41 protein-coding genes and 1 pseudogene (1 of these 42 cut by a window edge) are annotated in these 41,442 nt (G+C 72.8%); 17 read left to right on the forward strand and 25 right to left on the reverse strand.

Going from position 1 to position 41,442, the window contains the following annotated elements; genetic code table 11:
* The 3 genes in view from ABZ117_RS23625 to ABZ117_RS23635 are tightly spaced (at most 30 nt apart) and all read left to right on the forward strand, a layout consistent with a single transcriptional unit that may run on beyond the window.
* Window positions 1–279: the 3' portion of a cupin domain-containing protein gene (locus ABZ117_RS23625; protein WP_356823723.1), read on the forward strand. It extends 117 nt beyond the left edge of the window; only the last 279 of its 396 coding nucleotides appear in the window; the start codon falls outside the window, past its left edge; the stop codon is at window positions 277–279.
* A 30-nt stretch (window positions 280–309) separates the two neighbouring features.
* Window positions 310–888, forward strand: a complete 579-nt coding sequence (locus ABZ117_RS23630) for a DUF4865 family protein (RefSeq protein WP_356823725.1) — start codon at window positions 310–312, stop codon at window positions 886–888.
* Window positions 885–1,808 carry a phosphotriesterase gene (locus tag ABZ117_RS23635; protein WP_356823726.1) on the forward strand — a complete coding sequence of 308 codons (924 nt, stop codon included), beginning with the start codon at window positions 885–887 and terminating at the stop codon, window positions 1,806–1,808. The genes ABZ117_RS23630 and ABZ117_RS23635 overlap by 4 nt, the downstream gene beginning before the upstream one ends.
* Before the next feature lie 19 nt (window positions 1,809–1,827).
* Here the strand turns inward: ABZ117_RS23635 and ABZ117_RS23640 are convergent, their stop codons facing one another.
* From ABZ117_RS23640 to ABZ117_RS23650, 3 genes are all read right to left on the reverse strand, one after another.
* Window positions 1,828–2,154, reverse strand: a complete 327-nt coding sequence (locus tag ABZ117_RS23640; RefSeq protein ID WP_356823728.1) for a hypothetical protein — start codon at window positions 2,152–2,154, stop codon at window positions 1,828–1,830.
* A 72-nt stretch (window positions 2,155–2,226) separates the two neighbouring features.
* Window positions 2,227–3,474: an ROK family protein gene (locus ABZ117_RS23645; RefSeq protein WP_356823729.1), complete on the reverse strand. Its 1,248-nt coding sequence runs from the start codon at window positions 3,472–3,474 to the stop codon at window positions 2,227–2,229.
* Between the two features lie 49 nt (window positions 3,475–3,523).
* Window positions 3,524–4,174: an alpha-ketoglutarate-dependent dioxygenase AlkB gene (locus ABZ117_RS23650; protein ID WP_356823731.1), complete on the reverse strand. Its 651-nt coding sequence runs from the start codon at window positions 4,172–4,174 to the stop codon at window positions 3,524–3,526.
* A 79-nt stretch (window positions 4,175–4,253) separates the two neighbouring features.
* Between ABZ117_RS23650 and ABZ117_RS23655 the strand changes: the two genes are divergently transcribed.
* Entirely contained in the window at window positions 4,254–5,387 is a 1,134-nt protein-coding gene (locus ABZ117_RS23655; RefSeq protein ID WP_356823733.1) for a methyltransferase, read from the forward strand.
* Window positions 5,388–5,459: 72 nt separating this feature from the next.
* Here the strand turns inward: ABZ117_RS23655 and ABZ117_RS23660 are convergent, their stop codons facing one another.
* Together ABZ117_RS23660 and ABZ117_RS23665 are read right to left on the reverse strand one after the other, a co-directional pair.
* A complete protein-coding gene (locus ABZ117_RS23660; RefSeq protein WP_356823735.1) occupies window positions 5,460–6,371 on the reverse strand; it encodes a class II fructose-bisphosphate aldolase in 912 nt (303 codons plus the stop codon).
* A gap of 31 nt (window positions 6,372–6,402) precedes the next feature.
* Window positions 6,403–7,284: a sugar isomerase gene (locus ABZ117_RS23665; protein ID WP_356823737.1), complete on the reverse strand. Its 882-nt coding sequence runs from the start codon at window positions 7,282–7,284 to the stop codon at window positions 6,403–6,405.
* A gap of 134 nt (window positions 7,285–7,418) precedes the next feature.
* On the opposite strand from ABZ117_RS23665, the gene ABZ117_RS23670 reads away from it, so the two are divergent.
* Window positions 7,419–8,198, forward strand: coding sequence for a DeoR/GlpR family DNA-binding transcription regulator (locus ABZ117_RS23670; RefSeq protein ID WP_356823739.1), 780 nt, complete (start codon window positions 7,419–7,421; stop codon window positions 8,196–8,198).
* Window positions 8,199–8,269: 71 nt separating this feature from the next.
* On the opposite strand, the gene ABZ117_RS23675 is transcribed toward ABZ117_RS23670, so the two are convergent.
* Entirely contained in the window at window positions 8,270–8,665 is a 396-nt protein-coding gene (locus tag ABZ117_RS23675; protein ID WP_356823741.1) for a luciferase family protein, read from the reverse strand.
* 580 nt (window positions 8,666–9,245) lie between these two features.
* Here ABZ117_RS23675 and ABZ117_RS23680 point away from each other — a divergent pair.
* Window positions 9,246–10,412 (forward strand): MFS transporter, encoded by a 1,167-nt coding sequence (locus ABZ117_RS23680; protein WP_356823743.1) that lies wholly within the window; start codon window positions 9,246–9,248, stop codon window positions 10,410–10,412.
* 197 nt (window positions 10,413–10,609) lie between these two features.
* On the opposite strand, the gene ABZ117_RS23685 is transcribed toward ABZ117_RS23680, so the two are convergent.
* On the reverse strand, window positions 10,610–12,241 hold the full coding sequence (locus tag ABZ117_RS23685; protein ID WP_356823745.1) for an alpha/beta fold hydrolase: 1,632 nt from the start codon (window positions 12,239–12,241) through the stop codon (window positions 10,610–10,612).
* A 343-nt stretch (window positions 12,242–12,584) separates the two neighbouring features.
* On the opposite strand from ABZ117_RS23685, the gene ABZ117_RS23690 reads away from it, so the two are divergent.
* Complete coding sequence (locus tag ABZ117_RS23690; RefSeq protein ID WP_356823747.1) at window positions 12,585–13,325, forward strand: maleylpyruvate isomerase family mycothiol-dependent enzyme; 741 nt, start codon at window positions 12,585–12,587, stop codon at window positions 13,323–13,325.
* A gap of 17 nt (window positions 13,326–13,342) precedes the next feature.
* Here ABZ117_RS23690 and ABZ117_RS23695 read toward each other — a convergent pair whose 3' ends face one another.
* Entirely contained in the window at window positions 13,343–13,741 is a 399-nt protein-coding gene (locus ABZ117_RS23695) for a MarR family transcriptional regulator (RefSeq protein ID WP_356823749.1), read from the reverse strand.
* A gap of 140 nt (window positions 13,742–13,881) precedes the next feature.
* Between ABZ117_RS23695 and ABZ117_RS23700 the strand changes: the two genes are divergently transcribed.
* Window positions 13,882–14,175, forward strand: a complete 294-nt coding sequence (locus tag ABZ117_RS23700) for a DUF6332 family protein (RefSeq protein ID WP_356823751.1) — start codon at window positions 13,882–13,884, stop codon at window positions 14,173–14,175.
* A gap of 213 nt (window positions 14,176–14,388) precedes the next feature.
* Here ABZ117_RS23700 and ABZ117_RS23705 read toward each other — a convergent pair whose 3' ends face one another.
* Window positions 14,389–15,081: a TetR/AcrR family transcriptional regulator gene (locus ABZ117_RS23705; RefSeq protein ID WP_356823753.1), complete on the reverse strand. Its 693-nt coding sequence runs from the start codon at window positions 15,079–15,081 to the stop codon at window positions 14,389–14,391.
* Window positions 15,082–15,207: 126 nt separating this feature from the next.
* On the opposite strand from ABZ117_RS23705, the gene ABZ117_RS23710 reads away from it, so the two are divergent.
* Window positions 15,208–15,663, forward strand: a complete 456-nt coding sequence (locus ABZ117_RS23710; protein WP_356823755.1) for a nitroreductase family deazaflavin-dependent oxidoreductase — start codon at window positions 15,208–15,210, stop codon at window positions 15,661–15,663.
* Here the strand turns inward: ABZ117_RS23710 and ABZ117_RS23715 are convergent.
* A complete protein-coding gene (locus ABZ117_RS23715) occupies window positions 15,653–16,894 on the reverse strand; it encodes a geranylgeranyl reductase family protein (protein WP_356823757.1) in 1,242 nt (413 codons plus the stop codon). The genes ABZ117_RS23710 and ABZ117_RS23715 overlap by 11 nt on opposite strands.
* A gap of 132 nt (window positions 16,895–17,026) precedes the next feature.
* Between ABZ117_RS23715 and ABZ117_RS23720 the strand changes: the two genes are divergently transcribed.
* The gene (locus ABZ117_RS23720; RefSeq protein WP_356823759.1) at window positions 17,027–18,382 is read left to right on the forward strand and encodes a dipeptidase; all 1,356 of its coding nucleotides are present in this window, start codon (window positions 17,027–17,029) and stop codon (window positions 18,380–18,382) included.
* A 62-nt stretch (window positions 18,383–18,444) separates the two neighbouring features.
* Window positions 18,445–19,149 carry an MBL fold metallo-hydrolase gene (locus tag ABZ117_RS23725; RefSeq protein ID WP_356823761.1) on the forward strand — a complete coding sequence of 235 codons (705 nt, stop codon included), beginning with the start codon at window positions 18,445–18,447 and terminating at the stop codon, window positions 19,147–19,149.
* 13 nt (window positions 19,150–19,162) lie between these two features.
* On the opposite strand, the gene ABZ117_RS23730 is transcribed toward ABZ117_RS23725, so the two are convergent.
* The 3 genes from ABZ117_RS23730 to ABZ117_RS23740 all read right to left on the reverse strand — a co-directional run bounded on the left by ABZ117_RS23730 (window position 19,163) and on the right by ABZ117_RS23740 (window position 21,597).
* On the reverse strand, window positions 19,163–20,206 hold the full coding sequence (locus ABZ117_RS23730) for an NUDIX domain-containing protein (RefSeq protein ID WP_356823762.1): 1,044 nt from the start codon (window positions 20,204–20,206) through the stop codon (window positions 19,163–19,165).
* 152 nt (window positions 20,207–20,358) lie between these two features.
* Window positions 20,359–20,550 carry a hypothetical protein gene (locus ABZ117_RS23735; protein WP_356823764.1) on the reverse strand — a complete coding sequence of 64 codons (192 nt, stop codon included), beginning with the start codon at window positions 20,548–20,550 and terminating at the stop codon, window positions 20,359–20,361.
* 90 nt (window positions 20,551–20,640) lie between these two features.
* Window positions 20,641–21,597, reverse strand: a complete 957-nt coding sequence (locus ABZ117_RS23740) for an ROK family protein (RefSeq protein ID WP_356823766.1) — start codon at window positions 21,595–21,597, stop codon at window positions 20,641–20,643.
* 204 nt (window positions 21,598–21,801) lie between these two features.
* On the opposite strand from ABZ117_RS23740, the gene ABZ117_RS23745 reads away from it, so the two are divergent.
* Complete coding sequence (locus ABZ117_RS23745) at window positions 21,802–22,851, forward strand: LacI family DNA-binding transcriptional regulator (RefSeq protein ID WP_356823768.1); 1,050 nt, start codon at window positions 21,802–21,804, stop codon at window positions 22,849–22,851.
* A gap of 555 nt (window positions 22,852–23,406) precedes the next feature.
* Here ABZ117_RS23745 and ABZ117_RS23750 read toward each other — a convergent pair.
* The 5 genes from ABZ117_RS23750 to ABZ117_RS23770 all read right to left on the reverse strand — a co-directional run bounded on the left by ABZ117_RS23750 (window position 23,407) and on the right by ABZ117_RS23770 (window position 27,989).
* A complete protein-coding gene (locus tag ABZ117_RS23750) occupies window positions 23,407–24,705 on the reverse strand; it encodes an aldolase (protein WP_356823770.1) in 1,299 nt (432 codons plus the stop codon).
* Between the two features lie 145 nt (window positions 24,706–24,850).
* A complete protein-coding gene (locus ABZ117_RS23755) occupies window positions 24,851–25,813 on the reverse strand; it encodes an electron transfer flavoprotein subunit alpha/FixB family protein (protein ID WP_356823772.1) in 963 nt (320 codons plus the stop codon).
* 53 nt (window positions 25,814–25,866) lie between these two features.
* On the reverse strand, window positions 25,867–26,652 hold the full coding sequence (locus ABZ117_RS23760; protein ID WP_356823774.1) for an electron transfer flavoprotein subunit beta/FixA family protein: 786 nt from the start codon (window positions 26,650–26,652) through the stop codon (window positions 25,867–25,869).
* 218 nt (window positions 26,653–26,870) lie between these two features.
* On the reverse strand, window positions 26,871–27,380 hold the full coding sequence (locus tag ABZ117_RS23765; RefSeq protein WP_356823776.1) for a flavin reductase family protein: 510 nt from the start codon (window positions 27,378–27,380) through the stop codon (window positions 26,871–26,873).
* A 207-nt stretch (window positions 27,381–27,587) separates the two neighbouring features.
* Window positions 27,588–27,989 carry a thioredoxin family protein gene (locus ABZ117_RS23770; protein ID WP_356823798.1) on the reverse strand — a complete coding sequence of 134 codons (402 nt, stop codon included), beginning with the start codon at window positions 27,987–27,989 and terminating at the stop codon, window positions 27,588–27,590.
* A gap of 382 nt (window positions 27,990–28,371) precedes the next feature.
* Here ABZ117_RS23770 and ABZ117_RS23775 point away from each other — a divergent pair, with 382 nt between their 5' ends.
* Window positions 28,372–29,100, forward strand: coding sequence for a lysophospholipid acyltransferase family protein (locus ABZ117_RS23775; protein ID WP_356823778.1), 729 nt, complete (start codon window positions 28,372–28,374; stop codon window positions 29,098–29,100).
* 37 nt (window positions 29,101–29,137) lie between these two features.
* Here the strand turns inward: ABZ117_RS23775 and ABZ117_RS23780 are convergent, their stop codons facing one another.
* From ABZ117_RS23780 to ABZ117_RS23800, 5 genes are all read right to left on the reverse strand, one after another.
* On the reverse strand, window positions 29,138–29,848 hold the full coding sequence (locus ABZ117_RS23780) for a phenylalanine--tRNA ligase beta subunit-related protein (RefSeq protein ID WP_356823780.1): 711 nt from the start codon (window positions 29,846–29,848) through the stop codon (window positions 29,138–29,140).
* A 10-nt stretch (window positions 29,849–29,858) separates the two neighbouring features.
* On the reverse strand, window positions 29,859–30,452 hold the full coding sequence (locus ABZ117_RS23785) for a transglutaminase family protein (RefSeq protein WP_356823782.1): 594 nt from the start codon (window positions 30,450–30,452) through the stop codon (window positions 29,859–29,861).
* 78 nt (window positions 30,453–30,530) lie between these two features.
* On the reverse strand, window positions 30,531–31,601 hold the full coding sequence (locus tag ABZ117_RS23790) for a low specificity L-threonine aldolase (protein ID WP_356823784.1): 1,071 nt from the start codon (window positions 31,599–31,601) through the stop codon (window positions 30,531–30,533).
* A complete protein-coding gene (locus ABZ117_RS23795) occupies window positions 31,598–32,353 on the reverse strand; it encodes an SDR family oxidoreductase (protein WP_356823786.1) in 756 nt (251 codons plus the stop codon). The genes ABZ117_RS23790 and ABZ117_RS23795 overlap by 4 nt, the downstream gene beginning before the upstream one ends.
* Window positions 32,354–32,391: 38 nt before the next feature.
* Entirely contained in the window at window positions 32,392–33,789 is a 1,398-nt protein-coding gene (locus tag ABZ117_RS23800; protein ID WP_356823787.1) for a DUF6421 family protein, read from the reverse strand.
* A gap of 414 nt (window positions 33,790–34,203) precedes the next feature.
* Between ABZ117_RS23800 and ABZ117_RS23805 the strand changes: the two genes are divergently transcribed.
* A complete protein-coding gene (locus tag ABZ117_RS23805) occupies window positions 34,204–34,887 on the forward strand; it encodes a glycerophosphodiester phosphodiesterase family protein (RefSeq protein ID WP_356823788.1) in 684 nt (227 codons plus the stop codon).
* Window positions 34,888–34,914: 27 nt separating this feature from the next.
* On the opposite strand, the gene ABZ117_RS23810 is transcribed toward ABZ117_RS23805, so the two are convergent.
* A complete protein-coding gene (locus ABZ117_RS23810; RefSeq protein ID WP_356823799.1) occupies window positions 34,915–35,454 on the reverse strand; it encodes a GNAT family N-acetyltransferase in 540 nt (179 codons plus the stop codon).
* Window positions 35,455–35,526: 72 nt separating this feature from the next.
* Here ABZ117_RS23810 and ABZ117_RS23815 point away from each other — a divergent pair, with 72 nt between their 5' ends.
* Complete coding sequence (locus ABZ117_RS23815) at window positions 35,527–35,919, forward strand: VOC family protein (RefSeq protein WP_356823789.1); 393 nt, start codon at window positions 35,527–35,529, stop codon at window positions 35,917–35,919.
* Here ABZ117_RS23815 and ABZ117_RS23820 read toward each other — a convergent pair.
* Window positions 35,916–36,295: pseudogene (locus tag ABZ117_RS23820) on the reverse strand (hypothetical protein); the annotation flags it as partial. The gene ABZ117_RS23815 and the pseudogene ABZ117_RS23820 overlap by 4 nt on opposite strands.
* A 351-nt stretch (window positions 36,296–36,646) precedes the next feature.
* Between ABZ117_RS23820 and ABZ117_RS23825 the strand changes: the two are divergent.
* Window positions 36,647–37,738: a hypothetical protein gene (locus ABZ117_RS23825; protein ID WP_356823800.1), complete on the forward strand. Its 1,092-nt coding sequence runs from the start codon at window positions 36,647–36,649 to the stop codon at window positions 37,736–37,738.
* Window positions 37,739–38,279: 541 nt separating this feature from the next.
* Window positions 38,280–40,769 carry an ATP-dependent Clp protease ATP-binding subunit gene (locus ABZ117_RS23830; protein WP_356823790.1) on the forward strand — a complete coding sequence of 830 codons (2,490 nt, stop codon included), beginning with the start codon at window positions 38,280–38,282 and terminating at the stop codon, window positions 40,767–40,769.
* The last annotated feature ends 673 nt before the right edge of the window (window positions 40,770–41,442 follow it).

Below are 41,442 nucleotides of genomic sequence, written 5' to 3' on the forward strand. Positions count from 1 at the left end.
AGCGTCCACTTCGCGCCGGGCGCCCACACGGCCTGGCACCGGCATCCGCACGGGCAGGTGCTGCACGTCCTGGAGGGCGAGGGGCTGGTGCAGCGCAAGGGCGGGACGGCCGAGGTGATCCGTGCGGGCGACACGGTGTGGATCGAGCCCGGGGAATGGCACTGGCACGGTGCCGGACCCCGCACCTTCATGACGCACCTCGCGGTCGTGGAGGCCGCCGCGGACGGCACCACCACCGAGTGGGACTGCCATGTGTCCGCCGCCGACTACCCCGCCTGAGCACGCCTGTCCCGACGGAAGGACCACGTCATGCACGCCATGCAGTACGAGTTGTCCCTGCCCGCCGACTACGACATGGGCGTCGTCCGTGCCCGGGTCGCCCGCGTCGGCCGTCTGCTGGACGACTGGGAGGGCCTCGGTCTCAAGGCGTACCTGATACGTGAACGCGGCGCGCACGGCTCGCCGGTGAACCAGTACGCGCCGTTCTACCTCTGGAACACGGTGGACGGCATGAACCGCTTCCTGTGGGGCGGCGCCTTCCAGGGGCTCGTCAACGACTTCGGGCGGCCCGCGGTACGGCGGTGGACCGGTCTCGCGTACGCCGAAGGCACCGGCGCGCACGCCGCGTTCGCCGTACGGCGGCGGCAACCGGTTCCGGAGGGTGTCGAGTTGTCGGCGCTGATGGAGGACGCGGTGGCCGAGGCGGAACGGCTGGCCGGCGAGGACGGTGCCGTGCTCGCCGCGGCGGCCGTGGACCCGCACAGCTGGGAGCTGGTGCACTTCTCCCTCTGGGAGCACGCCACCGCGAAGGCCGACGGGGATGTCTTCGAGGTGCTGCATGTGTCCGCCCCGGGCCGGGACCGTCTTCCGCGCGGACGGCAGTGGTGAGACACGTCCGTACGGTCCTCGGTGACATCCCGGCCGCGGAGCTGGGGGTGTGCGACGCGCACGACCATCTCTTCCTGCGCAGCCCGCGGCTGCCCGGACAGGAACTGGACGACCTCCCCGCGGCGCGGGCCGAGTTGGAGGCCTTCCGCGCGGCGGGCGGCGCGGCCGTCGTGCAGTGGACGCCGTACGGCATGGGACGGCACGCGGCGGATCTGCCGGCGCTGTCCCGGACGACGGGGGTCCACCTGGTCTGCGCGACGGGCCTGCACCAAGCGGCACACTACGCACCGGAGTCGCTCGCCCGGGTGAGCGGCGGGCGGCTCGCCGCGCTGTTCGTCTCCGAACTCACCGACGGCATCGGCAGGACGGGGGTGCGCGCCGGGCTCGTCAAGGTGGCCGGCGGCTTCCACACCCTCGACAAGCACGCCCGCTGGACCATGACGGCGGCGGCCGAGGCGCATCACGCCACCGGTGCGCCCATCGCCGTACACCTGGAGCAGGGCACCGGTGCCCTGGAGGTACTCGACCTGCTGTGCGGCGAGTTGGGCGTGCCCGGTGAGCGGGTGATCCTGGGGCATCTGAACCGCGCCCCCGACCCGGTCGAGCACCGGCAGGCGGCCGGGTCGGGCTGCTGGCTGGCCTTCGACGGGCCGTCCCGCGCCCACCACGCCACCGACTGGCGCATGCCGGAGGCGGTACGGGCCCTGGCGGAGGCGGGGTTCGGGGACCGGCTGCTGCTCGGCGGGGACACGGTGACCGCCGGGGCACGCTCGGTCGACGGCGGTCCAGGGATGCCGTACCTGCTGCGCCGGGTACGCGCTCGGCTGGCGGAGGCGGTGGGCGCGGACCTGGTGGACCGCATGCTCACGGAGCATCCGGCGCGGGCGTTCGCCGCCGACTGGTCACCGGCCCGGGGGTGAGCCGAGCCGGCGGGAGGAGTCAGGAACTGTCCTCGTCCGCCTTCCGCCCGAACCGAGCCGGGCCCGGACCACGATGGCCGGCCCACAGCGCCCCGGCGTGGTCGGCGGCGTCGGCGATCAGGGACGCCAGTTCGGGTTCGTCGGGGACGGGGAACGAGACGTATGCTCCCCGGCCGCCGCCGACCGGCCGGCCATAGGCCTTGACGGCGAGGTGACCGTCCGGGAGGAGCCGGACGTTCAGGGTGGTCAGCCGGAACACCTCACCGCGCCGGGTGTCCGTCCAGCGGAGCGCCTGAGGGATCGTGACGTTGATCGCGAGAGCACTCACTTCCGGGTCGCTGCTCATGGACGGATGCTCTCACGCCGGTCGCCGCGGGCGGCCGGCCCGGTCGGTGCCGGCCTGTCCACCGCAGACCGCCTACGCGTCCGCGGTCAGCGCGCCCAGTGGGTCGTCCAGGACCGGCTGCCAGGCCAGTTCGGCGGCGCCGACCAGGCTGTTGTGGTCGAGGGTGCACGGGAGGATGGGGACGCCGCCGCTCTGGCCCCACAGACTGCGGTCGGCGACCACCGCGCGGAGCCGGGCGGGGTCGGCGTCCAGGAGGGTGCGGTGGAGGCCGCCGAGGATGATGCGGTCGGGGTTGAGGATGTTGACGAGGCCGGCGAGACCGAGGCCGAGGCGGTCGATGAGGGCTTCGGCGGCGGTGCGGACGGCCCTGTCGTCGTACCGCGTGCGCAGCAGGTCGTTGGCCTGCTGGAGCAGCGACACCTCGGGGCCGGGTTCACGGCCGGCCTCCATGAGCAGGGCCAGCGGGTCGGCCTCCACGTCCAGGCAGCCGCGGCTGCCGCAGTGGCAGGGGCGGCCCTCCGGGTTGACGGTGAGGTGGCCGACCTCCAGGGCGAGCCCTGAACTGCCGGTGTGCAGGCGGCCGTCGAGGACGAGCGCGCCGCCGACGCCCCGGTGTCCGGTGGCGACGCACAGCAGGTCCCGCGCGCCCCGGCCGGCGCCGTGCCGGTGCTCGGCGAGCGCGGCGAGGTTGACGTCGTTGGCCGCGAACGCGGGTCCGGTGATGCCGGCGGCGCGTACGCACTCGGCGAAGGTCCGTGTGACGGGGGCGCCGACGGGCCAGGCCAGGTGCAGGGGGTTGAGGGCCAGGCCGCCGGGTTCGGCGACGGCGGACGGCACGGCGAGTCCGGCGCCGACGCAGCGCCGGCCGGTCGTGCGCAGCAGCTCCGCGCCCGCCTCGACCACGGAGCCGAGCACCTTCGCCGGGTCGGCCTCGACGGTTTCGCAGCCGGGTGCGGTCGCCACGATCCGTCCGCCGAGACCGACCAGCGCGGCCCGGAAGCCGTCGGCGTGGATCTGTGCCGCGAGTGCCACGGGGCCGTCCTCGGCGACGTCCAGCCGGTGCGAGGGGCGCCCCTGGGAGCCGGCCGCCGAGCCGGGCCGGGCGTCCACCGTGATCAGGCCGAGCGCCTCCAGCTCGGCGGCCACCGCGCCGGCCGTCGCCCGGGTGACACCGAGTTCGGCGGTGAGCACGGCCCGGGTGGGGGCCCGCCCGGTGTGCACCAGCTCCAGCGCGGGTCCGAGCGCACCGCGTCCCCGGTCCAGCCGCGCCCTCGAGGTGGTCCTCTCCCCCGCTGTCCGGGGATCCGCCTTGCCGCTCATAGGGGTGAGTCTCCCATGATCCGCAGCTTGGGTGGCGTGTGCCTGCCGGCTAGAGGCCACTCACGCGCAAGGTGACGTTCAGCCGGCCGGTGAGGCCCAGCCCCTGCGGTGCGGTGCCCGGCTGGACCCGCGGCACACCGTGGTAGGCGAGCCGGGACGGGCCGCCGAAGACGAACAGGTCACCGCTGCGCAGGTCGACGTCGGTGTACGGCTTCGCCCGCGTCCGCGTGTTGCCGAAGCGGAACACGCAGCTGTCGCCGAGGCTCAGCGAGACCACCGGCGCGTCCGACTTCTCGTCGCTGTCCCGGTGCATGCCCATGCGGGCGTCGCCGTCGTAGAAGTTGATCAGTGCGATGTCGTACGGCGCGTCGGGGACGGCGTCCGGGCCGAGGGTGTCGGCCACCGCCCGGTGTCCCAGCTCGCCGAGCCAGGCCGGGAACGGTTTCACGGGCGTGCCGTCGCCGTCGACGACCGTGCGGGTGTAGGCGTACGGGTACCAGTGCCAGCCGAGGCAGACCTGGCGCGCGGTCATCGTGCCGCCGCCCGGGGTGCGGACCGTGCGCAGCCCGGCCGGGGGGCGCGCCCACTCCCGGCAGGCGGCGAGCAGGTCGCGCTGCCGCGCTTCGTCCAGCCAGTCCGGGGCGTGCACGGCGCCCGCGGCGATCTCCGCGCGCTCCCGGGGAAACAGCTCCACGTCCATGCGCTCCATACTGCCGCAGGTCCGTCGCACCAGCCCTGAGCTGCGGCTCGGATAGCCTGGACACACGATGAGCGACCCTATGACGACACCGTGGGGCGAGGTCGCGCTGACCCGCTTCCCCGAGGATCCCCGCGACCGGCTGCGTGCCTGGGACGCCTCCGACGCGTATCTGCTGCGGCATCTGGCCGAGGAGAAGGTGCCGTTGTCGGGCACGGTCGTGGTGGTCGGGGACCGCTGGGGTGCGCTGGTCACGGCGCTGGCCGCGCACCGGCCGGTGCAGATCACCGATTCCTTCCTGAGCCGGGAGGCGACCCGGGCGAACCTGGCACGGGCCGGTGTCGAGCCGGGTGCCGTCCGGCTGCTCACCACGCAGGACGCGCCGCCGGAGCGGGTCGACACGCTGCTGGTGCGGGTGCCGAAGAGCCTGGCGCTGCTGGAGGACCAGTTGCTGCGGCTGGCGCCCGGCCTGCACGCGGGCAGCGTCGTCGTCGGCACCGGGATGGTGAAGGAGATCCACACCTCGACGCTGGAGCTGTTCGAGCGGATCATCGGGCCGACCCGGACGTCGCTGGCGCAGCAGAAGGCCCGGCTGATCTTCTGCATCCCGGACCCGGCGCGGGAGCGGCCCGCTAACCCGTGGCCGTACAGCTACGCCCTGCCGGGCGGGGTCGGCGCGGTGTCGGGGCGCACGGTCGTCAATCACGCAGGCGTCTTCTGCGCCGACCGGCTGGACATCGGCACCCGCTTCCTCCTCCAGCACCTGCCCGGTCCGGGCGCGGGCCGGGTGGTGGACCTGGGCTGCGGCAACGGCGTGGTGGGTACGGCGGTGGCGCTGGCCGATCCGGCGGCCGAAGTGCTGTTCGTGGACGAGTCGTTCCAGGCGGTGGCCTCGGCGGAGGCGACGTACAAGGCCAACGGGGTGCCCGGGCACGCCGAGTTCCGGGTCGGGGACGGGCTGGCCGGGGTGGCGCCCGGCAGTGTGGACCTGGTTCTGAACAACCCGCCGTTCCACTCCCACCAGGCGACGACGGACGCGACGGCGTGGCGGATGTTCACCGGGGCGAAGCGCGCGCTGCGGCCGGGCGGCGAACTGTGGGTGGTCGGCAACCGCCACCTCGGCTACCACGTGAAGCTGAAGCGGCTGTTCGGCAATGCCGAACTCGTCGCGAGCGACCCGAAGTTCGTCGTGCTGAGGGCCGTCAGGAAGAGCTAGGCCCCGGCTCCGGCGAGGTCTTTCGGTGGCGTTGTCCGCGGACGCCGCCGTGCGCCGCGGTCCCGGTGGCGGTCAGCTCGGGGGGTGCCGCGGCGACGAGGTGGGGGGTCGTGGGGCGGGTGGCCCGGCGGGGGTACGGGCGAGGACGCCGATGATCCGGGTGACCTCGCGGGCCATCGCCTCCCGGCCGACCCCGAGGTACTTGCGGGAGTCGACGGCCTCGGGCCGGGCGGCGAGGTACGCGCGGATCGCCCCGGTCATGGCGATGTTGAGGGCGGTGCCGACGTTGACCTTGGTGATGCCGGCCCCGACCGCCGCGACCAGCCCCGCGTCCGGTACGCCGGAGGAGCCGTGCAGGACGAGCGGCACGGCGAGCGCGGCCGAGAGGCGCCCGAGCAGGCCGTGGTCCAGGACGGCGGTGCGGGTGGTCATCGCGTGCGTGCTGCCGATGGCGACCGCCAGCGCGTCGACACCGGTGCCGGCGACGAAGTCCCGTGCCTGGTCGGGGTCGGTGCGGGCGCCGGGCGCGTGGGCGTCGAGCGCGGGCCGGCCGTCCTTCCCCCCGATCTGGCCCAACTCGGCCTCGATCCAGAGCCCTTGACCGTGGGCCCAGTCGGCGGCGGCGCGCGTCGCGGCGAGGTTCTCGGCGTACGGCAGCCGGGCCGCGTCGTACATCACCGAGGAGAACCCGGCACCGGGCGCCTGCCGCAGCAGTTCGTCGCTCTGTACATGGTCCAGGTGCAACGCGACGGTTACGGCGGCGCGTTCGGCGGCGGCGACGGCGGCGCGGGCCAGCGGCAGCAGCCGCCCGTAGCGGAACCTGACGGCGTTCTCGCTGACCTGGAGGACGACCGGGGCGCCGGCGGCCTCGGCGCCGGCGATGACGGCCTCGACGTGTTCGAGGGTGACGACGTTGAACGCGGGAACGGCGGACCGGGCCGTGGCGGCGCGGGTGACCAGCTCGCCCGTGGTTACGAGGGGCACGTGCGGGTCCTTCCGGGACGGGGCCGGGGGGTCAGGAGGCGAGGATCACCGAGCGGGTGAGGTGGCGCGGCCGGTCGGGGTCGAGGCCCCGGGCGGCGGCGACGGCCACCGCGAGCCGCTGTACGCGGACGAGTTCGGCGAGCGGATCGAGTCCGCCCTCGATCCACGACGCGCCGGTGGCGCGGACCTGTTCGGCCAGGCCTCCGGGTGCCGTACCGAGCATCCAGGTGGCCGTGCCGTCGGTGGTGACGCTGATCGGGCCGTGCCGGTACTCCATCGCCGGGTAGGCCTCCGTCCAGGCGAGGGAGGCCTCGCGCATCTTCAGCGCGGCCTCGTTGGCGAGTCCGACGGTCCAGCCGCGCCCGAGGAAGGTGAACTGCGCACGTTCCACCAGCCCTTGGGGCAGGGCCGTGGCCAGGGCGGTGCGCGCGTCGGCGACGACGGCGTCGGTGTGCAGTCCCAGGTGGGCGCGCAGGAGGGTGAACGCGGTGGTGGCGAACCGGGTCTGGACCACGGAGCGTTCGTCGGCGAAGCCGAGCACCACGACATCGTCGGCGGCCGACACGACCGGCGTGTCCGGATCCGCGGTCACGGCGGTGGTGCGCGTCCGTCCGCTCAACTTCCCTAGGAGGTCGAGTACTTCAGTGGTGGTGCCGGAGCGGGTGAGGGCGAGGACCCGGTCGTAGGACCGCCCGGACGGGAACTCGGACGCGGCGAACGCGTCGGTCTCCCCCTGTCCCGCGTCCTCGCGCAGTGCGGCGACGGCCTGGGCCATGAAGTACGAGGTCCCGCACCCGACGACGGCGACCCGTTCCCCCCGCTCCGGCAGTGCGTCCCGGTGGCGCCCCGCCTCCCCGGCGGCCCGTGTCCAGCACTCCGGCTGGCTCTTCAGCTCGTTCTCGACATGGGTCATGCCCACACCCTCCCCTAGCTGATTGTTCCTGCAAGATATAGCGATCTTTCGAGCACAATCAAGCATTCGAGCGGGATGCCGGGTGCGCTAGGGTCGCCGGGAGATCGAGGACGGTCAGGGAACGGAGGCCGCGGATGTCCCGGGACGCCCGCTGGAAGGCGCTGCTGGAACTGCTCGTCGAGCGCGGCCGGCTGGAGGTCGAGGAGGCGGCGGCCGAGCTGGCGGTGTCCGCGGCCACGATCCGCCGCGACCTCGACCAGCTCGCCGAGCAGCAGATGCTGGTCCGCACCCGGGGCGGGGCGGTGGTGCACGGGGTGTCGTACGAACTCCCCCTGCGCTACAAGACGGCCCGCCGCGCCTCGGAGAAGCAGCGCATCGCCAAGGCGGTGGCCGAACTCGTCGCGCCGGGCGAGGCGGTGGGACTGACCGGTGGTACGACCACCACGGAGGTGGCCCGCGCGCTGGCCGTGCGCGGTGACCTGGGTACCGGCTCCCCGGCACTGACCGTCGTCACCAACGCGCTCAACATCGCCAATGAGCTGGCCGTACGGCCCCAGTTCAAGATCGTGGTGACGGGCGGGGTGGCGCGCGCCCAGTCGTACGAACTCATCGGTCCTCTGGCGGACGGGGTGCTGGGGCAGATCACGCTCGACGTGGCGGTACTGGGAGTCGTCGGTTTCGACGTCACGCACGGCGCGGCGGCGCACGACGAGGCCGAGGCCGCGATCAACCGGCTGCTGTGCGAGCGCGCCGAGCGGGTGGTGGTCGCCGCGGACTCCAGCAAGCTGGGGCGCCGGGCGTTCGCCCGGATCTGCGGGGCGGAGCTGGTGAACACCCTGGTGACGGACGCGGCGGTGGCACCGGAGACGGTACGGCGGTTCGAGGAGGCGGGTGTCCGGGTGCTGGCGGTGTGAGACCGGTGCGCGCCGCCGACACGGTCCCGCCGCAATGCCGCCGACTCCGGTCCGCGCGCACGGGATTCGCCTCAGAAGGCGCCGAGGTCGGCCTTCACGAACCCGGCGCCCCGCTGGTCGTTGCAGCCGACCAGCGGCCGGTCGGCCGGGTCGGGCCAGGTCAGCTGCGCCTGGAGGGCCACGCTCACCAGGGTCAGCAGCAGGTCGACGTCGCTGGCGGCGTCGAGCCGCAGGGTCACCCACTGGGAGCCGGGCACGATCCTGATCGGCCCCGAACCTCTCAGGTCCTCGGCGAACCGCCGGATGGCCCGGTCGGTGAGCCGCAGATCGACGTCACGCTCCGAGTGGAAGTGGGCGATCTCGCCCCGTGCCGAACACACGGCCTGCCCGAGGCCGCAGCTCGGGGCGGCCGGTCTCAGGTCCGGCCAGGTCGCCAGTTGCGCGAGCGCGCGGAAGGCCAACGTCATGGGCTCATCATGGCGCGCTCACCCGGCCGCAACCAGGTCGTGCGCAAGCATTAACCGACCTGTATCCACAGCGCGTTCCGGAACTCGCACATTCATCCGTGTCCCGAACGGGACTTCGCTCACCTGCACCCCGGCTCGCCTCCGGAACGCGCGCCGGCCACCGTGACGCCCGCCCTCCGGGTCCCTGTGACACCCGTGGCGCACCGGTGCTGCGACCGACCCGTCAGGCCGTGTCGTCGAACTCCCGCCTGCTCCACGACGCCATGCACGCACTCTCGCCGCACCGGGCCCAGACCCGAGTACGTCCAGTACGAGAGTCAGGACCCGGCACGCCGGGAGCACGCACCTGACGCCGCAGAGCCCGCCCTCCGGGCGAACGGCGGGAGTTCGACGACACGACCTAGCAGCTCATGTCGGTCGTCCCCGAGGCGACCGCCCGGCCGGCCGCGGCCTCCGGCCGGCCGGTCGGAGGCCGCGGCCCCGCCGTCCTCCGGGGGCGCCAATTCCCTTGCCCCCCTCCACGGCCCGCCCCTACGCTGATTTTGTGCCGCAAATAAACAAATCCCGACCGCACAGCGTCGTGCCGGGCCCGAACCTGACCGCGCTCCGTCTGGCGATCACCGCCTTCTTCGCGCTGGACGGCTTCCTCTTCGCGGGGTGGGTCGTCCGGATCCCGGACATCAAGCAGCAGACGCACGCCTCCGCCGGCGCCCTCGGGCTCGCCCTGCTCGGGGTCTCCGCGGGTGGCGTGCTCACCATGACGCTGACCGGCCGTTTCTGCCGTCGCTACGGCAGCCGTCCGGTGACCGTCGTCTGCATGGTGGTGCTCGCGCTCAGTGTCGCGCTGCCCCCGCTGACCCACTCGGCGCCCGCGCTGGGCGCCGTCCTGCTGCTGTTCGGCGCGGCCTACGGCGGCGTGAACGTGGCTTTCAACAGCGCCGCCGTGGAGCTGGTCGCCGCCCTGCGCAGGCCGATCATGCCGAGCTTCCACGCCGCCTTCAGCCTGGGCGGGATGACCGGCGCGGGCCTCGGCGGCCTGGTGGCCGGCGCCCTCTCCCCCACCCGGCATCTGCTCGGTCTCACCGTGACCGGGCTGCTCGTCACGGCCGTCGCCGGGCGCGCCCTGCTGCGGCACGAGCCGCCGGTGCCGCCGGAGCGGACCCCGCTGTCGCCGGCGGAGCCGGACGGCGGCGCGGCCGGGCGGACGCGGGGGCTGGTCGTCGTCTTCGGCCTCGTCGCGCTGTGCACGGCGTACGGCGAAGGCGCCATGGCCGACTGGGGCGCGCTCCACCTCCAGCAGGACCTCGCGGCCTCCGCCGGTACCGCGGCTGCCGGGTACGCGTGTTTCACGCTCGCGATGACCGTGGGCCGGCTGACGGGCACTGCACTGCTGAACCGCCTGGGCATGGCCCGCACCGTGATCGCCGGCGGCACCGTCGCGGCGGCGGGCATGCTGCTCGGCTCGCTCGCGCCCTCCGTGTGGATGGCGCTCACCGGTTTCGCGGTCACGGGGCTCGGGCTCGCCAACCTCTTCCCGGTCGCCGTGGAACGGGCGGGTGCCCTGGCCGGCCCGTCCGGTGTCGCCGTCGCCTCCACGCTGGGATACGGCGGCATGCTGCTCGGGCCGCCCGCGATCGGCTTCATGGCCGACTGGTTCTCCCTGCCCACCGCGCTCACCAGCGTCGCCGTCCTGGCCGCCGTCGCCGCGGTCATCGGGGTGGTGACCCGCCGGGTGCTGGACCGCTGACGCCGGGCCGGGCTCGGGGGCGCTGACGCGCCCTGGCGAGCAACACCGTCGCCGCACCGAGCCCCTCCCCCGGTGCCGCGCCCGAGCCTCCCGGTGCCGCGCCCGGCCGACCGCCCCGGCCGGTGAGGCCGCGGACCGGCCCCAGCGCCGGCCCGGAGGGCACGCGGGCGGGGACGGGAACGCCGTACCGGGGTGATTCAGAAGTCGGTGCCGGCCAGCCCGCCGCCGCCAGTGGCGACGCCGCCGACCGGCTGGGGTGCGGCGTCGGCGAACGGCGGTGCGTCCGGCCGGCACGTCGTTCCGGCCGCTGGCAGGGCGCCGCCGACGAGGTAGGGGCTCTCGTGGGCCTTGACGCAACTGCTGGGGTTGAGCAGCGCGGTGTGCCCGTACCCCTCGTCGGTGAGCAGGCGGGCGTCGGCCAGGTCCCCGGCCATGCTCTGCGCGTCGGCGTAGGGGGTGGAGGGGTCGTAGACGTTGCCGACCACCAGGACGGGGTGTGCCGTCGGCTTGTTCCACGGGCCGCGGTAGGGGTCGGCGGCGACCGCGGGCCAGGCGGCGCAGCCCTCGGCGGCCCAGGCCCACAGGCGTCCGGCGTCGCCGGCGCGGGCCGCGGCGGCCTCCTCCAGGGCGTGGTACGCGCCGGGGTCGCGCGGGTTGGGGCTGTCACCGCAGAGGACCGCGCCCGCCTGTTCGTCGCCCAGGTACGGACGCGGTTGCGGGACCGCCGGTGCGGGCGGGGGCGGGGCCGGTTTCGCGACGCGGCCCCGCCACAGGTCCTGGAGTCTGCCGGCGAGTTCGGTCCACCCGGGATGGACGACGTAGAGGCTGTTCACCACGTCGCCGACCGTCCGGCCGTAGGTCCACGCGCCCACGGGGCGCTCCCGCAGCCGTCGGATCAGCTGGTCGAACTTGTCCCGGGTCGCCTGTGCCTCGCCGGCGGAGAAGGCACAGCGCGCGGTGCCCGCCGTTCCGCACAGCGAGAGGAACTGGTCCAGGGTCGCCGCCGCGGTACGGTCCGAGCCCATGCGCAGGAAGGTGGTGAGCCGGGGGGCGGCGCCGGACGCGTGGTCCGTCCAGGCCTGTGGGGCGATGCCGCCGTCGAGGATCATGGCGCGGACCCGGCCGGGGAAGAGGTTGGCGTAGGTGGCGCCCAGGATGGAGCCGTAGGAGATGCCCTGGTAGTTCAGCCGGGACTCGCCCACGGCCCGGCGGAGCTGGTCGAGGTCGCGGGCGGTGTCGGCGGTCGACACGTGGCGCAGCAGTACGGGGTCACGCCGCTCGCAGCGCCGGGCCAGATCCCGGTAGGCGGCGATGAACGCCGTCCGCTCCTGCGCGCCGACCGGGAAGCCCGCCGCCTTGCCCGCGCTCCAGTCGGCGGCTTCCTCCGCGCTCGCGAAGCAGTTCACCGCGGTGCTGTTGCCGATCCCGCGGGGGTCCCAGCTGACGATGTCGAACCGTTCCCGCACCTCGCGCGGGAGGAGCGGGTAGTCCTGGGGCATCTGGACCGTTCCGGGGCCGCCGGGGCCGCCGGGGTTGAAGAACAGGGTGCCGATGCGCCGGCCGGGGCCGGTGGCCTTCCGTTTGATGACGGCCAGCTCGATGGTCCGGCCGCCCGGGTCCGCGTAGTCCAGCGGAACCCTCGCGGTCGCGCAGTCGAAGGCGCTGGCCCGCGCGCAGCGACTCCAGTCCAGCCGCGGGGCGGGTGGCGAAGGCGGTCCGCCGGCCGCGGCGAGGTCCTGCCCGGTCAGTACGTTCACGCAGGTCACCAGCGCGGCGAGGATCACGGCGTACCGTCGGCGGCCCGCCGTGGCGGCGCGTATGAGAGGCATGGGCACACTCCGTCCGTCCTTCTTCCCGTGGCTGAGCAACCCGGAGCACCCTGAGCACTCGGAGCACCCGGGGCGCCTGCCGGAAGCCGGGCCCCGGACCCTCGGCGCGAGTCCGTGTCAACGACACAGCGGTTCGGCGGCGGGCGCGAGGCGGCGCACCCGAACGGACGACCTGTCCCGGCCCGGCACCCCGCGGGTGCTGACCGGCGCCGGCGGCCTCGGCCGCGCGACCATGCGCGGGAGAGCACCCGCGACCCGCACGCCCCCTCCAGGCACCCCGTCGCGCCAATGCTCGCGCACCCCGACCCCGTTGGAGCCGGCAGCGTCCGGCACACTCGGCCCTATGGAGACTGCTGAGTATCTGGAGACCCTGGACCGTGAGGGACGGCTGCTGGCCGACGCGGCCGAGGCGGCGGGGACCGACGCCAAGGTGCCGACGTGCCCGGAGTGGCAGGTGCGTGATCTGCTGCGGCACACCGGTGGGGTGCACCGGTGGGCCACCGCCGTCGTCGCCGGGAAGCGCACCGAGGGCGGCCCCTTCGGCGAACCGCCGGAGCTGGACGGCGCCAGGCTGGTGGCCTGGTACCGCGAGAGCCATCGCCTGCTGCTGGACACCCTGACCGCCGCGCCCGCCGATACCGAGTGCTGGACGTTCCTGCCGCTGGCCGGTCCGTCGCCGTTGGCGTTCTGGGCCCGCCGGCAGGCGCACGAGACGACCGTGCACCGGTACGACACGGAGGCGGCCCGTGGGGGTACGCCGTCCCCGGTCGCGCCCGACTTCGCGGTGGACGGCATCGACGAGTTGCTGCGCGGCTTCCACGCGCGCTCCCGCAGCCGGCTGCGCAGCGAGGAGCCCCGGGTGCTGCGGGTGCGGGCCGCGGACGCGGGGGCGGACGCGGTGTGGACCCTGCGGCTCACGGCCGAGCCACCGGTGTGCGTGCGTGCGGCGGACGGTGCGGCCGAGGCCGAACTGTCGGGACCCGCGGACCAGTTGTACCTGGCACTGTGGAACCGGCGGGCGGTGCCGCAGGTGTCGGGCGACCGGTCGCTCGCGGCGCTGTGGCAGGAGCGCGCCGTGATCTGACGTGGCATCAGCCGATATCAGCCGGCGTCGGTCAGCATCCGGGCCAGCACCGCGCGTTGCACCGGCCGCACCTCCGCGTGCAGCGCGCGCCCCTTCGCCGTGAGCGACACCCGCACCCCGCGCCGGTCGTCGGGGCACATGGTCCGCTCGACGAGGCCGTCCTTCTCCAGGCGGCCGATGAGCCGGGAGAGCGCGCTCTGGCTGAGATGGACGCGGTCGGAGATCTCCTGCACGCGGTTCGCGCAGCCGCCGTCCACCGCGGCACCCTCGGCGAGCAGGTCGAGGACCTCGAAGTCGCTGGCGCACAGGCCGTATGCGTGCAGCTCACGGTCGAGTTCGCATTGCGTGCGGGCTTGCAGGGCCAGGATGTCCCGCCACTGCTCCACGAGCGCCTGTTCGGCCTTCTTCGCCGCCATGGGCGCACCGTAGCAGAGAAATGGTTTTGTTGCGCGGTAATCAAATGCGCCTGCATGTAATCCCCGCGGCCCGAATCCCACGCGTGTGCGCCCGGCGGCAGATGGTTGTCCGACGGGCACACCTCTGTGAAACTGACGGAATGTACACATACGGGGGACGCCGCACCAAGGCCGAACAGGACGCGGCCACGGTGGAGATCGGGTACGCGCTGGTCAGCGCCGCGTTCGCGGCAGCGGTGCTGTTCGGAGCCGTGGCCGGCCCCGCGCTCCTGTTCCACCTGCCGCCCCTGCCGACCACGGTGCTGCTCCGGCTGGGCCCGGCCGTCGCCGCGGTGGTCTTCGTGGCCCGCGTGGTGAGCGTGCTGGTCCGCTTCCAGCAACGGACCCGGTCCGACCGGCCGGCACCGGACGACGAGAGCCAGGGCCTGTCGTGAGCCGGGCCGGGTGACGGGAAGTGCCCCCGCACCTGGCAAGCACGCCGCTCAAGGCTGGATCGGTCGCACCCCGGCAGGCACGCCGCCCAGGCAGGCTCAATCACGTGTACCCCCGGCGAACACGCCACTGAGGCCGGATGGGTGACGGGCACCCCCCCGGCAGACACGCCACTGAGGCCGTATCGATGACGGGCACCCCCGGCAGACACGCCGTCAGGCCTGGGTCAGACCCACCCCGTGCGCGAGCCGGGTGGCCGCGTGGCGGAAGAACGGGGCGCGGTCCTCGACCACCCGGTGGAACTGGCCGAACACCTCGAAGCCGACCAGCCCGAAGAGCTGGGCCCAGGCGGCCACCAGCGCCACGGCGGCCTCGGGCGGCAGCCCGGGGGCGAAGTCGGCGGCCATGCGCTCCCCCTCGGGGTGCAGCCCGGCGGGGAGGGGCGGGACGGTCAGGCCCGACTCCTGGTGGGCCTCCCGGACGATGCCGATGAGGACCAGACCGACGCGGGCCGCGGCCCGGACGGTGGTGTCGGGGGCCGAGTATCCGGGCACGGGCGACCCGTAGATCAGCGCGTACTCGTGCGGATGGGCGAGCGCCCAGTCGCGGACCGCTTCGCACACGGCCGTCCAGCGGTCCAGGGGCGGGGCGGCGGACGCGGCGTCCCGGGCCCGCTCCGCCGCCTCGCCGAGGGCGTCGTAGGCGTCGATGATCAGGGCGGTCAGCAGGTCGTCGCGGCTCGGGAAGTAGCGGTACACGGCCGACGAGACCATGCCCAGTTCACGGGCGACCGCGCGCAGCGAGAGCTTGGCCGCGCCCTCCGCGACCAGCTGTCCGCGCGCCGCCCCCTTGATGGCCGCGGTGACTTCCTGCCTGGCCCGCGCGCGGGCGCCCTGTGCGGTGCTCATGGCAGAAGTGTGCCACGGAAAGGAGAGCGGTGCACACAAAAGAGAGCATCGCTCTTGTCCAGGTGCGCCGTGTGCCCCACACTGGAGAAGAAGAGAGCACCGCTCTCCCGAATCGTGGGGGTCATCATGTCGTCGTCTTCGCCGTACTACCTCAAGGGCAGCCCGCTGAACGTCCGCTTCAACAGCGTGATCGGCTGGCTCGCCCGGCACGGGTTCAGCCTCGCGGGGAGCGCCGAGATGTCCGTGCGGGGCCGCAAGAGCGGCCAGATGCAGCGCGTCCCGGTCAACCCGCACACGTACGACGGCGGGCAGTACCTGGTCTCGGCGCGCGGCCACTCCCAGTGGGTGCGGAACATGCGTGTCGCGGGCGGCGGCGAACTGCGCGTCGGCCGCAAGGTGCGCGCCTTCACCGCGGTGGAGCTTCCCGACGCGGAGAAGCTCCCCCTCCTGCGGACCTACCTGGAGAAGTGGGGCTGGGAGGTCAACCAGTACTTCGCCGGGGTGACCTCCGCGTCCACCGACGCGGAGATCATCGCCTGCGCCCCCGACCACCCGGTCTTCCGGATCACCCTCACGAACTGACGGGCTCCTCCACCGGCATGGCCTGCGCCTTGTCCAGCCGGGCCAGGGCACGCTGGGCAAGGGGGTGCGCGCGGACCATCTCACCCAGCGTGGTCGAGCCCTGCGTGATGTCGCGGAACGCCCGCCACGCCGGACGGAAGCCGGTGAGGGCGGCGTGGAAGAGGCCGGGGCGCTTCTCGAAGACCGCGAGCATCCGCTTGCCGACGCTCATCTCGACACCGAGCCCCGCCTTGACCGCGAACGCGTAGTTCAGGGCCTGGCGGCGGGCGTCGACGGCGTCGTGCGACTCGGCGATCCGTACCGCCCACTCCCCCGCCAGCCGGCCCGAGCGCAGGGCGAACGAGATGCCCTCACGGGTCCACGGCTCCAGCAGCCCCGCCGCGTCCCCGCAGACCAGCACCCGGCCGCGGGACAGCGGCGAGTCGTCGGCGCGGCAGCGGGTCAGATGCCCGGAGGACAGGGACGGTTCGAAGCCGGCCAGGCCGAGCCGGGCGGTGAAGTCCTCCAAGTAGCGCTTGGTGGCGGCCCCTTCGCCACGCGCGGAGATCACACCGACCGTCAGCGTGTCCCCCTTCGGGAACACCCAGCCGTAACTGCCGGGCATCGGGCCCCAGTCGATGAGGACCCGGCCCTTCCAGTCCTCGGCGACCGTCTCCGGCACCGGGATCTCCGCCTCCAGGCCGAGGTCGACCTGGTCCAGCTTCACGCCGACGTGGGCCCCTATCCGGCTGGCGCTGCCGTCGGCGCCGACGACCGCGCGGGCCAGCACCGTCTCCCCGCCCTGGAGGACGACGGCGACCGTGCGCCGGTCCGGCACCGCCGAGCCGTGCTGCTCGACACGCTGCACCGTGACGCCCGTACGCAGCTCGGCGCCCGCCTTCTGGGCGTGCTCGACCAGCTGCTGGTCGAACTCGGGACGGTTGATCAGCCCGAACAGCATCTGCTTGGAGCGGCGGGTGCGGGTGAAGCGGCCGTTGTGGGAGAAGGTGACCGCGTGCACCCGGTCCCGGAAGGGCAGTTCGAAACCCGGCGGCAGCGCGTCGCGCGAAGGTCCGATGATGCCGCCACCGCACGTTTTGTAGCGCGGCAGCTCGGCTTTCTCCAGCAGCAGTACGCGCCGTCCCGCGACCGCGGCCGCGTAGGCGGCCGAGGCCCCCGCGGGTCCCGCGCCCACCACGACGACGTCCCACACCCGCTGCACGTCGTCCGCCGAAGAATTGTCGCCGCTCACGATGGTCTACCGCTCCGATCAAGCCGCCGCCGAAGTGTCCCCCGCATCCTACGGCGGCCGTCCGCGCAGGCCACTGTGGGAGGATCGGTGGACTCACCCCCGTACAACGTCGCACCCACGAGGAGCGTGCCCATGTCGTCGAATCCGGTCGCCGAGACCGTGGCCTCGCTGCTGCCCCGGGCGAAGGAGGAGCTGGCCGAACTGGTCGCCTTCCGATCGGTGGCGGACTTCACTCAGTTCCCGGAGAGCGAGAGCGAGGCCGCCGCGCACTGGATCGCCGAGGCGCTGCGTGCCGAGGGCTTCGCCGACATCGCCCTGCTGGACACCCCCGACGGCACCCGGTCGGTGTACGGCCGGCTACCCGGCCCGGAGGGCGCGAAAACGGTTCTTCTGTACGCGCACTACGACGTCCAGCCGCCGCTGGACGAAGCCGGCTGGACCACTCCGCCGTTCGAGCTGACCGAGCGCGACGGCCGCTGGTACGGCCGCGGGACCGCCGACTGCAAGGGCGGTTTCCTCATGCACCTGCTCGCGCTGCGCGCCCTCAGGGCGAACGGCGGCGTGCCCGTGCACGTCAAGGTGATCGTGGAGGGTTCGGAGGAGCAGGGCACGGGCGGCCTGGAGCGGTACGCCGAGCAGCACCCCGAGCTGCTGGCGGCGGACACCATCGTCATCGGCGACGCGGGCAACTTCCGGGTGGGCCTGCCGACGGCCACGACCAGCCTGCGCGGCATGACGATGGTCCGGGTGCAGGTCGACACCCTGGCCGGCAACCTGCACTCGGGCCAGTTCGGCGGCGCCGCCCCGGACGCGCTGGCCGCGCTGATCCGGGTCCTGGACTCGCTGCGCGCCGAGGACGGCTCCACCACCGTCGACGGGCTGGGGGCCACGGGGACTTGGGACGGCCTGGAGTACACCGAGGAGCAGTTCCGGGAGGACGCCAAGGTGCTGGACGGCGTCGGACTGATCGGTTCCGGCTCGGTCGCCGACCGCGTCTGGGCCCGCCCGGCCGTCACGGTCATCGGCATCGACTGCCCGCCGGTCGTCGGCGCCACCCCCTCCGTGCAGTCCCGCGCCCGCGCCCTGATCAGCCTGCGGGTGCCGCCGGGCGTGGACGCGGCGGAGGCCACCAAGCTGCTCCAGGCCCACCTGGAGGCCCACATCCCGTGGGGCGCCCGGGTCACCACCGAGCAGACCGGGCAGGGCCAGCCGTTCAGCGCCGACACCTCCAGCCCCGCCTACCGGGCGATGGCCGACGCGATGGCGGTGGCCTACCCGGGCGAGACCATGCAGTACGCCGGCCACGGCGGCTCCATCCCGCTGTGCAACACCCTCGCCGGCCTCTACCCGCAGGCGGAGATCCTGCTCATCGGGCTCAGCGAGCCGGAGGCGCGGATCCACGCGGTCGACGAGAGCGTGTCGCCCGAGGAACTGGAGCGGCTCTCGGTCGCCGAGGCGCTGTTCCTGCGCAACTACGCGGCCGGCTGAACCGTTCTGCCCACGGCAGAGGGGCCTCGCCGGGCGGGCGGGGCCCCGCTTACGGTCGGCGCATGGACGTCATCCAGCTCCTCCCCCGCCTGCACCTCCTGCGCTTCCCGGTCGGCCAGGCCTATCTCTGGCGCGACGGCGACGAGTTGACGCTGATCGACGCGGGCACGCTCGGCTCCGGCCGGGCCGTCGCCGACGCGGTCACGGCGCTCGGGCACGCGCCGCGGGACGTACGGCGCATCGTGCTGACCCACTTCCACGAGGACCACGCGGGCGGGGCGGGCGAGCTGGCCGCGCTGACCGGTGCCGAGGTGCTGGCGCACGAGCGGGACGCCCCCTTCGTACGAGGCGCACTCCCGGGCCCTCCGCCGCGGTTCGAGGAGTGGGAGCTGCCGCTCCACGCGGCGGCGGCCGCGCACCTGCCCGAGGGCCAGCCGGTGCCACCGGCCGCCGTCACCGGCCTGACGGGGGGCGAGGTGCTGGACTTCGGCGGTGGCGCCCGGGTGCTCCACGTCCCGGGGCACACGGACGGCAGCATCGCGCTGTTCCTGCCCGCCGAAGGAGTGCTGTTCACCGGGGACACGGTCGCGGCCGCACCGGCCGACGGAACGCCCATGCCCGGGGTGTTCAACCTCGACCGCGCCCGACTCCTCCAGTCCGTCCGGACGTTGGCCGGTCTTGAAGCGGAGGTGGCCTGTTTCGGGCACGGTGACCCGGCGGTGGGAGGCGCCGCCGCCGCACTGCGCCGGGCGGCGGCCACCGCCTGACCGGGGCCGGCGGTCAGCCGACCGGCACCCCGGCCTCCAGATAGAGTGCGGTGCCCCGCTCGCGCGCCCGCAGCGCCCAGCGCAGCCGCTCGTAGCGGACCGGCGGGAGCATCGCGGCGGCCTCCTGCTCGGTGGCGAAGCGCCAGGCGCGCAGCTCCGGGCCCGGCAACAGCACCCGGGACGCCTGCGCGGGCGCCAGCCGGCCGCCGTCGAACAGCAGCCGCAGCCCGCCGTATCCGGGCGGCGCGGGCCGCTCCCAGTCCACGACGAGCAGCCGCGGCACCTCCCGCAGCCGTATCCCCGTCTCCTCCGCGACCTCCCGCATCCCGGCGCGGGCGGGGGCCTCGCCCCGTTCCACCACCCCACCGGGGAACTCCCAGCCCGGCTTGTAGGTGGGGTCGACGAGCAGCACCCGGTCCTGATCGTCGAAGAGCAGCACCCCGGCGGCCAGCGTCTCGGCGGTCGGCTCCGGGGTCTGCACTATGTCGCAGGCGGGTACGGCACCACTGCCGACGGCGTCGGCGATGCGCACGGCGGTGTCGTACGGGGTGAGGGCGCTGGTGTCGACGAGGTGGGCGTCGGCGGTGAGCCAGGAGGCGAGGGCGGCGCGGTAGTGCTCGATGTGGCCGTAGGACCACTGCCGTGTCCGCAGCTCGCCGTCGGGGAGGTCGGGCGGTATCTCCCGACCGGCGGTCCGCTCGCGCAGGATCGTTTCCGCCGGGGCGAGGAGCAGGTGGTGCACGGCGATCCTGCGGGCGGCGAGACCGCCGAAGATCTCGTCCCGGTAGTCCTGGCGGAGCAGGGTCATGGGCACGACCAGGGTGCCGCCCAGGTCGGCGAGCATGGCCGCGGCGGTGTCCACCACCAGCCGGCGCCAGACCGGCAGATCCTGGAAGTCGCCGACCTCGGCCAGGCGCTTGGGCGGCAGCAGGTGTGCGAGCGCCCCGCCGATGACCTCGGGGTCGAAGAGCGTGCTGTGCGGGATCAGTTCGATCAGCTCCCGTGCGGCGGTGGTCTTCCCCGCACCGAACGCGCCGTTGATCCAGACGACGGTCACGGACTCCCCCTCTTCTGTTGGCCCCCTGTGGCTTGCCCGCTCCACCCTGCCACGGAAACCCCCTCCCGGTGAGGGCGCCTGTCCTCACACAGGAATGTGCCGGTGCCCCCTGCTGCGGGGACACCGGCACGCGCTCCGTACGTGCGTCGGCCCTACTCCTGGCCGAGATCCTCCTGATCGACGGCCAGGCTGTCCTGGCTGATCAGGTGACCTGCCGTGTCGAGGGTGTCCGAGACGCTCAGGTCACCGAGGGGGCCGGCGTCGGCCGCGTGGGACGGGGTGACGGCGGCCACGACGAATCCGGTGGCGAGGGTGGCGAGGGCCAGCATGCTGCGCTTCTTCATGCCCTGATCAACTACGGAACCGGCCGGGGGTCACGCGGAACACCCCGGCCGTGCCGGTCCGACGGCCGTACGGGGGCGGAGGCGCGTTGGTCACAGGCTCACCGCGGTGGCGTCCGTCCTCCTGATCAGGGCTGCCGCGGCGGCGCCGACCAGGCCCGCGTCGGTGCCGGTCCGGGCGGGCACGACCGTCAGCCGCTGGACGAAGGACAGGGCCGCGTAGTCGGCCAGAGCCCTGCGCAGGGGGGTGAAGAGGATGTCGCCCGCCTTGCCGACGCCCCCGCCGATCACGGCGATGTCGATCTCGACCAGGGTCGCGGTGGCCGCGATACCGGCCGCCAGCGCCTGCGCGGCCCGCTGGAAGGAGGCCATGGCGACCGGGTCGCCGGCGCGGGCCGCGGCGGCCACCGCGGCGGCCGAGGCGTCACCGTCGGGGCCGGGCCGCCAGCCCTGCTCCAGGGCCCGGCGGGCGATGTTGGGCCCGCTGGCGATGCGCTCCACGCAGCCGCGCGAGCCGCACGGGCAGGGGTCGCCGTCCAGGTCCACGCTGATGTGGCCGATGTGCCCGGCGTTGCCGGTCGGGCCCGGGTGCAGCCGGCCGCCCAGCACCAGTCCGCCGCCCACCCCCGTCGACACCACCATGCACAGCGCGTTGTCATGGCCGCGCGCGGCGCCCTGCCAGTGCTCGGCCGCCGTGATGGCGACGCCGTCGCCGATCAGCTCGACCGGCAGGCCGCCGGTGGCCGCGCGTACCCGTTCGACCAGCGGAAACTCACGCCAGCCCGGCACGTTCACCGGACTGACGGTGCCCGCCGAGGCGTCCACCGGGCCGGCACTGCCGATGCCGACCGAGGCGGCCCGTCCCCACAGGGGTGACCCGGCGAGGTCGCCGAGCACCCCCGTCACGGCCCGCATGACCGTTTCGCCGTCCTGCTGCGCGGGCGTGGCGCGCTGGGCCCGGGCCAGGATCCGTCCGTCGCCGTCCACCAGCGCGCCGGCGATCTTGGTGCCGCCGATGTCCAGGGCCGCCACGAGGTCGGTGTGCGTCAAGAGTCAGATCTCCCCGTTGGAACGTGAAAGCGGAATGCCGGAGGCCGGACATGCGGTGGGGGCGCAGGCCGGGACAGCGGTGGACAGTCTCTCCCGCATCTGACAACGTTGTCCAGGCTCTATGCTCGACGCCACATCCTCATACAGGACCACGGATCGCACCACCGCCGTGGATGAGACGGACGACAGACAGGACAGCGCCCCGTGCCCGAGACCACCCGCCGTGCAGAACGCCTCCCCGGAAACCGGTACGGCAACCGCCCGACGATGAAGGACGTGGCGGCACGCGCCGGTGTGGGCCTGAAGACGGTCTCCCGCGTGGTCAACGGCGAGCCGGGGGTCACCCCGGACACCGAGCGCCGGGTACAGGAGGCCATCGAGGCGCTCGGCTTCCGCCGCAACGACAGCGCCCGCGTGCTGCGCAAGGGCCGCACGGCGAGCATCGGCCTGGTCCTGGAGGACCTCGCGGACCCGTTCTACGGCCCGCTCAGCCGTGCCGTGGAGGAGATCGCCCGCGCCCACGGCGCCCTGCTGATCAACGGCTCCAGCGCCGAGGACCCGGAGCGCGAGCAGGAGCTGGCGCTGGCGCTGTGCGCGCGCCGGGTGGACGGCCTCGTGGTGATCCCGGCCGGGAACGACCACCGCTACCTGGAGCCGGAGATCAGGGCCGGGGTGGCGACCGTGTTCGTGGACCGCCCGGCCGGGCTGATCGAGGCCGACGTGGTGTTGTCCGACAACTTCGGCGGTGCCCGCGACGGCGTCGCCCACCTCATCGCCCACGGCCACCGCCGGATCGGGTTCATCGGTGACATGCCGCGCATCCACACCGCGGCCGAGCGGCTGCGCGGCTACCGGGCGGCCATGGAGGACGCGGGCATACCCGTCGAGGGGCGCTGGATGTCCCTCGGCACGACCAGCCCGGAGCGGGTGCGGCGGGCGGCCGAGGAGATGCTGTCCGGGCCCGACCCCGTCACCGCGGTCCTCACCGGCAACAACCGGGTCACGGTGACGGTGATCCGGGTCCTCGCCGGGCACTCCCGCCGGACCGCGCTCGTCGGCTTCGACGACATCGAGCTGGCCGACCTGCTCCAGCCGGGGGTCACGGTCGTCGCACAGGACGCGGCGACGCTGGGCCGAACCGCCGCCGAGCGCCTCTTCCGCCGGCTGGACGGCGTCCCCCTGGCACCCGAGCGGATCCTGCTGCCGACGCGGCTCATCACCCGCGGCTCGGGCGAACTGCCGCCCGCGGACTAAACCACTCCCTGGAAGACCCGGCGCCCTGGAGGGTGCGCCTCCGCCTGGGGGCCGGCCCTCGCCGTGGCCCCGACCCTCGCCGTGGCGCGGTCCTCGCCGTGGCACATCCTGCCGTAGCGCGGGGTCATGGCCGTGGCGCCGGTCGTGGCCGTGGCGCGGCCCTCGCCATAGCACGGGCCACAACTGCGGCGCGCTCCCCGCCATAGCGCCGGTCATGGTTGTGGCACCGGCCCTCGCCGCAGCACCGGCCACAGCTGCGGCGCCGCCCCTCGCCGCAGCACCGGCACAGCTGTCGCACGGTCCCGCCACGGCGCCGGTCGTGGCCGTGGCGCCGGTCACGGTCGTAGCACCACCCCTCGCCGCAGCACCGGCCACAGCTGTGGGGCGCTCCCCGCCGTAGCGCCGGTCGTGGCTGTCGTGCCGGTCCTGGCCGTGGCGCCGCCGGTCCTCGCCATGGCCCCCCGGCCGACCGGCCGCCGGCCCGTCCGGGCACCGGCACGTCACCTCCCGCCTTCCTGCCGCCCCGGGCCCTTGGCGGCCCGTGGCCGGGCCCTTCTACTGCGCGGAGGCCGTCAGGTCGCCGCGCCGGGGTGCGGCGAAGCTCTCCAGGTCGGCGCGGGTCAGGCCGGTGAGGCGGGCGACCTCGGCGATGTCCAGGGCGCCGCAGTCCAGGCCGCGCAGCAGATAGCCGCTGAGGGCCTTGGCGGTCGCGGGCTCGTCCATGACGTCGCCGCCGGCGCGGTGGGCGTACCGGGTCAGGCGGGCCGCGGCCTGTTCGAAGCCCTCGCGGTAGAACGCGAAGACGGCGGCGTAGCGGGTGGGGATGTGGCCGGGGTGCATGTCCCAGCCCTGGTAGTAGGCGCGGGAGAGGGCGCGGCGGGTGAGGCCGTAGTGCAGCCGCCAGGCGTCGTGGACCTTCTCGGTCGGGCCGACCGGCAGGACGTTGGTGGAGCCGTCACAGACGCGGACGCCGGTGCCGGCCGCGGCGACCTGCATGACGGCCTTGGCGTGGTCGGCTGCGGGGTGGTCGCCGGCCTGGTGAGCGGCGGACACGCCGAGGCAGGCGCTGTAGTCGAAGGTGCCGTAGTGGAGTCCGGTGGCGCGGCCCTCGGCGGCCTGGATCATACGGGCGACGGTGGCGGTGCCGTCGGTGGCGAGGATGGCCTGGCTGGTCTCGATCTGGATCTCGAAGCCGAGGCGGCCGGCGTCCAGGCCGTGCACCTTCTCGAAGGCCTCCAGGAGGCGGACGAACGCGCTGACCTGCTCGGCGTACGTCACCTTCGGCAGGGTGAGGACCAAGCCGTCGGGCAGGCCGCCGGCCTCCATCAGGCCGGTGAGGAAGACGTCGAGGGTGCGGATGCCCCGGTCGCGTACGGCGGCCTCCATGCACTTCATGCGGATGCCCATGTAGGGCGCGGCCGTGCCGTCCCGGTACGCCTCGGCGATCAGTCGGGCCGCGCGGGCCGCCGCCGCGTCCTCCTCGGCGTCGGGGCGGGGGCCGTAGCCGTCCTCGAAGTCGACGCGCAGGTCCTCGATGGGCTCGCGCTCCAGTTTGGCGCGGACGCAGGAGTACACCGGTTCGGCGAGGTCGTCGGCGAGGCCGAGGACGGCCGCGAGGGAGGCGGCGTCGGGGGCGTGGGCGTCGAGGAGGGCGAGTGCCTGGTCGCCCCAGGTGCGCAGGGTGCCGGCGGTGAAGGCGTCGCCGGGTACGTAGACGGTGTGGACGGGCTGCCGGGTGCCGGGATCTCCGGGGTAGCGGCGTTCCAGCTCCGCGTCGACCGGTGCGAGGGAGGCACTGATCTCCTCGCTGACGGCGCCCGCGAGGCTCGTCGACACCTTCTCCTGCTGACCCATCCCACACCCTCCGACTTTCCGCTCTCCGGAATCAACAATCCGTAGAATGAAGTTATCCGGCGCGCTTCCCGCTGGTCAACACCGTGTCCAGGATGCGCCGAGGCCCCCGTGACCGCACCGGTCACGGGGGCCTCGTACAGGGGGCTCAGCCCTTGCGGGCCTTGACCTCCTCGGTCAGCTGCGGGACGACGTCAAAGAGGTCACCGACCACGCCGAAGTCGACCAGCTCGAAGATCGGGGCCTCGGCGTCCTTGTTGACGGCCACGATCGTCTTGGAGGTCTGCATACCGGCACGGTGCTGGATCGCGCCGGAGATGCCGTTGGCGATGTACAGCTGCGGCGAGACCGACTTGCCGGTCTGGCCGACCTGGTTGGTGTGCGGGTACCAGCCGGCGTCCACCGCGGCGCGCGAGGCGCCGACGGCCGCGCCGAGGGAGTCGGCGAGCGCCTCGATGAGCGAGAAGTTCTCGGCGCCGTTGACGCCACGGCCGCCGGAGACCACGATCGCGGCCTCGGTCAGCTCCGGGCGGCCCGTCGACTCGCGCGGGGTGCGGCCGGTGACCTTGGTGCCGGTGGCCTGCTCGGAGAAGGTCACGGACAGGGCCTCGACCGCACCGGCGGCCGGGGCGGCCTCGACGGCGGCCGAGTTCGGCTTGACCGTGATGACCGGGGTGCCCTTGATGACCCGGGACTTGGTGGTGAAGGACGCGGCGAACACCGACTGGGTGGCCACCGGGCCCTCGTCGCCGGCCTCGAGGTCGACGGCGTCGGTGATGATGCCGGAGCCGATGCGCAGCGCCAGGCGGGCGGCGATCTCCTTGCCGTCGGCGGAGGACGGGACCAGCACGGCGGCCGGGGAGACGGCCTCGTGGGCGGCCTGGAGGGCGTCCACCTTCGGCACGACCAGGTAGTCGGCGTACTCGGACGCGTCGTGGGTGAGGACCTTCACCGCGCCGTGCTCGGCGAGCGTGGCGGCGGTGTCGGCGGCGCCGTTGCCGAGCGCGACGGCGACGGGCTCGCCGATGCGGCGGGCCAGCGTCAGCAGCTCCAGGGTGGGCTTGCGGACGGCACCGTCCACGTGATCGACGTAGACGAGGACTTCAGCCATGGGATTGCTCTCCTGCGTAACGAAGTTGAGGGGCGGTCGGCGGGGGCGAGCCCTTAGATGAACTTCTGGCTCGCGAGGAACTCGGCGAGCTGCCTGCCGCCCTCGCCCTCGTCCTTGACGATCGTGCCGGCCGTACGGGCCGGACGCTCGGTCGCGGTCTCGACCTTGGTGAACGCGCCGTCGAGACCGACCTCCTCGGCCTCGATGTCCAGGTCGGACAGGTCCCAGGACTGCACCGGCTTCTTCTTCGCCGCCATGATGCCCTTGAAGGACGGGTAGCGGGCCTCGCCGGACTGGTCGGTCACGGAGACGACCGCCGGGAGCTGCGCCTGAAGCTGCTCGGAGGCGGCGTCGCCGTCGCGGCGGCCCTTGACCGTGCCGTCCTCGACGGAGACCTCGGAGAGCAGGGTGACCTGCGGGACGCCCAGGCGCTCGGCGACCAGCGCGGGTACGACGCCCATGGTGCCGTCGGTGGAGGCCATGCCGGAGACGACGAGGTCGTAGCCGGCCTTCTCGATGGCCTTGGCCAGGACCAGGGAGGTGCCGATGGCGTCGGTGCCGTGCAGGTCGTCGTCCTCGATGTGGATGGCCTTGTCGGCACCCATGGACAGGGCCTTGCGGAGCGCATCCTTGGCGTCCTCGGGGCCGACCGTCAGGACGGTGACCTCGGCGTCGTCCGCGTTCTCCGCGATCTGGAGGGCCTGCTCCACGGCGTACTCGTCCAGCTCGGAGAGCAGACCGTCCACGTCGTCGCGGTCGACGGTCAGGTCATCGGCGAAGTGCCGGTCGCCGGTGGCGTCGGGCACGTACTTCACAGTGACAACGATCCTCAAGCTCACGCCGGCTCTCCTACTGCATCGTCTTTTTCCGGGCTGCCTCTTGCAGGCAGCATAGGCGCCTGAAGCGGCCGATCCCGGTCGGGGCGTCCGCGCGCTCCGACCGAAATATTACTCGTCAGTACACCCAGTTCCTGCCCGCTAAGCAAGCGCTTTGAACTGTGACCTTCGCAACGCAGCGTAACCGGAATTCGACGGCCGCGCCGGGCGGGACGCCGTGATCAATCCCGCAGACCGCTGAAGCGGCCCTGGTGGTAGAGGAGGGGGCGGCCGGAGCCGGAGGGGTCGCCGAGGACGACCTCCGCGAGCACGATCCGGTGGTCGCCCGCCGGGACGCGTCCGACGACCCGGCACACCAGCCAGGCCAGCACGTCGTCCAGCACCGGTACGCCTTCCGGGCCGTCCCGCCACGCGGTCGGCGCGCCGAAGCGGTCGGCGCCGCTGCGGGCGAAGGTGGCGGCCAGCTCGCTCTGGTGCTCGCCGAGTATGTGCACGCCGACATGGTCCGCCTCGGCCATCGCTGGCCAGCTGGAGGCGCCCGTGCCGATGCCGAACGAGACCAGCGGCGGCTCGGCGGAGACGGAGGTCAGCGAGGTGGCGGTGAAACCGACCGGGCCGGCGGCGCCGCGCGCGGTGATCACCGCGACGCCGGCGGCATGCCGGCGGAACGTGGAGCGCAGCAGGTCGGGGGAGGCGAGCCGGGGAGTGCCGAGGCCGGGTGTGGCCGTCATGGAGTTGTCCTTCTGCGAGGGAGGGGAAACGGGCCGTGGCTGCTCAACAGTCCGGACAGCGCGCGCTCGCGGTGCGGGCGAGGTCGACGTGGACCCGCCCGTGGAGAAGGAGTTCGGTCGGCATACGGTCAGGCTGACGAGAGGTGGCGCGGACAGTCAAGTCGGTTCCGGGATCCGGAAGCCGCCGCCCCGGGCGCTGAAACCCCCTCACACCGCCTCCCCGAGAGCCGCGATGACGTCGGCCTTGCGGGGCTGTCCGGCGGCACGCCGCACCACCCGGCCCCCGGAGTCCAGGACCAGGACCGTGGGGGTCTTGAGGATCCCCAGCGCGCGTACGAGGTCCAGCCGGGCCTCCGCGTCGATCTCGACGTGGGTCACCCCGGGGACCATCGCGGCGACCTCGCCGAGGACGCGCCGGGTGGCCCGGCAGGGTGCGCAGAAGGCGCTGGAGAACTGCACCAGCGTGGCCCGCTCCCCCAGTTCGCCGCCCAGCTCGGCCGCTCCGAGCCGCTTGCCGTCGTCCCGCCCGCGCACCCGCGTCCTCCCGTTCCGCCGCTTGTGCGGCACTCCGTGGACAGGCGCCGCCGCGAGCGTCCGCGGGCACACCACCAGTCCGGTCGTCTTCGGCACAAGCGCTCGGGCGACCGCGAAAATTTCCGCCGTCCGGCGAAGTCGTCCCGCGCGACCGCGGTTCGGGCCGCGACCGGGGCGGCACCCATCGCCTGCCCGAACGCGGCGTTCGGACACTGCCCGGGGCGGGAGTTCCTCGTGTTTCCGAGGAGGGTCACGGTACGGGTGGAGTAAGCAGGACATAAGGTCCACGGGCGCCATGCGGGCGGACGTGACGAGGATCTCGCCGCCGCGTGGCACCAGGACTGGCTAGCCGTCCGTTCTTCGGGCACGATCTGCGAGACGCCGTTAAACCTACGGCCGCGTAACCTCCCGCCGGGAGCCCCCTTTCCCGAGCAGAGCAGGAAGGGTCCACCCGCCCATGGCAGAGCTGGTCTACCGCCCCGTCATCGGTCTCGCCAAGACGCTGTTCAAGGCCTGGGACCTGAGGATCGACTGCAAGGGTTCGGAGAACATCCCACGCTCGGGCGGTGCCGTGCTGGTGAGCAATCACATCAGCTACCTGGACTTCATCTTCAACGGCATGGCCGCTCTGCCACAGAAGCGCCTGGTGCGCTTCATGGCGAAGGAATCCGTCTTCCGGCACAAGGTCTCCGGCCCGCTGATGCGCGGCATGAAGCACATCCCGGTGGACCGCCGGCAGGGCGAGGACGCCTACGCGCACGCGCTGGACTCGCTGCGCTCCGGAGAGGTCATCGGGGTGTTCCCCGAGGCCACGATCTCGGAGTCGTTCACCCTGAAGAGCTTCAAGTCCGGCGCGGCGCGGCTGGCCCAGGAGGCGGGCGTTCCGCTCGTCCCGATGGCGGTGTGGGGCACCCAGCGGCTCTGGACGAAGGGCCGGCCCCGCAACTTCGGGCGCAGCCACACCCCCGTCACCATCCGGGTGGGCGAGCCGGTCGAGGCCCCGCGCGACCAGTACGCGGGCGCCATCACCCGCCGCCTGCGCGAGCGCGTCCAGGAGCTGCTGGAGGCCGCCCAGCGGGCCTACCCCGCGCGCCCCAGTGGCGCGGAGGACTCCTGGTGGCTGCCGGCCCATCTCGGCGGCACGGCGCCCACGGCGGACCAGCTGCGCGCGGCAGAGGCCCACTGAGCCTGCCCGGCCGCGTGCGGCGCCGACCCGGCCGGGTTCAGGCGCCGGCGCCGGACGACACCGGCGCGCGCACCTCGAGACGTGCCCCGGGGCTGGACTTCGCCAGCAGTTCGGCGAGTTCGGCGGCCGCCGCCGCGGCCTCGGGGACGGGCATCGGGGCCAGGGTCTCCAGCAGGAAGACGGCGGAGACCGTCCGCTCGGTGAGGCGGGTGCGCGGGCCCTGGCGCCAGTTCCAGCGGCGGCAGGTGACACCGGCGTCGTCGCGCCACACCACCTCGCCCGGCTCGGGATGCTCGACGGCCTGCGCGCCGCCCGCGACCGTCACGAAGTCCTCCTCCCCCGTGGCCCGCACCAGGCGCATCCCGCCCTGGATGCGGTCGAGGTCCTCGCCGCCGACGGGGATCAGGTGGGCGACGCTGATGGCGTTGTAGAGGTCGACGAGCAGGTTGATCCGGGGCAGGCCGGCGCCGGACAGGGCCCGCTTGGCCAGCGCCTCGGCGGAGTTGCGGGTGCGCGAGGGTTTGGCGCCGAAGGCGGTGTACGCCGCGCGCCACGCCGCCATGTGCGGGTCCTCGTGCGGCGCGCGGCCGGCCAGACGGGCGGCGAGGCGGCGGGCCGCGTCGTCCAGCAGGGCCGAACTCGCGTCCGTGCTGGGTCCGTTGGCCAGGCCGTGCGCCTCGATCGTGACGTGGGTGAAACCTGGTGCGAGGGTACGGACCTCGTCGGACACGGTGAGCGTGAAGGTCATCTGCCTCGCCTCACAGGGTGCTGGGGAGCGTCTTCCACAGGTGCGGCCGGTCGGGGGCGGCCCGCAGTGCGGTGATAACGGCCGGGTGCGGTTCAGCGTACAGGACCGGATAGTCCATCTCATTGGACGCGGAGTCCGGGACCCAGGCCAGCCGTTCGCCCTCCAGCGAGAACCGGGCGTCCACGCCGGGCTTGTTGCCGCGCGGATCCTGCCGGTGCCAGGCGCCGTGGAAACGGACGGCGACCAGACCGTGCACGACATGGCCGCCCCCGTCGTCGCGCAGCAGCCGCTGGTAGCACAGCGCGGTGGGGATGTCCTCGGCCCGCAGCAGGGCCGCCAGGGCGTGGGACTTGGCGTGGCAGATGCCGGTCCGCAGGGTCAGCACGTCGGAGGCGCGCCAGGTGACGCGGAGGTCGCCGGAGTCCTGGGAGTGCGGGATGACGTCCCGGACGAATGTGTAAGCGGCGCGCGCATAGTCATACGAGTCGGCCGCCCCTCGGGCGAGCCGGGCGGCCGTTTCCCGGACAACCGGGTGGTGATGGTCGATGACCTCGTCGGCCGCCAGGTAGGCGGAGAGGTCGGCGGTGTGCTGGATCGGCTCCATGCCCGCAGAGCATAGAAATGCGGTCACCCGACGTCAATGACTTTTCACGTGACCGCATATCTATGCATCTCGTCGGGGTCAGCGCGCCATTTCCTCCTTGAGCGCCGCCACGAACATGTCGACGTCCTCCTCCGTGGTGTCGAAGGAGCACATCCAGCGCACCACGCCGGCGGCCTCGTCCCAGAAGTAGAACCGGAACCGCTTCTGGAGCCGCTCGCTCACGTCGTTCGGCAGCCGGGCGAAGACGCCGTTGGCCTGCACCGGGTGGAGGATCTCCACGCCGTGCACCGCGCGCACGCCCTCGGCGAGCCGCTGGGCCATCTCGTTGGCGTGCCGGGCGTTGCGCAGCCACAGGTCCTTGGCCAGCAGCGCCTCCAGCTGCACGGACACGAAGCGCATCTTGGAGGCCAGCTGCATGGACATCTTGCGCAGGTGCTTCATCTGCCGCACCGCGTCCTGGTTGAGGACCACGACGGCCTCGCCGAACAGCGCGCCGTTCTTCGTCCCGCCCAGGGAGAGGATGTCGACGCCGACCGCGTTGGTGAACGTCCGCATGGGCACGTCCAGGGAGGCGGCGGCGTTGGCTATCCGGGAGCCGTCCAGGTGCACCTTCATGCCGTGCGCGTGGGCGTGCTCGCAGATCGCGCGGATCTCCTCGGGCGTGTACAGCGTGCCCAGTTCCGTGCTCTGGGTGATCGACACGACCTGCGGCATCGCGCGGTGCTCGTCCTCCCAGCCCCAGGCCTGCCGGGCGATCAGCTCGGGCGTGAGCTTGCCGTCGGGCGTGGGCACGGTGAGCAGCTTCAGGCCGCCCATGCGCTCGGGGGCGCCGCCCTCGTCGACGTTGATGTGCGCGCTCTCCGCGCAGATCACCGCGCCCCAGCGGTCGGTGACCGCCTGGAGCGCGACCACGTTCGCGCCGGTGCCGTTGAAGACCGGGAAGGCCTCCGCGGTCGACCCGAAGTGGCTGCGGATGATCCGCTGGAGGTTCTGGGTGTAGTCGTCCTCGCCGTACGCCACCTGGTGGCCGTGGTTGGCCAGGGCCAGGGCGGCCATCACCTCGGGGTGGGCTCCCGCGTAGTTGTCACTGGCGAAACCGCGGACCTCCGGGTCGTGATGGCGACGCGCGTCGGTCCTGGGAGGGTTCACGGCTTCTCGGTCAGCCACAGACGGTTTCCGTTCACTTCGGCGGCGGACTTGCTCCAGACGCCCTCGATGGCCTCGGCCAGGTCCTTGACGTCCGTGAAGCCCGCGAACTTCGCGTTGGGGCGTTCGGCGCGCATCGCGTCGTGCACCAGCGCCTTCACCACCAGGATCGTAGCCGCGGACGTCGGCCCGTCGGCGCCCCCCGCCTTGCGGAAGTAGTCGCCCATGGCCAGCGTCCACGCCTCGGCCGCGGCCTTCGCCGCGGAATAGGCGGCGTTGCCCGCGGTGGGCCTGCTCGCGCCGGCGGCGCTGATCAGGACGTACCGGCCGCGGTCGCTGCGCTGCAACGCCTCGTGGAAGGCGAGGGAGGTGTGCTGCACGGTGCGGATCAGCAGCATCTCCAGGAAGTCCCAGTCGTCGAGGCTGGTCTTCGTGAATGTCTCGCTGCCGCGCCAGCCGCCGACCAGGTGCACGAGCCCGTCGACCCGGCCGAAGTCCTTCTCGATGTGGGTGGCCCAGTCGCGGGTGGACTGGAGGTCGAGCAGGTCCACCGTGTCGCCGGTGACGGTGGCGCCACCGGCGGCGTAGCGGGCCGCGTCCACCGCCTCGGACAGCCGCTCCGGGTCGTTGTCCGCGCCGATGACGGTCGCCCCGGCCTCCGCCAGCCGCATCAGCGCCGCGCGCCCCGCGGGGCCGCCCGCGCCGGCCACCGCGATCACCGTACCGCTGAGTGCCCCGTTCGCCCCGTTCCCCATGGTCTTCCCCTCTGACGCAGTGTGCTGGACGCGGTCGCTCACGCGGCGAGCCGCTCGGTGCTGTCCGCCTTGATGCCCCGGGTCGAGGCGATGACGTTCTTCAGCTTCTTGGACAGCGCCTCATAGAACATGCTCAGCGGAAACTCGTCCGGAAGCACGTCGTCCACGAGCTTGCGCGGCGGCTGGGTCAGGTCCAGGGCGTCCGGGCCCTTGGCCCACCGGGAGCCGGGGTGCGGGGCGAGGTAGGTGGAGACCAGCTCGTAGCCGGCGAACCAGTGCACCAGCTTCGGGCGGTCGATGCCGTCCTTGTAGAGCTTCTCGATCTCGGCGCAGAGCTGGTTGGTGACCTGCGGGGCGCGCTCCCAGTCGATGGAGAGCCGGTTGTCGGTCCAGCGCACGACGTCGTGCTTGTGCAGGTAGGCGAAGAGCAGCTGGCCGCCGAGACCGTCGTAGTTGCGGACGCGGTCGCCGGTGACCGGGAAGCGGAACATGCGGTCGAAGAGCACCGCGTACTGCACGTCACGGGCCTGCGGGACGCCGTCCGCCTGGAGCTTCACGGCCTCCTTGAAGGCGGTGAGGTCGCAGCGCAGCTCCTCCAGGCCGTACATCCAGAACGGCTGGCGCTGCTTGATCATGAACGGGTCGAACGGCAGGTCGCCGTGGCTGTGGGTGCGGTCGTGGACCATGTCCCACAGGACGAAGGCCTCCTCGCAGCGCTTCTGGTCGTGGACCATCGCGGCGATGTCCTCGGGCAGGTCGAGGCCGAGGATGTCGACGGCGGCCTCGGTGACCCGGCGGAAGCGGGCGGCCTCGCGGTCGCAGAAGATGCCACCCCAGGAGAAACGTTCCGGCGCCTCGCGGACGGCGATGGTCTCCGGGAAGAGCACGGCGGAGTTGGTGTCGTAGCCCGAGGTGAAGTCCTCGAACGTGATGCCGCAGAAGAGCGGGTTGTCGTAGCGGGTGCGCTCCAGCTCGGCCAGCCACTCGGGCCAGACCATGCGCAGCACGACCGCCTCCAGGTTGCGGTCCGGGTTGCCGTTCTGCGTGTACATCGGGAAGACGACCAGGTGCTGGAGGCCGTCCGCTCGGTTCGCGGCGGGGTTGAAGGCCAGCAGGGAGTCCAGGAAGTCCGGCACCCCGAAGCCGCCCTCGGCCCAGCGGCGCAGGTCCTGCACGAGGGCCCGGTGGTAGGCGCCGTCGTGCGGGAGCAGCGGGGAGAGCTCCTCGACCGCGGCGACGACACGCTCGACGGCCGCCACGGCGTCGTCGCGCCGCGGGGCACCCTCGGCGCCGAGGTCGATGGATCCGTCCTTCGACTGCCATGGCCGGATCTGCTCCACGGCATTCTTGAGCACGGGCCAGGCCGGGTGCTCAACCACCCTGATCAGCGAAGAAACCTGCTCCTCCGCACCAGCCTGCACAAGAATTTCCGTCATGTCCCATCCTCCACGGGAGAACCTCACGTCGGGGACACCGTACGCATAGCGGGTTTCTCTCAGCAAGTAGCTGACCGGGAAATTATTCTGTCCGACCCCGTGGTAACCGACATTTTTCCTGTCGCAAACCGTGACGACGCTCACTTCCGCCGAGAGGGCACGTCCCCGGCACCGCCGAGATCCGGCCGCCCGGCCCGGTCAACGCGAGCGGCGACGCGCCCACGGGAGGGTGGCGGCTCGGGCGGCCACCGGGCGTACGGTGCGCCGCCGGTGCTCCCGTGCCCCGCGCGGGCGCGGGTTCATCGTGCGGCCCGGCCATTAGGCTGCGAGCCTGCCGCGTGGACGACGACGTCCGTACGGGGGCCGCCGGTCCGCGCGTCGCCGAGCCGCCCGTCGACGGAAGCGAGTTGAACCTTGAACTTCCTTACCATCGGTCACCGCGGGGTCATGGGCGTCGAGCCCGAGAACACCCTCCGTTCCTTCGTCGCCGCGCAGCAGGCCGGCCTCGACCTGATCGAACTCGATCTGCACCTCAGCAAGGACGGCGCCCTCGTCGTCATGCACGACGCGGACGTGGACCGTACGACGGACGGCTCCGGGCCGATCAGCGAGAAGACCCTGCCGGAACTGCGCGCCCTCGACGCGGGCCGAGGGGAGCGGGTGCCCCTGTTCGAAGAGGTCCTGGACGCGGTGCACACACCGTTGCAGGCCGAGATCAAGGATGTGACGGCGGCCCGGGCGCTGGCCGAGGTGATGCGCACGCGGGACCTGACCGCGCGGGTGGAGGTGTCCTCGTTCCACGACGAGGCCGTCGCCGAGATCGCGCGGCTGGTGCCCGGGGTGCGGACCGCGCTGGTCGCGAGCCGCTACGGCCCCGACGTGGTGGACCGCGCCGTCGCCGTGGGGGCCGCGACCGTGTGCCTGAACATCCGGCGGCTCACCCTGGAGACCGTCGAGCACGCGCGCGCGTCCGGGCTGCGGATCATCGGCTGGGTGGTCAACTCCCAGCCCCAGCTGCGCCTGGTCCGCGCCCTGGAGCTGGACGGCGCGACCACCGACTACCCGGACATCAAACGCACGGGCCGCTTCACCGCGTGACCCGGCGGCGGTCTTCCCGCGGAGGCGTCACACCAACGGCTTGACCAGCACCTCGAACGCCAGGTCGTCGCGCTGCGGGATGCCGTAGCGCTCGTCGCCGTACGGGAACGGCTCGGTCTGTCCCGTACGGCGGTAGCCGCGGCGCTCGTACCAGGCGATCAGGTCGTCGCGGACGGAGATCACCGTCATCCGCATCTCGGTGACGGCCCAGGTATCGCGGGCCAGCCGCTCCGCCTCCGCCAGGACGGTCCTGCCGAGGCCCGAGCCCTGTTGGGCCGGGCTGACCGCGAACATCCCGAAGTAGGCATGGTCGCCGCGGTGTTCCAGCTGGCAGCAGGCGACGGTACGGCCGTCCTGCTCGACGACCAGCAGCCGGCTCTCGGGCGCCTTGATCACCTCCAGCACGCCCTCGGCGTCGGTCCGCTGTCCCTCCAGGATGTCCGCCTCGGTGGTCCACCCGGTCCGGCTGCTGTCTCCTCGGTACGCCGACTCGATCAGCGTGACCAGGGGGTCGACATCGGCGTCGGTGGCGTCACGGAAGGTGAGTGCGGTGGCGGGGGTGTCCATGGGGCGGCGGTCTCCGATCTCGGGCGTGGCTGAGCCAGGCATGAGGGTAACCCTGCCACTAGCCTCCCGTGCATGGTGCATGTACTCAGCAGCCGGACACTTCTCCGGCCCACCGACCCCGAACGCTCGCGCGACTTCTACGGCGAGCAGCTCGGGCTGTCCGTCCACCGGGAGTTCGGTACCGGCCCCGAGCGCGGGACGGTCTACTTCCTCGGCGGCGGCTTCCTGGAGCTGTCCGGCCGCTCCGATGCGCCGCCGTCGCCCGCGGCGCGGCTGTGGTTGCAGGTCGAGGACGTGACCGCCGCGTGCGAGGAACTGCGGGCGCGGGGGGTGGAGATCGTACGACCACCGGTGCGGGAGCCGTGGGGCCTGGTCGAGATGTGGATCACCGACCCGGACGGCACCCCGATCGTCCTGGTGGAGATCCCGTCGGACCACCCACTGCGCTACCGGCCGGGGATCTAGCTCTGTTGGGCCGCGGCGTTGTTCACGCCGCTGATCGGCGGGTGTCCGCCGAGTGCGGTGTGGCAGCGGTGGGCGGCGGTGCGTTCGGTGTTGCTCAGGTCTTCGGTGTGGGCGAGGCGGGAGTGGCTTCGGTGCGGGCGAGGCGGGAGTGGTCGTCCAGGGCCGTGTGCGGGTAGGCGTAGCCGCTGCCGGTGCGGTTGCGTCGGCCTTCGGCCCGGCCCGGAACCTTGTGCCCGCCGCCGTCGGGGATCCGGCCGAGTTTTCTGCCGTCGGCGTGGACCAGTTCGCCGGTCCGTGCGCGCTCGAATCTGCGGACGGGTTCGCCGGTGGCCCGGTCCAGCACGGCCAGCGGCGGCAGACTGTGGCGGCGCAGGATCGATCATCGGATCGTTGGTCCGGGCTGGCCGTTGACCGACAGGCCGTGGGAACGGATCGAGCGGCTACTCCCGGGCCGGACACCGAAGCGGGGTGGCCGGTGGCGCGGCGTGCGGGCCGGTGGGGCCGGAGCGTGTTCGCGGTGGCGCACGCGATGGTGGCCCGGTGGTGGGAGCAGGCCCTGTACCGGGCGGAGGAGGAGATCCGGTCGTACCGGCCTGCACCTGCTGGCGGGGGCAAGCGTGTCACGCGGCGTCGGCGTTACCTCGGGGGCATCCTGTTGGGCACGTGCGATCGCGGGAGCAGCCGACGAGAAGGAGTCACGCGGGTGTCGTCTCAGGGCGTTACGGTCGTGGTTCTCCTGGCGGATCCGGACGCGCCCACGGAGATCGCGCAGCGCATGGCCCCGATACTTCCCACTCGGCTTGCCGACAAGTCGGGCCAGGGGCGACGGTTCGACGTCGAGGTGGTCAGTGAGCCCTTCACCTCAGGGACCGAGGACCCGCCCACCTTGATGCGCCGGATCATGGACCGTGGAAGAGCGGAGAACTGGGACATCGTCGTGGCCCTCACCGACCTTCCGCTGCATTCACACGGGCGCAAGCTCGTGGTGGATCTGAGTCACGAACACGGCTTGGCGCTGCTCTCCCTTCCTCCGCTGGGGGGCCTGAGGCTACAGACGAGAGCCCGGCGGGCCGTGGAAGAAGCCGTGCTCGGCTTGGCGGGTCCGCGGGCCACTGGGGCTGACGGACCTCCGCAGAGTCAGCCGCTCCTGGGGCCCTTCGTCGGTCGTTTCGCGCCTGTTCACCCGGTTCCAGTCAGTGAGGAGGAGACCGCTGATCTCCGGTACGTCGTCAGCGGTCCTCGCGGTCACCTGAGGGTGCTCGTCGGTATGGTCCGCGCCAACCGGCCGTGGCGCTTGGTGCCGGGCTTGTCGAAAGCCCTGGCGGCCGCACTCGCCACCGGAGCCATCGCCACCGTGAACTCCACCATCTGGAACCTGGCCGAAGCCCTGAGCGCGCCACGCCTCGTGATCGCCATGGTCGGTTCTGTCGCGCTCATGCTCGGCTGGCTGATCGTGGACGCGCAGCTGTGGCATCGATCAGCAGAGGTCTCGCGGGAGGCGAGGCAGAGGGCGAGGCTCTACAACGCCTCGACGGTCATGACCGTGGGTATCGGGGTGCTTGTCTGCTACGGGGGTCTGGTCGTCATCAACTTGGTGTGGGCGCTGTTCATCATCAACGACCGAGTGTTCGCCTCCATGACGCGAACCCCGCTGCACGCCACGGAGTACGTGACGTTGTCCTGGTTCGTCGCTTCGGTCGCCACGGTGGGCGGCGCGCTGGGATCGGGCCTGGAGAGCGACGATGCGATCCGGGCAGCCGCCTACTCCAAGCGGGAACAGGAACGTCGCCAGATGCTCCAAGACGACCACGGTGACTAGCACTCCAGCAGCGTTTCGCTACCTGGCCTGGTCGGAGCATCGTCCGGAGTAGTTGGCCGGTGGTGTGCCGGGGGCGGTCTTCCCGGACCGCCCCTCCGACGAGCGGATCGGGGAAATGGCCGGGCTGCGACACGGACAGCCTCGCCGCGTGATCGACGAACGTCCGGACGCAGCCCGGGAACGAGGTCATGCCCTCGAAGTACGGGGGCTTGCGGACGTACGTCGACTGCGGGTCCCACGACCTGTTCCGCTGCACCAGCCACCGGTCGGCGGCCAGGACCAGCCGCGAATGCCTCGCCGGTTTCGCTCGTCCGTGCCTCGACTTCCGTCCCGCTGGACGGTCGGCAGCTGTTCTGACGTGCGTAATCGGCGGACAGCCGTGAACGAATACCCCTCGCGTCGGGGCGCATTCCCGGCGCCTGTGCCCGGGACGCCGCGGTTGTGCCGCCCTCTGGCCTGGCGAAGACTGGGGCGGTACGGGTAATCGACTACGGCGGGCGGTACCGCAGCCATGGTGCCCGCCGCCGGACAGGTGGTCACCGTGACGATCTCGCCCTTCGGGTCCGGCGACCCGTTCTCCGAACTCTTCAACCGCTTTTTCGGCATGAGCCCGGCCACCTCCCCGCCGGCCGTGCAACGCGTCCCCATCGGGCGACTGCTCAGCGACTCCGCCCACGAACTGCTGGCCGCGGCCGGCGGGCGCGCCGCCGAGGACGGAGCCGATCTCGACACCGGGCACCTGCTGTGGGCCGCCACCCGGGTGCCCGCCTCACGTCAGGTGCTGGAGCAGGCCGGCGCGGACCCCGACCGGCTCGCCGCGGACGTCGAACGGTCCCTGCCCTCCGGCACGACTGCCGGCGAACCCGCGCTCACCCCGGCGGCCAAGCGCGCCCTGCTCGCCGCGCACGCCCGCTCCCAGGCGGCCGGCGCCTCCTACATCGGCCCGGAGCACATCCTCGCCGCCCTGCTGGAGGACCCGCGCTCCGGGCTCGACCGCACCCTGCGCTCCGAGGTCGCCTCACCGGGCGCGCTGGGCACCGGCGACCGGCGCGGACCGGCGGCCGGCGGGCACTCCGACACCCCGACCCTCGACGAGTACGGGCGCGACCTCACCGACGAGGCGCGCGCCGGGCGGCTCGACCCCGTCGTGGGCCGCGCCCAGGAGATCGAGCAGACCGTCGAGGTGCTCTCCCGCCGCACCAAGAACAACCCTGTGCTGATCGGGGACCCCGGTGTCGGCAAGACCGCCATCGTCGAGGGACTCGCGCAGCGCATCGTCGCCGGGGAGGTGCCCAAAGCGCTGCGGGACCGCCGGGTGGTGGGCCTGGACATGGCCGGGCTGGTTGCCGGGTCCCAGTACCGGGGGCAGTTCGAGGAACGCCTGAAGAAGGTGATCGACGAGGTCACCCGCTCCGACAAGGGCATCATCCTGTTCATCGACGAACTCCACACGGTCGTCGGAGCGGGCGCCGGCGGCGAGGGCGCCATGGACGCCGGGAACATCCTCAAGCCCGCGCTCGCCCGTGCCGAGCTCAGCGTCGTCGGCGCGACGACCATCGACGAGTACCGCAGGTACATCGAGAAGGACGCCGCCCTCGAGCGCCGCTTCCAGCCGGTCATGGTGCCCGAACCGACCGTGGAGGAGACGGTCGAGATCCTGCGCGGGCTGCGCGACTCCTACGAGGCCCACCACGGGGTGCGCTTCACGGACGAGGCCCTGGACGCCGCGGCCGCCCTCTCCGACCGCTACATCAGCGACCGCTTCCTGCCGGACAAGGCCATCGACCTGATGGACCAGGCGGGCGCCCGCGTCGGGCTGCGCAGCCTCGGCGGCCCTGAGGAGAGCAGCGGCCTCGAAGACCGGCTCACTCGGCTGCGCAGGGAGAAGGACGAGGCCGTCAGCACCGAGGACTACGAACGCGCCAATGAACTCAAGGCCGGGATAGCCGAGTTGGAGAATCAGCTGGCCGGAACCGGCGAAGGCCGCCCGGAGACCGCCGCCGTCACCCCCGAGGACATCGCCGAGGTTCTCTCCGCACGCACCGGCATCCCGGTCTCCCAGCTGACCGAGACGGAGCGGGACCGGCTCATGAAGCTCGAGGAGACCCTGCACGAACGCGTCGTCGGCCAGGACCAGGCGGTGACCGCCGTGTCCCAGGCCGTGCGCCGCGCCCGGGCCGGCATGGGCGACCCTGACCGGCCCACCGGCAGCTTCCTCTTCCTCGGCCCGACCGGGGTCGGCAAGACGGAACTCGCCAAGGCGCTCGCCGAACTGCTCTTCGGCGACCCCGACCGCATGATCCGGTTCGACATGAGCGAGTTCCAGGAGAAGCACACCGTCTCCCGCCTCGTCGGCTCCCCACCCGGATACGTCGGCTACGAGGAGGCGGGCCAGCTCACCGAGGCGGTGCGGCGCAAGCCGTACAGCGTGGTGCTCTTCGACGAGGTGGAGAAGGCTCACCGGGACGTCTTCAACCTGCTGCTCCAAGTCCTGGACGACGGGCGCCTCACCGACGCGCAGGGGCGCACGGTCGACTTCCGCAACACCGTCGTCATCATGACCAGCAACATCGCCTCCAAGCACATCCTCGACCGCCAGGGTGACATCGCCGATATCGCCGACCTCAAGGACGACCTCATGGCGGAACTCCAGGCCCACTTCCGCCCGGAGTTCCTCAACCGGATCGACGAGATCATCGTCTTCCACACCCTGACCAGGGCCGACCTGGTACGCATCGTGGACCTGCTGCTGGAGGGCAGCCGGCGCAGGCTGCACGCCCAGCAGATCGGCCTGGAGGTCACCGAGACGGCCAAGGAGTGGCTCGCCGAGCGCGGCTACCAACCGGAGTTCGGGGCCCGGCCCCTGCGCCGCACCATCCAGACCGAACTCGACAACCGGCTGTCGAACATGCTGCTCGATGGCACGCTCAACCCCGGTGACACGGTGATCGTCGAGGTCAAGAACGACGAGCTGACTGTGAACCTGGCAGCGAAGAAAGCCGCCGACGGTGCCGGTGAGGAGGCACCATAGGCGTGTCGCCAACTGTCCCTGAGCAAAGTGGCCGAGTGCGGTTACGCCCTGGCCCGCTGGCTGCGTTTCCATGGCGCGGACCGGCCGGGTATCGCTGGACGTCACAGCCATCCAGCGGGCGAGCGGAGCGGCTGTGAGCATCGGCGACGTGCTGCGGCATCTCAACATCGATGCCGCCGCGCCGGCCCCGGCGTCGCCGCCCCTCGTGATCAGTAGACCTAGGCGGTTTTGTTCGGATCATCGGGCGGACCGGAGGAAGATGCCCGCGATGTGGAGTCCGGCCAGGTAAATGGTGGCGGTCTTCTCGTAGCGGGTGGCGATGCCTCGCCGCTGCTATCACTGCTTGGATGCCGCGCTTGCGCAGGTGCTCGCGGATCGCGCGGGAGGAGTACGCCTTGTCGGCCAGGACCATGTCCGGCCTGGTGCGGGACCGTCCTCGCCGGCTGGGAACGCGTAGGCGTGCCACCACGTCGGCGAACGCGAGTGCGTCGCCGGCCTGGCCGGCGGCGAAGCTCGGGGGCCAGGCCGGGGCGGGGAGGCCCCGAGTCTGAGATCGGGGTGGTTGCGGGTGGCGGCGACCAGCTGCTCGGTGGTCCAGCGGCGGACGGTGAGGAAGAACGCCGGGTCGCCCTCCACGCGCAGGCCGCCCAGCTCCGCCCAGCGGACGTCGATG

Origin of the sequence: Streptomyces sp. NPDC006309 (assembly GCF_040613095.1) — a bacterium.
In the GTDB taxonomy this organism is placed as follows: domain Bacteria; phylum Actinomycetota; class Actinomycetes; order Streptomycetales; family Streptomycetaceae; genus Streptomyces.

Excerpts from the sequence above, each read along its gene's own strand:
- ABZ117_RS23655 (WP_356823733.1), top strand. The coding sequence starts at position 4,254 with ATGACGACACCGTGGGGCGAGGTCGCGCTGACCCGCTTCCCCGAGGAT.
- ABZ117_RS23765 (WP_356823776.1), bottom strand. The coding sequence starts at position 27,380 with ATGACGGCCACACCCGGCCTCGGCACTCCCCGGCTCGCCTCCCCCGAC.
- ABZ117_RS23685 (WP_356823745.1), bottom strand. The coding sequence starts at position 12,241 with ATGCCTCTCATACGCGCCGCCACGGCGGGCCGCCGACGGTACGCCGTG.
- ABZ117_RS23755 (WP_356823772.1), bottom strand. The coding sequence starts at position 25,813 with ATGGCTGAAGTCCTCGTCTACGTCGATCACGTGGACGGTGCCGTCCGC.
- ABZ117_RS23650 (WP_356823731.1), bottom strand. The coding sequence starts at position 4,174 with ATGGACGTGGAGCTGTTTCCCCGGGAGCGCGCGGAGATCGCCGCGGGC.
- ABZ117_RS23690 (WP_356823747.1), top strand. The coding sequence starts at position 12,585 with ATGGAGACTGCTGAGTATCTGGAGACCCTGGACCGTGAGGGACGGCTG.
- ABZ117_RS23785 (WP_356823782.1), bottom strand. The coding sequence starts at position 30,452 with ATGGAGCCGATCCAGCACACCGCCGACCTCTCCGCCTACCTGGCGGCC.
- ABZ117_RS23630 (WP_356823725.1), top strand. The coding sequence starts at position 310 with ATGCACGCCATGCAGTACGAGTTGTCCCTGCCCGCCGACTACGACATG.
- ABZ117_RS23795 (WP_356823786.1), bottom strand. The coding sequence starts at position 32,353 with ATGGGGAACGGGGCGAACGGGGCACTCAGCGGTACGGTGATCGCGGTG.
- ABZ117_RS23700 (WP_356823751.1), top strand. The coding sequence starts at position 13,882 with ATGTACACATACGGGGGACGCCGCACCAAGGCCGAACAGGACGCGGCC.
- ABZ117_RS23710 (WP_356823755.1), top strand. The coding sequence starts at position 15,208 with ATGTCGTCGTCTTCGCCGTACTACCTCAAGGGCAGCCCGCTGAACGTC.
- ABZ117_RS23675 (WP_356823741.1), bottom strand. The coding sequence starts at position 8,665 with ATGACGTTGGCCTTCCGCGCGCTCGCGCAACTGGCGACCTGGCCGGAC.
- ABZ117_RS23640 (WP_356823728.1), bottom strand. The coding sequence starts at position 2,154 with ATGAGCAGCGACCCGGAAGTGAGTGCTCTCGCGATCAACGTCACGATC.
- ABZ117_RS23735 (WP_356823764.1), bottom strand. The coding sequence starts at position 20,550 with ATGAAGAAGCGCAGCATGCTGGCCCTCGCCACCCTCGCCACCGGATTC.
- ABZ117_RS23725 (WP_356823761.1), top strand. The coding sequence starts at position 18,445 with ATGGACGTCATCCAGCTCCTCCCCCGCCTGCACCTCCTGCGCTTCCCG.
- ABZ117_RS23800 (WP_356823787.1), bottom strand. The coding sequence starts at position 33,789 with ATGACGGAAATTCTTGTGCAGGCTGGTGCGGAGGAGCAGGTTTCTTCG.
- ABZ117_RS23720 (WP_356823759.1), top strand. The coding sequence starts at position 17,027 with ATGTCGTCGAATCCGGTCGCCGAGACCGTGGCCTCGCTGCTGCCCCGG.
- ABZ117_RS23815 (WP_356823789.1), top strand. The coding sequence starts at position 35,527 with ATGGTGCATGTACTCAGCAGCCGGACACTTCTCCGGCCCACCGACCCC.
- ABZ117_RS23645 (WP_356823729.1), bottom strand. The coding sequence starts at position 3,474 with ATGAGCGGCAAGGCGGATCCCCGGACAGCGGGGGAGAGGACCACCTCG.
- ABZ117_RS23670 (WP_356823739.1), top strand. The coding sequence starts at position 7,419 with ATGTCCCGGGACGCCCGCTGGAAGGCGCTGCTGGAACTGCTCGTCGAG.
- ABZ117_RS23750 (WP_356823770.1), bottom strand. The coding sequence starts at position 24,705 with ATGGGTCAGCAGGAGAAGGTGTCGACGAGCCTCGCGGGCGCCGTCAGC.
- ABZ117_RS23780 (WP_356823780.1), bottom strand. The coding sequence starts at position 29,848 with ATGACCTTCACGCTCACCGTGTCCGACGAGGTCCGTACCCTCGCACCA.
- ABZ117_RS23695 (WP_356823749.1), bottom strand. The coding sequence starts at position 13,741 with ATGGCGGCGAAGAAGGCCGAACAGGCGCTCGTGGAGCAGTGGCGGGAC.
- ABZ117_RS23775 (WP_356823778.1), top strand. The coding sequence starts at position 28,372 with ATGGCAGAGCTGGTCTACCGCCCCGTCATCGGTCTCGCCAAGACGCTG.
- ABZ117_RS23705 (WP_356823753.1), bottom strand. The coding sequence starts at position 15,081 with ATGAGCACCGCACAGGGCGCCCGCGCGCGGGCCAGGCAGGAAGTCACC.
- ABZ117_RS23810 (WP_356823799.1), bottom strand. The coding sequence starts at position 35,454 with ATGGACACCCCCGCCACCGCACTCACCTTCCGTGACGCCACCGACGCC.
- ABZ117_RS23665 (WP_356823737.1), bottom strand. The coding sequence starts at position 7,284 with ATGACCCATGTCGAGAACGAGCTGAAGAGCCAGCCGGAGTGCTGGACA.